Source organism: Sphingobacterium sp. T2 (assembly GCF_000814685.1).
Classification (GTDB): Bacteria; Bacteroidota; Bacteroidia; order Sphingobacteriales; family Sphingobacteriaceae; genus Sphingobacterium; species Sphingobacterium thermophilum.
In genome coordinates this window covers 1-48598 of sequence record NZ_JXAC01000006.1, presented here as the reverse complement: position 1 = coordinate 48598, position 48598 = coordinate 1, and the positions used below count along the sequence as shown (strand labels likewise).

Annotated in this window: 48 protein-coding genes and 5 pseudogenes; 31 read left to right on the top strand and 22 right to left on the bottom strand. The window is 42.8% G+C overall.

Annotated elements, in window-relative coordinates:
* The first annotated feature begins 442 nt into the window (after positions 1-442).
* The 16 genes from SD31_RS00540 (at position 443) to SD31_RS00480 (ending at position 18239) form a co-directional block, all read left to right on the top strand.
* Entirely contained in the window at positions 443-3028 is a 2586-nt protein-coding gene (locus SD31_RS00540; RefSeq protein ID WP_039052716.1) for a TonB-dependent receptor, read from the top strand.
* Between the two features lie 6 nt (positions 3029-3034).
* Positions 3035-3937 (top strand): sulfite exporter TauE/SafE family protein, encoded by a 903-nt coding sequence (locus tag SD31_RS00535; protein WP_039052715.1) that lies wholly within the window; start codon positions 3035-3037, stop codon positions 3935-3937.
* Positions 3938-4151: 214 nt separating this feature from the next.
* On the top strand, positions 4152-6656 hold the full coding sequence (locus SD31_RS00530; protein WP_231560991.1) for a SusC/RagA family TonB-linked outer membrane protein: 2505 nt from the start codon (positions 4152-4154) through the stop codon (positions 6654-6656).
* Complete coding sequence (locus SD31_RS17825; RefSeq protein WP_231560990.1) at positions 6634-7188, top strand: hypothetical protein; 555 nt, start codon at positions 6634-6636, stop codon at positions 7186-7188. The genes SD31_RS00530 and SD31_RS17825 overlap by 23 nt, the downstream gene beginning before the upstream one ends.
* A 4-nt stretch (positions 7189-7192) precedes the next feature.
* Positions 7193-8521, top strand: a complete 1329-nt coding sequence (locus tag SD31_RS00525) for a RagB/SusD family nutrient uptake outer membrane protein (protein ID WP_039052714.1) — start codon at positions 7193-7195, stop codon at positions 8519-8521.
* Positions 8522-8741: 220 nt separating this feature from the next.
* A complete protein-coding gene (locus tag SD31_RS00520) occupies positions 8742-9875 on the top strand; it encodes a DoxX family protein (RefSeq protein WP_156138122.1) in 1134 nt (377 codons plus the stop codon).
* 179 nt (positions 9876-10054) lie between these two features.
* Positions 10055-11533: a hypothetical protein gene (locus SD31_RS00515; protein ID WP_231560989.1), complete on the top strand. Its 1479-nt coding sequence runs from the start codon at positions 10055-10057 to the stop codon at positions 11531-11533.
* Entirely contained in the window at positions 11526-12137 is a 612-nt protein-coding gene (locus tag SD31_RS00510) for a c-type cytochrome (RefSeq protein ID WP_082021743.1), read from the top strand. Before SD31_RS00515 ends, SD31_RS00510 begins: the two co-directional genes overlap by 8 nt.
* Positions 12138-12147: 10 nt before the next feature.
* Positions 12148-13035 carry a molybdopterin-dependent oxidoreductase gene (locus tag SD31_RS00505; protein WP_231560988.1) on the top strand — a complete coding sequence of 296 codons (888 nt, stop codon included), beginning with the start codon at positions 12148-12150 and terminating at the stop codon, positions 13033-13035.
* Positions 13036-13102: 67 nt separating this feature from the next.
* Positions 13103-13387, top strand: coding sequence for a hypothetical protein (locus SD31_RS17820; protein WP_231560987.1), 285 nt, complete (start codon positions 13103-13105; stop codon positions 13385-13387).
* A 22-nt stretch (positions 13388-13409) separates the two neighbouring features.
* Positions 13410-14072 carry an NAD(P)/FAD-dependent oxidoreductase gene (locus tag SD31_RS20450; RefSeq protein WP_316929698.1) on the top strand — a complete coding sequence of 221 codons (663 nt, stop codon included), beginning with the start codon at positions 13410-13412 and terminating at the stop codon, positions 14070-14072.
* Positions 14029-14847, top strand: a complete 819-nt coding sequence (locus SD31_RS20445; RefSeq protein WP_316929697.1) for an NAD(P)/FAD-dependent oxidoreductase — start codon at positions 14029-14031, stop codon at positions 14845-14847. Before SD31_RS20450 ends, SD31_RS20445 begins: the two co-directional genes overlap by 44 nt.
* Position 14848: 1 nt before the next feature.
* Entirely contained in the window at positions 14849-15769 is a 921-nt protein-coding gene (locus SD31_RS00495) for a TIGR01777 family oxidoreductase (RefSeq protein WP_039052712.1), read from the top strand.
* Between the two features lie 3 nt (positions 15770-15772).
* Positions 15773-17026, top strand: a complete 1254-nt coding sequence (locus SD31_RS00490; RefSeq protein WP_039052711.1) for a YeiH family protein — start codon at positions 15773-15775, stop codon at positions 17024-17026.
* Between the two features lie 49 nt (positions 17027-17075).
* Complete coding sequence (locus SD31_RS00485; RefSeq protein ID WP_231560986.1) at positions 17076-17525, top strand: RNA polymerase sigma factor; 450 nt, start codon at positions 17076-17078, stop codon at positions 17523-17525.
* Between the two features lie 90 nt (positions 17526-17615).
* Positions 17616-18239, top strand: coding sequence for a hypothetical protein (locus SD31_RS00480; protein WP_052258490.1), 624 nt, complete (start codon positions 17616-17618; stop codon positions 18237-18239).
* A gap of 59 nt (positions 18240-18298) precedes the next feature.
* On the opposite strand, the gene SD31_RS00475 is transcribed toward SD31_RS00480, so the two are convergent.
* The 8 genes and pseudogenes from SD31_RS00475 to SD31_RS00440 all read right to left on the bottom strand — a co-directional run bounded on the left by SD31_RS00475 (position 18299) and on the right by SD31_RS00440 (position 25342).
* Positions 18299-18862 carry a nitroreductase gene (locus SD31_RS00475; protein WP_039052710.1) on the bottom strand — a complete coding sequence of 188 codons (564 nt, stop codon included), beginning with the start codon at positions 18860-18862 and terminating at the stop codon, positions 18299-18301.
* A 10-nt stretch (positions 18863-18872) separates the two neighbouring features.
* A complete protein-coding gene (gene pepT, locus SD31_RS00470; protein ID WP_039052709.1) occupies positions 18873-20135 on the bottom strand; it encodes a peptidase T in 1263 nt (420 codons plus the stop codon).
* Positions 20136-20241: 106 nt separating this feature from the next.
* Positions 20242-21003, bottom strand: a complete 762-nt coding sequence (locus tag SD31_RS00465; protein WP_039052708.1) for a DUF4197 domain-containing protein — start codon at positions 21001-21003, stop codon at positions 20242-20244.
* 41 nt (positions 21004-21044) lie between these two features.
* Positions 21045-21881 carry an endonuclease/exonuclease/phosphatase family protein gene (locus SD31_RS00460; protein ID WP_039052707.1) on the bottom strand — a complete coding sequence of 279 codons (837 nt, stop codon included), beginning with the start codon at positions 21879-21881 and terminating at the stop codon, positions 21045-21047.
* Position 21882: 1 nt separating this feature from the next.
* Positions 21883-22644 (bottom strand): glycerophosphodiester phosphodiesterase family protein, encoded by a 762-nt coding sequence (locus SD31_RS00455; protein WP_039052706.1) that lies wholly within the window; start codon positions 22642-22644, stop codon positions 21883-21885.
* Positions 22645-22653: 9 nt separating this feature from the next.
* Positions 22654-23130, bottom strand: a complete 477-nt coding sequence (locus tag SD31_RS14565; protein WP_082021742.1) for a phosphodiester glycosidase family protein — start codon at positions 23128-23130, stop codon at positions 22654-22656.
* 395 nt (positions 23131-23525) lie between these two features.
* Positions 23526-24173 (bottom strand): HD domain-containing protein, encoded by a 648-nt coding sequence (locus tag SD31_RS00445; RefSeq protein ID WP_039052705.1) that lies wholly within the window; start codon positions 24171-24173, stop codon positions 23526-23528.
* A 4-nt stretch (positions 24174-24177) separates the two neighbouring features.
* Positions 24178-25342: pseudogene (locus tag SD31_RS00440) on the bottom strand (class I SAM-dependent RNA methyltransferase).
* 69 nt (positions 25343-25411) lie between these two features.
* On the opposite strand from SD31_RS00440, the gene SD31_RS00435 reads away from it, so the two are divergent.
* Positions 25412-25786 carry a DUF3127 domain-containing protein gene (locus tag SD31_RS00435; RefSeq protein ID WP_039052704.1) on the top strand — a complete coding sequence of 125 codons (375 nt, stop codon included), beginning with the start codon at positions 25412-25414 and terminating at the stop codon, positions 25784-25786.
* Positions 25787-25844: 58 nt separating this feature from the next.
* Here the strand turns inward: SD31_RS00435 and SD31_RS17815 are convergent, their stop codons facing one another.
* On the bottom strand, positions 25845-26132 hold the full coding sequence (locus SD31_RS17815) for an acyltransferase family protein (RefSeq protein ID WP_231560985.1): 288 nt from the start codon (positions 26130-26132) through the stop codon (positions 25845-25847).
* Positions 26108-26860, bottom strand: coding sequence for an acyltransferase (locus tag SD31_RS00430; RefSeq protein ID WP_231560984.1), 753 nt, complete (start codon positions 26858-26860; stop codon positions 26108-26110). The genes SD31_RS17815 and SD31_RS00430 overlap by 25 nt, the downstream gene beginning before the upstream one ends.
* A 120-nt stretch (positions 26861-26980) precedes the next feature.
* On the opposite strand from SD31_RS00430, the gene SD31_RS00425 reads away from it, so the two are divergent.
* Positions 26981-27757: a hypothetical protein gene (locus SD31_RS00425; RefSeq protein ID WP_039052703.1), complete on the top strand. Its 777-nt coding sequence runs from the start codon at positions 26981-26983 to the stop codon at positions 27755-27757.
* A 4-nt stretch (positions 27758-27761) separates the two neighbouring features.
* Positions 27762-28864: pseudogene (locus tag SD31_RS21070) on the top strand (toxic anion resistance protein).
* A gap of 19 nt (positions 28865-28883) precedes the next feature.
* Here the strand turns inward: SD31_RS21070 and SD31_RS00415 are convergent.
* The 4 genes from SD31_RS00415 to SD31_RS00400 all read right to left on the bottom strand — a co-directional run bounded on the left by SD31_RS00415 (position 28884) and on the right by SD31_RS00400 (position 32502).
* Entirely contained in the window at positions 28884-29756 is an 873-nt protein-coding gene (locus tag SD31_RS00415; RefSeq protein WP_156138121.1) for a hypothetical protein, read from the bottom strand.
* A 119-nt stretch (positions 29757-29875) separates the two neighbouring features.
* Positions 29876-30358 carry a fumarate hydratase gene (locus tag SD31_RS00410; RefSeq protein WP_156138120.1) on the bottom strand — a complete coding sequence of 161 codons (483 nt, stop codon included), beginning with the start codon at positions 30356-30358 and terminating at the stop codon, positions 29876-29878.
* A 78-nt stretch (positions 30359-30436) separates the two neighbouring features.
* Positions 30437-31834 (bottom strand): class II fumarate hydratase, encoded by a 1398-nt coding sequence (gene fumC, locus SD31_RS00405; RefSeq protein ID WP_039052701.1) that lies wholly within the window; start codon positions 31832-31834, stop codon positions 30437-30439.
* A gap of 98 nt (positions 31835-31932) precedes the next feature.
* On the bottom strand, positions 31933-32502 hold the full coding sequence (locus tag SD31_RS00400; RefSeq protein WP_039052700.1) for a hypothetical protein: 570 nt from the start codon (positions 32500-32502) through the stop codon (positions 31933-31935).
* A 139-nt stretch (positions 32503-32641) separates the two neighbouring features.
* Here SD31_RS00400 and SD31_RS17810 point away from each other — a divergent pair, with 139 nt between their 5' ends.
* Positions 32642-32935, top strand: coding sequence for a hypothetical protein (locus SD31_RS17810; RefSeq protein WP_231560983.1), 294 nt, complete (start codon positions 32642-32644; stop codon positions 32933-32935).
* Between the two features lie 8 nt (positions 32936-32943).
* A complete protein-coding gene (locus SD31_RS00395) occupies positions 32944-34251 on the top strand; it encodes a S41 family peptidase (RefSeq protein WP_231560982.1) in 1308 nt (435 codons plus the stop codon).
* Here the strand turns inward: SD31_RS00395 and SD31_RS00390 are convergent.
* From SD31_RS00390 to SD31_RS00370, 5 genes and pseudogenes are all read right to left on the bottom strand, one after another.
* Entirely contained in the window at positions 34248-35369 is a 1122-nt protein-coding gene (locus SD31_RS00390; RefSeq protein ID WP_039052699.1) for an endonuclease/exonuclease/phosphatase family protein, read from the bottom strand. The two genes, SD31_RS00395 and SD31_RS00390, sit on opposite strands and share 4 nt — an antisense overlap.
* Positions 35369-36265, bottom strand: a complete 897-nt coding sequence (locus SD31_RS00385; RefSeq protein WP_039052698.1) for a rhomboid family intramembrane serine protease — start codon at positions 36263-36265, stop codon at positions 35369-35371. Before SD31_RS00385 ends, SD31_RS00390 begins: the two co-directional genes overlap by 1 nt.
* Positions 36266-36298: 33 nt before the next feature.
* Positions 36299-37006 carry a rhomboid family intramembrane serine protease gene (locus SD31_RS00380; protein WP_039052697.1) on the bottom strand — a complete coding sequence of 236 codons (708 nt, stop codon included), beginning with the start codon at positions 37004-37006 and terminating at the stop codon, positions 36299-36301.
* 14 nt (positions 37007-37020) lie between these two features.
* Positions 37021-38899, bottom strand: a pseudogene (gene mutL / locus SD31_RS00375) (DNA mismatch repair endonuclease MutL).
* Between the two features lie 113 nt (positions 38900-39012).
* Positions 39013-39475: pseudogene (locus tag SD31_RS00370) on the bottom strand (Lrp/AsnC ligand binding domain-containing protein).
* A gap of 300 nt (positions 39476-39775) precedes the next feature.
* Between SD31_RS00370 and SD31_RS00360 the strand changes: the two are divergent.
* Positions 39776-40819 carry a hypothetical protein gene (locus tag SD31_RS00360; protein WP_039052695.1) on the top strand — a complete coding sequence of 348 codons (1044 nt, stop codon included), beginning with the start codon at positions 39776-39778 and terminating at the stop codon, positions 40817-40819.
* Here SD31_RS00360 and ruvC read toward each other — a convergent pair.
* A complete protein-coding gene (ruvC, locus tag SD31_RS00355) occupies positions 40816-41379 on the bottom strand; it encodes a crossover junction endodeoxyribonuclease RuvC (protein ID WP_039052694.1) in 564 nt (187 codons plus the stop codon). The two genes, SD31_RS00360 and ruvC, sit on opposite strands and share 4 nt — an antisense overlap.
* Before the next feature lie 33 nt (positions 41380-41412).
* Between ruvC and SD31_RS00350 the strand changes: the two genes are divergently transcribed.
* Genes SD31_RS00350 through SD31_RS17805 form a run of 3 tightly spaced genes read left to right on the top strand, consistent with a single transcriptional unit; the run spans position 41413 to position 43563 of the window.
* Positions 41413-42447, top strand: a complete 1035-nt coding sequence (locus SD31_RS00350) for a lysylphosphatidylglycerol synthase domain-containing protein (RefSeq protein WP_231560981.1) — start codon at positions 41413-41415, stop codon at positions 42445-42447.
* Positions 42448-42487: 40 nt separating this feature from the next.
* Positions 42488-43324, top strand: a complete 837-nt coding sequence (locus SD31_RS00345; RefSeq protein ID WP_231560992.1) for a glycosyltransferase family 2 protein — start codon at positions 42488-42490, stop codon at positions 43322-43324.
* A 20-nt stretch (positions 43325-43344) separates the two neighbouring features.
* Entirely contained in the window at positions 43345-43563 is a 219-nt protein-coding gene (locus SD31_RS17805; protein WP_231560980.1) for a hypothetical protein, read from the top strand.
* On the opposite strand, the gene SD31_RS00340 is transcribed toward SD31_RS17805, so the two are convergent.
* Complete coding sequence (locus SD31_RS00340; RefSeq protein WP_316929696.1) at positions 43560-44186, bottom strand: lysophospholipid acyltransferase family protein; 627 nt, start codon at positions 44184-44186, stop codon at positions 43560-43562. The genes SD31_RS17805 and SD31_RS00340 overlap by 4 nt on opposite strands.
* Before the next feature lie 275 nt (positions 44187-44461).
* On the opposite strand from SD31_RS00340, the gene SD31_RS00335 reads away from it, so the two are divergent.
* From SD31_RS00335 to SD31_RS15775, 6 genes and pseudogenes are all read left to right on the top strand, one after another.
* Complete coding sequence (locus tag SD31_RS00335) at positions 44462-44734, top strand: DUF2089 family protein (RefSeq protein ID WP_039052693.1); 273 nt, start codon at positions 44462-44464, stop codon at positions 44732-44734.
* Between the two features lie 59 nt (positions 44735-44793).
* Positions 44794-45195, top strand: coding sequence for a hypothetical protein (locus tag SD31_RS00330; protein ID WP_197053456.1), 402 nt, complete (start codon positions 44794-44796; stop codon positions 45193-45195).
* Positions 45196-45199: 4 nt separating this feature from the next.
* Positions 45200-45772, top strand: coding sequence for a hypothetical protein (locus SD31_RS00325; RefSeq protein ID WP_039052692.1), 573 nt, complete (start codon positions 45200-45202; stop codon positions 45770-45772).
* A complete protein-coding gene (locus SD31_RS15785) occupies positions 45769-46221 on the top strand; it encodes a hypothetical protein (RefSeq protein WP_082021741.1) in 453 nt (150 codons plus the stop codon). Before SD31_RS00325 ends, SD31_RS15785 begins: the two co-directional genes overlap by 4 nt.
* A 23-nt stretch (positions 46222-46244) precedes the next feature.
* Positions 46245-46739 (top strand): annotated as a pseudogene (locus tag SD31_RS15780) (alpha/beta hydrolase family protein); the annotation flags it as partial.
* 1 nt (position 46740) lies between these two features.
* Positions 46741-47139, top strand: a complete 399-nt coding sequence (locus SD31_RS15775) for a hypothetical protein (protein ID WP_039052691.1) — start codon at positions 46741-46743, stop codon at positions 47137-47139.
* A 29-nt stretch (positions 47140-47168) separates the two neighbouring features.
* Here the strand turns inward: SD31_RS15775 and SD31_RS00310 are convergent, their stop codons facing one another.
* A complete protein-coding gene (locus tag SD31_RS00310; protein WP_052258486.1) occupies positions 47169-48413 on the bottom strand; it encodes a RagB/SusD family nutrient uptake outer membrane protein in 1245 nt (414 codons plus the stop codon).
* Positions 48414-48598 lie beyond the last annotated feature (185 nt).

Here is a 48598-nt window from a genome sequence, read left to right as displayed (position 1 = left end):
GTTAATTTGTTGATAGGTAAAGCCTGCTGTTGAAGCGGACTTTTTATTAGCTGAGGTTTTTTAATTTTAATTGGTTGTGTTATTAGTGTTTTATTTTTAAAATGTATTATTTAAAATCTATAAAAATAGATATGAACAATTTTTTAAAAATAGTTTTTAATTATTTGTAAATGCAAAGCTTTCAAATATTAACGGCTTTGTAAGTTAACAAGACTAATAGAAGACAAAATGGAAAAGCAAGCAAAAATTTTCAAAGCCCTTTTATTTTATGAACGGTCCGTGCAACGAATAATTACCCGATATATGCGAATGTGTAAATAGTTTCTTTTCCCTTATTTATATGAAAAGGGGAAGTGTGCGGCTTCCCCTTACATTAAATAATGGTTACAAGTATAAAATGGAGTTAGCACTTGCATTACACACTATTTAACGACTTAAATTTATGAAATTTAAAGCTAATTATGGCATCAACATATTCTTAATTTTACTACTTCTTGTGCAATCCTCTAAGGCTCAGCAGCCTCAACCGATTATCAACGCATCTCTTACAGGTGTTGTATTAGACAGCTTGACAAAAGGGCCTTTGGGCGGAGTGACTGTACAGTTGGAAGGAGTAACACATAAGGTTAAAACTGACATTGAAGGTCGCTTTGAATTTATTACGGGGCAGAAATTACCTGTTACGCTTCTTGTTTCCTTCGTAGGCTATGCATCCAAAAAGCTTGTAGTGGATCGATCTCCTATTGTAATTTCTCTATCTCGGAAAATTAATGATTTGGAGCAGGTGCTTGTCACTTCGCGTCGCAGGACTGAGAAAATTCAGGATATCCCTATTCCTGTCTCACTGGTGAAGGCATCTACCATTGAAGATATGGGTGCTTTTAACGTAAGCCGCATCAAGGAGGTTGTACCTACAGTACAGCTATATTCATCCAATGCACGCAATACTACCTTGAATATCCGCGGGTTAGGATCTACTTTTGGACTGACCAACGATGGAATAGAACCTGGGGTGGGCTTTTACCTAGATGGTGTATATCTGGCACGTCCGGCGGCTACGGCATTGGACTTTATTGATGTAGAGCAGATTGAAGTGTTACGTGGTCCACAGGGAACGTTATTCGGTAAGAATACTACTTCCGGGGCTTTTAACATTACCTCACGTAATCCTTCCTTTGAGCAGCAGGCATCTTTTGAGTTGAGCTATGGTAATTATGGCTTTATTCAGGCAAAGGCTTCTTTGACAGGGCCGCTGTTGAAAGACAAGCTAGCTGCACGCATTTCATTTTCCGGCACACAGAGAGACGGATTGTTTTACAATGTACATTCCGATCGCAAGATCAATGACCTTAATAATTTGGGGCTGCGTGCTCAACTGCTGTATACCTTCTCGGACAACCTCAAAATATCTTTGACGGCAGATGTGACTAAGCAGCGACCTGATGGCTACGGATGGCCTATTGCCGGCATAGTAAAAAATCAGCGTTCAGCTTACAGACAGTTTGAAACCATCATTCAAGATTTGGGGTACACCATCCCTTACCAGAGCGCTTTTGAAAGAAAGGTGGATTTAGATACACGTTCGAAAGCCGACAATGAGCTTGGGGGGATAGCCTTAAATGCAGATTATAAAGTAGGTAATGCTACGTTGACCTCTACCACGGCTTGGCGCTATTGGGATTGGGTGCCGCTGAATGATCGAGATTATTTGGGAATTCCCGTGTATACTATTTCATCAGGTAACTCCACTCACCAGCAGTGGTCACAGGAGTTTAGGTATTCGGGACAGATTAACGATAGATTGAGTGGGGTGGTGGGCGTATTTGGCTTATGGCAGGATTTGAAGACCGACCCCGTCCATACGGAAGAAGCAGGAGATGCGCTATGGCGTTTTCAGCAAAGCAGTCCTTCCGCGACACAATGGGGGCCAGGCTTGATACACAATGTGGGTATTCGCACTGTTTATGGAATTAAAAGTACAAGCTTGGCGGCATTCGGTCAGCTGGATTGGGCTATAACGGACAAGCTACATCTATTGCCAGGCGTGCGATACAACTACGATCGAAAAAAGGCTAACTACAACCGAAAAAAATATATAGAAAACGATATAGCCTATACGGATCAGCAGTATGCCGCGGTGAACAGTATTTATTCGGATCAGGCATTTGACATTGATGCCGATGCCGATAACTTTTCTGGACAGCTTTCTTTACAATACAGGTTTACGCCGAACTATAATGCCTATCTTACCTATTCCAAAAGCTTTAAACCAATAGGTATAAATGTGGGGGGATTACCGGTTGTTGAGGGGCGTGTAGCTACGGAGTTGGCAGAGGTGAAGCCGGAATCGGTTAATCACTATGAGATTGGTGTTAAGACTTCATCTACCAGTAACGCTTTGTTGAATATCACCCTTTTTTCTACCCACATCAGCGATTTCCAGACGCAGGTGCAGACACCCGATCCGGGAGTCAACAGGGGATATCTGGCCAATGCCGAAAGGGTACGGGTACAAGGATTGGAGATTGACGGAAGCTGGAAGGCCAATAATAATTTAAAACTTAACGGAGCATTCGCTTATACGGACGGCAAGTATATTTCTTTTACGAACGCTCCCGTACCTTTGGAAGAGGTAGGAGGAGCTGAAGCCTTTAAAGATATTTCAGGTGGAGTGTTACCTGGTATATCCAAATGGTCTTGGACGTTGGGACCTGAAGCGACGTTAAGAGGCACTTTATTATCCTTACAGGGCAACTTTTTTCTCGGGGCCGATGCATTTTATCGATCTAAATTTTCTTCAAGCCCTTCGCCATCACAATTCCTGAATATTGACGCTTACACATTGGTTAATGGTAGGGTTGGATTTCGTGCTGTAAATGGTCTCTCATTTTTTGTGTGGAGCCGAAACCTAACTAATAAAAATTACTATGAGCAGCTGTTGGCAGCTCCTGGCAACTTCGGTCAGTATGCAGGGGTAGTAGGTGAGCCCCGAACCTATGGAATAACATTAAGATATAATCTAAAATAAAATACGATGAGTGAAAAGGTACAAGTCTTGGATGTACAGCTGGAAAAAAGCAAAAAGTCTATATCTCCTATAGTTTTAATCATCTTGGTGCTTAAGGGTGCCATACTCTTTTACTTTGCGTATCTGCTGAAGGAGGCTTACATACAAGGAGAAATGCATTTTGACTATACATTTTTGTTTTTTATCGTGGCGGGCTTTGTGGCACAGCTTATTGATGGAGCTTTAGGCATGGCCTATGGTGTGAGCTGTACTACGCTGTTGTTAAGCCTAGGTATATCTCCAAAGTTAGCCTCGGCCAGTGTGCATACCTCCGAAATTTTCACAACAGGTGTGTCCGGCTTATCACATATCCGCTTCAAAAACTTGGATAAAAAGCTTTTCGTGCGCATCGTCTTTACCGGTGTTTTGGGGGCCACGCTAGGTGCCTATATATTGTCCGACGTGTTGGATGGTTCGACGTTAAAGCCCTTAATTTCTGTGTATTTGATTTTTTTGGGTGGATATTTGATTTATAAAGCCCTTCGGAAAAAAGATAAGCATAAGCCTAAAACTAAATATGCACCTTTATTGGCTCTGTTTGGTGGATTGCTGGACGCCATAGGTGGAGGAGGGTGGGGACCTATCGTCACTTCCAACCTTTTAAGTCAGGGGCATAATCCTCGAAAGACCATAGGTACAGTAAATACCGCTGAATTCTTCGTGACTTATTTTGCAACAGCAGTATTTATCTTTCTGCTCGGCGTACAACATATTGACATAGTTCTTGGTTTGGTGTTGGGAGGCGTGCTTGCAGCTCCAATAGGAGCATATGTCGCATCCAAAGTCAATTCCAAAATCTTGCTCATCCTTGTGGGTGCATTAGTGATTATCACCTCTTCCGTAAATGTTATTAGCCTACTCATCAAATAAAGTTAAAACCTATGAAGATCATGGATAATAATTTGTTAGATCCTTTTTATCCTAATGCGGATTTCGTCATTCTCTATAGCATCTGCTATAAGTCCCGAATGTGTAACTAACCTATATTTCCATTAGGAAAATCATCATAACAAACTTCTTCGAATGTTCGGACAGCATATAAGTCTGTCTGAAGTAAGATTTATTTACTTTAAAATTTGGTATTATGAATTATAAGTGGGTGTTTTTTTACGCTCTTGGAATACTATTGTCTTTATTTTTTGTTCATCCTTTGGCCATAGCACAGGAAACAAAACCCATTATCAATGCTTCATTGATAGGTACCGTTATTGACGTTGTCACCAAAGAACCCATTGAAGGAGCTACCGTACAGTTAGAAGCTGTTACGCACAGTGTGAAGACGGATAAGAGGGGAAGGTTTCAATTTGTCACAGGGCAAAAGTTACCTTTCACTGTTGTGGTAACTTATGTAGGCTATGAAACCCGCAAATTAATCATTCGGGAGTCGCCGACAACCATAGAGTTGCATCCTTCGGAGAAGACTATAGATGAGGTTGTTGTGGTAGGATATGCAACTTACGAGAAGAAGAATGCCATAGGCTCCATTGAAAAGGTGAAAGCCGAAACATTGCGAGACATTCCGGCAGGTTCCTTTGATGAGCAATTGCAAGGTAAGGTTTCGGGAGTACAGATTGCACAGAATACAGGAGTGCCGGGAGAGGCTTTGAATATCAGGTTAAGAGGAGCTACGTCCATTAATGCGAATAACAATCCCTTATATGTTATTGATGGAATCTTTATTAACGGAGAAAGTCTTCAGACTATCAATACCGGAGGGAAGGCTACTTCTCCTATAGCGGACATTAATCCATCGGATATCGAATCCATAGAAGTGTTAAAAGACGCTGAAGCTACAGCTTTATATGGCTCTCGCGGCGCAAATGGAGTGATTCTCATCACTACTAAGAGAGGTAAGTATTCCCAATCTACAAAGATAGATCTGAATCTATATAGTGGAAGAGCCAAAGCTATAAGACTCTGGGAACTTACAACAGGGGAAGAGCATGCTATTCTGGTAAACGAATATTTCAGAAATATAGGGAAAGAAGAGCCCTTCCGCCCTGTATCGGAGGGAGGACGTGGGTTGCCTTCTGAGCAGCAGACATATGACAGACTTTCGGAAGCTTTCCGTACGGCGGGACTTTACAATGCCGATATAGCGCTGTATGGAGGAGGTGAAAATACTACCTATTATATTGGTGGTGGTTATAACAGCCAAGAATCTATTTTGCGCCCTATATCGTTCGGCCGTACCAGTTTCCGTGTCAATCTCGATCAGGGTGTCAATGCACGTGTAAAGATAGGTACGTCCAATGCCCTGTCACGGACGACCAGAAATCAAGGACGTGCAGGAGATGGCCCCCAAGGTGGAATTCTTCAGGCAGCACTCCACACACCGACCTACTTGTCTCCCTATAATGCAGAGGGAGTATTGGTAGGAAGAGCTGGATTCGACAACTTGACGTTGCTGTTGGAAAACTATGACGTCATCAATAAAAGCCTTCGTTATATTGGCAATATTTATGGGGAGCTGCAAATCCTGCCTTCCTTAAAACTGCGTTCCACTTTTAGTGTAGATTACAACAATTACAATGAGCGCGAATATTGGAACAGCTTACTTATAGCGGGAAGTCCGGATGGTTTGGCGACATCTGCCATTACGCAGGCTACCACATGGATCAACGAGCAGACGCTGACCTTCCGCAAGAAAATTGACGACCGTCACAGCTTCGGCGTGCTGGTAGGAAACACTTTGCAGGAAACTTCTTTCGAACTTACTTCAGCGAGTGGTAGAGGCTTCGCCAGCAATAGCTTCAAGTTGATAAGTTCGGCTGCCACCACCACCAGTTCTCAGGACTGGGATAAGTTTACCCTTGCCTCCTTCTTCGGAAGAGTCGACTACGGATACAAGAATACCTACCTCATAGATTTCTCCATCCGTGCGGATGGATCATCAAAATTTGCCAAAGGAAAGCAGTGGGGGTATTTCCCTGCTGTAGGGATAGCATGGCACATCAAGAATGAAGGTTTTCTGCGTGATGTGGAATGGGTTAGCGAGCTGAAGTTACGAAGCAGTTACGGCGTGACAGGCAATCAGAACGGTATCAACTCTTTCGCCTCGCGTAAGCTGTGGTCAGGACTTAATGCCTCCTATCAAAATGTTGCAGGAATATCACCGGAAAGTTTAGCCAACGAAGAACTCAGCTGGGAGAAAACAACTCAGTTTAACATCGGAGTGGATGCTTCCATCTTTAAAAATAGCATCAACCTATCCATCAATTATTACAACAAGCACACAAAGGACGGGTTGCTGACCAAGGTACTTGCAGCTACTACAGGGTTTCAGAGTTATATAGACAATGCCGTAGAAATCTCCAACAAAGGATTTGAATTTTCTCTCAGCTCGAACAATATTAGAACTGCTCATTTCTCATGGACTACGGCGTTCAACATTGCTCGTAATGTCAATAGAATAGAGAGGTTGGAAAGTCCTATGAATTTTGGAAGCCGTGATTTAATTCTTTTCAAAGAAGGCTATCCTATGTATTCGTTTTGGGTATATAACCAGCTTTATGTAGATCCTGAGACGGAGCCAAGGCCGTTTARCGAAGGTAATGTGAATAAAGATGGAAAAATACACTACGGATGATCGTCAGATCTTAGGCAGCATATGGCCAGACTATTTCGGAGGATTTTCCAACAGCTTTAATTATAAAGGATTTGACCTTAATGCCTTCTTCTCTTTTTCGGTAGGTAACAAAGTGTATAATCATAATAGGTTTTTCGGAGAGGGAGGCGGTGCCAGAGATGCGGCACGTGTTATCTTCGCTTCTAACCTGGCACGTTGGCAGAAGCCTGGTGACATTACCGATATTCCTAAAAGCGATGGCGTAAATGTAAATAATTACTTGGATGGTGGTGGACGGTGGTTGGAAGACGGCTCTTACTTGCGCTTTAGAACACTTAGCCTAGGATATAATTTTAGTAAAAATAAAAATCCTAAGCTGCCATTCGGCAAACTCAGAATATATCTACAAGCCAATAATCTATTTCTGTGGACGAAATATAGCGGACTGGATCCGGAATCGGCAGCTAATGCAAGTGCTAACCAACAGGGTATAGACTTGGGAACGCCACCTCAGCCTCGCAGTTTTCAACTAGGTGTTAATCTAACATTATAATGAAATGAAAAACGTTATCTACATATTCTTTTTGTTTGGGTTGACCGCTTGCACTTCCTTCCTAGAGGTAGAGCCCAAATCCTCGATCTCAGGAGAATCTGTTATCGTGGACGAAACATCTGCCAAGGCGGCATTGAACGGAGCATACAGTGCCCTTCGTGATTATTATAGCGTAAACTATCAGTCTATCGCTTATTTATCTGGCGACAACATAGAATGGACAGGCTCCCAATCGCAAGTGCAGGAATTTATCAATCACCGTGTGAAGCCTGAGAATCCAACCATTTCTTCCACTTGGTCAGGAATCTATAAGACTATCAACAGAGCTAACAGTATCATCAAAACGTTGAAGACCATCTCGTCAGAAAGTATATCCACTACAGTAAGAAATCAGGTGCTGGGGCAAGCATTGGCCATACGAGGATTGGCTTACTTTGACTTGGTACGTGTATGGGGTGGGGTACCTATCATTACAGAACCGACAGATAGGGTAGGGCAAAATGTAGGGATTCCGAGGGCTACGGCAGAAGAAACATACTTACAGGTCCTGTCCGACCTTAATGAAGCGGAAGGGCTGCTCCCCTCAACTACCGATCGCTTCAGCATTACCAAAAAGACCGTTCAGGCACTTAAGGCCCGCTATTTTCTCTATCGTAAGGAGTGGCAGCAAGCACAAGCTTATGCTTCTCTGCTTATTGATGATCCGGAGTATGAGTTGGTAAATCCTTATTATAATTTTTTTGTCGACAATGTAGTAGGAACAAAAGAATCAGTTTTTGAACTGTTTTACAGTGCTAATGAATTAAATCCTCATCGCGGACAGTGGCAGCCCCAGAATAATGGCGGTACGCGGCAGTGGGCTCCTAATGCCGCTTTGGTGACACTGTTGAACGACCCAACCAAGGGAGGAGCACGTAGTGCTTTAATCGCCAAGGATAACCAAGACCGATGGTATGGAAACCTCTATTATCGCAGTCCGGCCACAGACCCAACTTATATCGTACGTATAGCAGAGCTCTTCCTTATCCGTGCGGAAGCTCTGGCACAGCTGAACCAGATTGAGGTAGCGCAGCAAGATCTGAATAGGGTTAGAAGTAGAGCTCAGCTTCAACCATTGAACTTTGAGAGCAAGGAGGATCTGCTCATAGCTATCGAGGAGGAAAGACGCTTGGAATTCGCCTTGGAAGCACATAGATGGTTCGACCTAGTGCGTACAGGAAGAGCTAAGAGCGTCTTGGGTTTTACCGAAGATTATAAGCTGCTGCTTCCTATTCCTTATAGTCAGATTCTTGCAGACCATGTATTGAAGCAAAATCCCGGTTACTCACTATAAAAAACAATACCTATGTCACGAGTAAAAAAAATATACGCAAGTAATAGTTTTAAAGACATCCTTTTACGGATATCTTTGTTGTGGATAGTATTGCTGAGTATCCCTATCCAGCAGGACTTTTATTCTATCCTGTTAAGCTTGAGCTGGCAGTATCTTTTGATAGATTTTTATAATCTTGGTCACCTTTCTTCCTCATTTTTTTGACAAGAACTCCACGATATTGGATTGGACTATCTATCTAGGCATAGCTGTGGCACTGGCCTTGTTGTGGCGAAGCAGGCAGCCTCATCTGGAATTGAACAAGTGGTACTATTACCTACGCATTTTTTCGCGATATAAACTTGCTTCGATTCTATTGGTTGCAGGCTTTCTGAAAGTTTTTCCTCTGTATGTTCCGGAGATTTCTCTGAGCCATCTTAACACTGGCTATGGCTATTTTCAGCATTGGAAGCATCTGTTGTTGAGTCTGTCTGCCGCTCCAGCCTATCTTGTCTTCCTCGGCATTGTGGAGGTTGCTGCGGCCATCCTTTTATTATTTCGAAGGACAGCATTTCTTGGCGTAATCTTCATCATCCCCTTTTATGGCAATGTTTTCTTGGCAGATCTGGCGTATGAAGGTGGTGATTTTCTTGTTTCTACCTATATAGTACTGCTGTCGTTGCCCGTGTTTGTGTATGATTTGGGGCGTCTTGGAAGGTTGATCTACCATAAGGCCTTTACGCAGCCTGCAGCTTGGCATTTGGAGTGGAATCATTCGCGATGGAAGAAGGTAAGGGTTGTGGGTAAGATCTCCTTTGCAGTGGTTTTTTTCTTTGTGGTGGGATTCAAAAGTTATTCTGCCTTTCGGCAGCAGCAAAACCTTTTTTACCCTCAACATAAAGGTTTGGAAGGCATTGTAGGAAAATATTGGGTGAAAGACTTTGTACTGAACGGAGATACCATAGCTCCTTCACCTTTTGAGAATGGAAGGTGGAAAGATGTGGTCTTCGAAAGGTGGAATACATTGAGTATTCGTGTGAACGAAAGCATCGTGGTCGAGGAGCCGGCAAGTAGATTGTGGCCGCGTCAAGACAGCCTACGCAATTACGAATATACACAGGTGGGTGACCGGCTGTATTATACTTTTCAATTTAGTGAGCAGGATTCCATACTTACTCTAGCTAATAGAAATAAGCATTATATCGCTGGTAGCTATAGATTACAGCTGTCACAGCCCGACAGCAATGCCGTACTACTAAGAGGAACCAACGGTCGAGGGGACTCCCTGCAAGTTCTTCTGGTAGATGCAAAAAAGAAATATTTATTGGAAGAAGTCAAGAAAGTAGGAAGAAGAAAAGTAGGGTATAAACTCTAACCAAATCAAATCTGTAAAGTTATGTCTAAGAAAAAAATAGATACAGCAGTAATTAATCATGACACTTCTTATGTCGACAGGAAGCAGTGGCCACAATGGCAACGTATATTGTTTCGCATAAGCTTTATATTTTTCATTCTTATTGCTATCCCCAATAATCCCCATTGGTATACCCATGTGTGAATATAGACTGGTGGAATCTGGACTACCGCGATTTGTATGATATATGTCGTTTTGGTTCGGGAGTCAATTATTTCGGCACCACTACGTTTGGAGCACGTCTGCTCGGTTACAGCATATGGGTGAACACCTTGATCTTTGCAACGATAGCAGGTCTTTTATGGACTCTCATAGTCAAAATTCTTAAAAGGGAGCGTAAGGAATACGAGAGGTTATACTACTGGCTTAATGTTATTGTCCGTTACCGTGCGGGGCTAGGGATTATAGGCTTTGGTTTTACGAAGCTGTTTCCTGTGCAGATGCCTTATCCTTCTTTGGGATTATTAGATACGGATTATGGTGACTTGACAGCCCAGAAAATTTTCTGGTTGTCCTTTGGGATAGTGCCGTGGTACCAAGTGTTTGCTGGAGTATTGGAGGTTGGTGCGGGAGCGTTGTTGTTTTTCCGCAGAACCGTAGCAATAGGAGCGGCATTACTTGTGGGGGCCTTGGGAGCCATAGTGGTCGTAAACTTTGCCTACGATGGTGGTGTGCACGTTTATAGTTCCTATTTCGTGCTGTTAAGTCTTTTCCTCCTTGTACCCTACTATAAGCCTTTCTATAAGGTTTTCGTCAAAGAGATTCCTGCGCAGGTATCGTTATTTTTTCCTGTCTTTGCTACGCCCTTGCAGGTTGTTAGATATAGCTTAAAGGCGCTAACTATCTTCTTATTCATTGGTGTTTTCTTTTATCTGCAATACTTGGATTTCCGTTATGATCCTTATAAGCAGCCCTCCACGGCAGGATATAAGGCCTTCCGCGGCAATTATGCTGTTAGTGAGTTTAAGCTCAACGGTGTAGAACACCCTTACGATCCTCTGGATACTGTAAGATGGCAGTCAGCCACCTTTGAAAAATGGTCTACGTTGACCTTCAAAGTTCACCGTCCTCTGCCTTTGGATTTATCCAACGGTGGCGGTGATCCTAAAAGAGATGTCAACCGTACTTTCGAAATTTCGGGAGTGGCGGGTGGTCAAAGAGCTTTTCACTATTATATAGATACAGTAACCCAAACACTTTACCTTGAGGATAAGTACAAGCCCATTCCGGATGAGCGCAATAAGACGGCAGATTCAGGAGGAGACAGAGGGGTACGTAACTATATATCCCTGAATGATGTGAAGATATATGGTCCTACCATATCATTGGAAGAGTGGATTCCGGCCGAGGTGAAGCGGCGTTTAGGAAATGAGGCAGATTATGTTCATCCTAAGGCCCGAACCACACGTAGGCTGCGTGAATTTGCTAAAGCGGATGAATTGGCAAAAAGAGAGATAAGACAACGATTCGTCGTGCGCTATACCATACAAAATGATGGGGAGCGAGTAATTTTACGTGGTGTTGATGAAAATAGAGATTCCTTGTATGTGGTGTTGGATAGGGTAAAAAAAGATTACAAGATTTCTCCGGGAAAATTAGTTGCTGGACAGTATGAATAAGATATCTTCGTTCTTGTTTGTCGTAGGGGCATTACTTTTGGCGATAAGCTGTTCAGACCGGCAAGCAGAGAATGTATCTTATGCTGCTCCTTCCGGAGAAGGAGAGTGGAAAGAAAATCTGGACCTTTATCAGAAAACATGGCCTCAAAAGTTCGGTATTGGCAGGCAAGCTTCCAAGGAAAGGATAAAAAAATGGGATATCGATGTCAATCCGCAGGGGGAGAGGTTGCCAAAAGGAGAGGGACTAGCGAGCAGAGGAAAGGAAATTTATTTGGCTAAATGTGCTTCCTGCCATGGCAAAAACGGTCATGAAGGACCATATGATCAACTTGTCGTTACAGACACTTCCAAGCGCAATACCATTGGTAATTATTGGCCTTATGCTACAACAATATTCGATTATGTGCGCAGAGCTATGCCTTTCAATGCTCCCGGCTCCCTTAGTGACCAAGAGGTCTATGATGTGACTGCCTACCTTTTATATCGGAATAAGATTATTGAGGAAGAATATCCTGTGAATGCCAATACCCTTCCCCAGATCGAGATGCCTGCAAAGTCTCGTTTTGTGCTGGACGACCGTAGAGGAGGAAACGAAATCAAATAATATGATTAGAATGGACACAAAAGTATATTGGAGAAGGCTTTTTAAGCGTTGGATGGTGGGTGTTCTGCTGGGCGTAGCAGTAGCTTTTGTAGTGGTAAAAATGTGGAACAACCGAATCATCGAACCAGACAAGGACACCAAAATTGTGTTGGATCCCTCGAAGGTGCAGGGGCGTGGCCCTGATAAGGCAGGTTATCGCTCTAAATATGAACGTCTGCAGAAGATTACATCGACAACAGCGGCCCGTACACCACTTCAGGATCTGTATGGCACCATTACACCTTCAGATCTTCACTTCGAAAGGCATCATGCCGGAATACCGGAAATAGATCCAGAAAAGCACGAGCTCCTCATTCACGGCTTGGTAGAACAACCTTTGGTGTTGAAGCTGAAAGATTTAAAAAGATATCCTTCGGTAACACGCATTTGTTTTATAGAATGTTCGGGGAATTTTAGATATGGAAAAAGGGAAATGACACCACAGGAAGTTTGTGGGCTTACCAGCCAGAGTGAATGGACCGGGGTGTTACTCTCTACCATCCTTGAGGAAGCCGGTATTAAGCCTCAAGCGGAATGGTTTCTTGCTGAGGGAGCAGATGGCGCTTTGATGGCCCGTAGTGTACCGCTCAAAGAAGCTTTGGCAGAAGCGATGATAGCTTATGCACAGAATGGAGAGCCGATACGACCGCAGCAAGGCTACCCTATGCGATTAGTGATTCCGGGGTTCGAAGGAAATACACAGATAAAATGGCTGAGGAGAATAGAACTTTCTGAAAAGCCTTTTATGACAAGGGAAGAAACATCAAAGTACACAGAAAAGATAGCAAAGGGTAAGATCAGGATGTTCAGCCTTGTCATGGATGCGCGATCTATTATAACCTATCCTGCCTATCCATAAAAAGATAGAAAAAGGATGGCACGAAATAAGGGGCATTGCCTGGAGTGGAAGAGGAAAAATAAAAAAGGTGCTCATAAGTACGGATAATGGTCGTAAGTGGAATGAGGCGCACTTGCAGGGACCTGTTCTGGAGAAAGCACATACCGCTTTTCGATACATGTGGAACTGGGATGGAAAACCTACTCGTATCCTAAGCAAGGCCATTGACGAAACAGGATATATTCAGCCCACCTATAGCCAACTGGTGAAAGCTAGAGACTCAAAAGGAGGCAATCATTTCAATCCTATAGTGGGTTGGGATATAGAAAAGTCAGGAGAAGTTTTCTTGGCTGACGTAAAAGATATAAAATGAAGAATTTGATTATTTTTATATAATGGCAAAATACGATGCGGTCATAGTGGGCAGTGGCCCCAATGGACTTGCAGCTGCAATAACCTTGCAGCAGCAAGGGCTATCGACATTGCTTGTCGAGGGTTCGGACACCATAGGAGGGGGGCTGCGCACGAAAGAACTTACCCTGTCGGGGTATAAGCATGACGTCTGTTCGGCTATACATCCCATGGCTATGGCATCTCCTTTCATGCGGTCTTTACCTTTAGAGGAGTATGGGTTGTCTTTCACCTTTGCCAGATATGAGGCGGCTCATCCCCTATTAAGGGAAACCGGGGCCGTGCTATCCAGAAATCTGGAAGAGACCATACAACAGCTTGGTGATGATGGGAAGCTCTACCGTAGCCTCATACAAGATGTTGTAGACCGCTGGGAAATATTAGCAGAAGATACAATGGGTCCTCTACGGTTTCCGAAGGATCCTATACTGTTGGCATCGTTTGGATGGAAGGCTGTGCTACCTGCCTCATGGGTCGCTTCACGATTTAAGACGGAGAGAGCTAAAGCTTTGTGGGCAGGCATGGCGGCCCACGGTATTCAACCGCTCAGCAACTGGACCACGTCGGCCATAGGGATGGTGTTGATGGCGGTAGGGCATAGGTTTGGTTGGGCTATTCCTGTCGGGGGATCTCAGGAGCATAGCTGATGCCTTAGCGACCTATTACCTCAAGTTGGGAGGAGAGATTCAGACAGAGGTGTGGGTGAAGGACCGTGCCGCACTACCCGATCATCGACTTCTTATTCTAGATCTCACCCCTAAGCAGATACTTTCCATCAAGGGTTTGAATTTTACATCCTCTTATGAGCGTCAACTCAGGAAATATAGACAAGGGATGGGGGTGTTTAAGGTGGATTGGGCCTTGTCGGAGCCTACTCCCTTTACGGACTTACGAGCGAGACAGGCAGCCACAGTACACATAGGCAATACTTTTGCTGATGTTGCCCGTGCGGAGCGTGAAGCTCACGCTGGAAAGGTTGTGGATCGCCCTTTTGTGCTTTTTGCCCAACAAAGTCTGTTTGACCGAAGTAGGGCTCCAGAACGCAAACATACAGGATGGGCTTACTGTCACGTTCCCAATGGAACAGAATATGATTACACCGACATTATTGAAAATCAGATCGAGCGTTTTGCTCCTGGCTTTAAGGATACTATTTTGGCACGCCATACGTACGGCCCTAAGGCGTTGGAAGCCTACAATCCCAACTACATAGGAGGAGACATTAATGGTGGTATAATGGATATAGGTCAGCTCTATACACGACCGACACGCTCGTTGACACCTTACCGCACTGCGGACAGTTCGGTATACATATGTTCGTCAGCCACCCCTCCCGGAGGAGGTGTTCATGGTATGTGTGGATTTCATGCTGCACGAACAGCACTAAAAGATCATTTTGGTATCATCATTAATTTGCCTTAATATGAAAAAGATAATATTGGCCGGAGGTACAGGGAACGTCGGCAGAGTGCTCAGTGAGGAGCTTCTGAGGCAAGGTTATGAAGTCATTATACTGAGTCGCACGACTAAATCTTCCAACCGCCAGAACCTCTCTTACGTGCTTTGGGATGGTGAACAGTTGGGGGAATGGATGTCGGTATTGGAAGGGAGCGATACTTTAATCAATCTTTCAGGGCAAAGTATCCAATGTAGGTTTACCGAGAAGAACAGAAGGACGTTAACCTCTTCACGCATAAAGCCTACATACATCTTGGGAGAGGCCATTCGAGGATTGAAAGAACCTCCGCGATTATGGATAAACATTTCCGGAACTTCTATTTTTGAGGGCCTTGAGCAGCTTAGCGATGAGGAGAGCACTCGTTTTGCAGATACTTTCTTAGCCAACCTTGTCAAGGAATGGGAAAAGACTTTTTTTATGTTCCACTTGCCCGCCACAAGGCAGGTTTGTTTGCGGCTGAGTCCCGTGTTGTCCAAGGATTTTGGCATGTTCAAGGAATTGAATCTGCTGACAAGATTCGGATTGGGGGGTAAGGCGGGAAACGGAAAACAGTTGATAAGCTGGATCCATGAGGTGGACCTAATAAATTTGGTGCTATGGATTATCCATCATCGGGATCCGTCGTCGCTCTATCATGCTTGTGTTCCTCTGCCGGTAAGCAATAAAATCTTCATGAAGGAACTGCAACGTGCTAATAAAATTTCTTTTGGACTGCCTTTGCCGGCCTTTCTAGCCAAAGTTGGTGCCTACTTTAAGGGGGTAGAGAGCGACATGATTTTACAGACTAATGCAGTATCTTCCAGCAGAGCAGTACGTGAAGGGTTTGTTTTTAAATTTCCAACGATTAAAGAAGCATTTTTAGAACTAACTAAACATATACACTAAATTATGTCAGAAAAGAAGATTGTCATTACAGAAGATTGGGTTGTTGTCATCTTGGGGTTGGGAACGATTTTTTTAGCTTTGGCAGGAATTATCGTTCCGAAGCCTACCTTCAGTTGGTCCTCCTGGACAGAATTAAGTGAGAAGATTTTTTCGGCTCAAAACATCATCAACTTACTTACTCAGTTTGGAGCAGTATATGCCATAGCACTGCTTGGGGCTATATTGCTTGGTAAGTCGGTAAAATCTTTGCTTGTAGTGTTTCCTTCGGTAGCGGTGCTGACGGTGTTAGCCTTGTTGCTGGCAGGAAACAGTACAGTGAAAGATTATAATTTGGAAGCTGTCATCTTTGCTTTGGCCATAGGGCTGCTTATTAGTAATATTTTTTCTTTGCCTTCTTGGTTTAGGGAGGCTCTCAACACGGAGATGTATGTTAAGATAGGGTTGGTCCTGTTGGGCACTACAGTCATCTTTGGGGATATTTTGAAAGCCGGGGCTTTGGGATTGATACAGGCGCTAGTGGTAGTGCTTTCGGTATGGTATTTCGCCTTTTGGGTATGTAAGAAGCTAAAGATAGACAAGGAGATGTCTCTGATGTTGGCTAGTGCTGTATCTATTTGTGGCGTGTCGGCAGCTATTGCTACTTCCGGAGCTATAAAGGGGGACAGCAAGAAACTATCCTATGTTATTTCTTTGGTGCTTATAACAGCGATACCTATGATGATAGGAATGCCATACCTAGCAGAATGGATGGGGCTATCCGAGGCAGTGACAGGAGCGTGGTTGGGAGGTTCCATAGATACTACGGGAGCTGTAGTGGCTTCCGGCTCTTTGGTAGGAGATGAAGCTTTGAAGATTAGTACTATAGTGAAGTTTTCTCAAAATGTGTTGTTGGGAATAGCAGCCTTTGCCATCAGTATCTATTGGACTTATTCTAAGTCTGTGGACGAGGAGACGAAGAAAGATAAACCTACCTTGCGTGTAATCTGGGAACGTTTTCCCAAGTTTGTTTTGGGGTTTGTCTTTGCCTCCTTACTTTTCTCCTTCGTAATCTCTCCGGAGACTACGAATCAGGTTAAAGACAGCCTGAAGAGTCTACAAAATCTTTGGTTTGTGCTGGCCTTTACCTCTATAGGTCTGGAGACAAACTTCAAGGATCTGTTTCAACAAAGCAACAAAAAGCCTTTATATGCGTTTTTGATAGCGCAGTCTTTTAATATTGTCATTACGCTTCTTGTGGCGCTAATTTTGTTTAGATAATTTATGGAAATAGCCATGTTGGGACATCTTCATAATACATAAAGCATATATGAGCGAAAAGGAGTTATTGGACAGATACCGTGCTACAGGAAGTGTAGAAGTGTTGGGCAAGCTGTATGCTCCTTATATGTCGTTGCTTTACGGTGTGTGTTATAAGTATCTGCAGGATGCCGAGCGCAGTCAGGATGCGGTGATGCAAATTTTTGAAGAGTTAATAGATAAGTTAAGGACACACGAAGTAAAAAGTTTTAAAAGCTGGCTTTATGTATATGCTAAAAACTTTTGTCTAATGCAGCTACGTAAAGACAAAAGGTTTGAGCAGGTAGATATTGAAGATAACCTTTATGAAAGCGAGAGAAAGCTAAGTGCTGAGGGGGAGACAAAATGGGAAGAGCATGATTTTGAAATGCTGGAATATTGTCTTGAAATGTTGAATGCGGATCAGCAGCGTTGCGTACGTCTTTTCTTACCTAGAGCAAAAATGTTAATAAGGATATAGCCGAGGAGACGGGGTTGGACTTAGGGAAGGTGAAGAGTGCCATCCAGAATGGCAAGCGCAACCTCAAAATATGTATGGAGAACAGAAAACATGGAAAATAACTACCAATTATCTCGTATTCACAATTACATCCACGACTTGATGAGTCGGGAGGAGATGCATGCGTTAGAACGCGAGGCATTGGAAGACCCTTTTTTGCAGGATGCGATAGACGGGTATAGGATGCAGCAGGGAGTAGATGCCAAGCAGCTGAGTTTGCTGCAGCAGCGGCTTGCCGCGCGTGTAGACTCCTTGGCTGGGGAACGCAGCAAGCGCTTCTATAGCTGGCAGCGCCTTGCTGTGGGTATGGCTGCCGGTGTTATGTTTTTGATAGTTTGTATCTTGATATTGATGCGATATCTACCTAACCAAAATACGGCGGACTTGACGGAAGTAGAGATTATGTCGGTCAAAGAGTATGTGGTACAGGTTATACCTTCTGCCGGTGACGCCCAGCCGGTGCAAGGGTGGCAGCATCTTGAAGGACGTATTGCTAAAGGGTTAGAAAATAATATTGTTGAGGAGGGAGAGAAGCATGTTCGCTTACTTTTTGATGAGAGAGGGAAGCTTACAGTTTCTAACGTGAGAAATGGGCTGCTAAATCAAATTTTTGAAGAGGAGGAATGGAAGGGTAAGGAAGCTGTATTCTCTCTGAAGGTCAATGCCAAAAAGTAGAAATGTCATTTCAAGCGTATAGGTAATATTCCTATACGTACTCGAAATGACATTTCTTATTATTCTTCCCAGCGGATCTTATCTTCTATACTTCCGCGTACGGGCTCACGAGTGTCCATATTGTGGTGTCCCATATAGAAGATACCTATACATTTCTGGTTTTCTTTAAGTCTTAGGAATTCTCCTAAGTGGTTGATAAGTCCAGGTGTTGCCCAGTAACCACCTATTCCTAAGGAATGTGCTGATAGCCATATATTCTGTACAGCACAAGCTGTGGCTGCCAACTCTTCCCACTCAGGCACATCTCCAGTGTAGTTGACGATGATGGCTATGGCCACGTTTGACATGGTTGCCTTCTTAGCCATGTTTTGTTCTCCCTGCTCTGTGTATTTATCGGCAGGGGTAACCTGTCTGTAGATGCGTGCCAGCTCATTTCCCAAACGTTGAAGACCTTCCTTGCGGAAGATGACAAACCGCCACGGTTGAGTACGTTTATGTGTTGGTGCTGCATTTGCAGCTTCCAAGATGGTGAGGATATCCTCCTTGGAAATATCTTGATCTGTAAAACTGTTTTGTGATACAGTTCTACGGAATTTTATTGCATTTAAAACTTCGTTTGACATAGTATATTATTTAAGCTCTTTCTTCCCAAAGTGCAGCGATATGCAGTATTGTTTTTACGGCTTTTTCCATATCTTGGATACTTACCCATTCCATTTTTCCGTGGAAGGCATGTCCACCAGCGAAGATGTTAGGACAAGGTAAACCCATAAATGAGAGGCGTGAGCCGTCGGTGCCTCCGCGTATACTGCGACGTTCGGGTGTCATGCCTGCTCTTCTGATAGCTTCAAGCCCTATTTCCATGATTTCCGGATATTGATCCAGCACTTCTTTCATATTGCGGTACTGCTCTTTTGTTTCGAATGTATAGGAACAGCCCGGATATTGTGCTAAAATCTTTTGGGCTATGCTTTCCAGTTCTGCTTCATGGCGTGCCAGGTTGGCAGTCACATGATCCCGGACGATAAAGTTTATCGTAGCTTTCTCTACCGATCCCGAGATATTGGTAGGGTGTATAAATCCTTCTTTATCGGAAGTACTTTCCGGCGATAGACGATCTTTTGGCAGCGCTTCAATGATTTTTGCTGCAATTTTAATGGCGCTTTGCATTTTCCCTTTAGCAAAGCCGGGATGTACCGAAACACCATGTATGGTCAATGTGACGGCATCCGCCGAAAATGTTTCATCTTCTATGGTGCCGGCTTTCTCACCATCCATCGTATAGGCGAACTTTGCACCCACACGTTCGAGATTAACGAAGTCGACACCACGTCCTATCTCTTCATCCGGAGTGAAGAGGATTTTGATGTCACCGTGTTTTATATGAGGGTTTTGCAGCAATATTTTTGCGGCTTCCATGATTTCTGCCACGCCAGCCTTGTCGTCAGCACCTAGCAGCGTAGTGCCTGAGGCCGTAATGATGTCGTTGCCGATTTGTTCGGCAAGGTCTTTATGTTCGGCGTAACGGATAACCACGCTCTTATCATCGGGAAGTACGATATCCTGACCTTGGTAATTGCGGTGCACGATAGGTTTTACGTCTTTTCCCGAGCAGTCAGGAGAGGTGTCCACATGTGAACAGAAACATATTGCCGGAACGTTTTTATCCGTATTGGAAGGGATTGTCGCATAGACATATCCATTTTCATCTAGTTCTACGTCTTTTGCTCCCAAAGCTGTAAGCTCCTCCACTAACATTTTGCTAAGGTTCAGCTGTTTAGCTGTAGAAGGGAAAGTAGCAGAATTAGGATCCGATTGCGTATCTATTTGCACGTAACGCATAAAGCGCTCTGCAACAGACATATCTTTTATATCATTGATAACAGAAAAATCCATCTTTTAAATTATTGCTTTACAAATGTAGGAAAAGAAATACTCCCTAGCGTATCGTTAGTGTCAAGAAATGGGAAAACAAAGGGAAGAGCAACTCTTCTCTAAGAAATTATTTTTGTTTTTGTTGGTCCACCCATCCGAAAACGTTTTGCAGGATGCTGGAATTGCGTGAACCACCTATATTTTGTCTGATTTTTAGTTCTTCATCGGCGACTTTCACAAAAAGGCCGTCAATGGCTTTTTGGGTGACGTAAGCGTTGAGGTTTGTCTCTACTTTCGTCGTGGCGATAGGGAGGTTGTTGTACGCTGTTGTAAGCTGTGTCCAGTAAGTGCTTACATTATTTTTTCCCAAGGCTGCCTCCACTATAGGGCTAAACTTCTGTGTGAGCTCGTTGGAGGTGGTGCGTTTGAAGAAGGTTGTCGCTGCATCTTGCTGGGGTCCTAACAAGATGTTGAAGGCGTCGGTTACTGTCATTTTGGTCAAAGCATTGACAAAAACGGGAGCAGCTTCCTTTACTGCCGATTCTGCAGCACGGTTTAGACTCAAGATAAAGTTGTCCACCAGCTTGCCCATACCTACGGAGCGCAAGGCCTGTTCTACCTTTTGTGCTTCTTGAGGCATCAAGATTTTCACTACGGCGTCTCCAAAGAAACCGTTTGTTGCGGATAAGGTTTTTATGCTGTTTTGAAGGCCATTGTTTAGGGCTTGCTTGATTCCGCTGACAGCTTCTGTTTGGCTTATCGTAGAACCTTTTGCTGTAGTGCCAGGGGTAGCTTGCGGCAAGGTGCTGGCCATCTGGCTCATAGCCTCACAACCTGACAGCAGAGGTAGAGCCGCGATGCTTAGTGCCAAATAGGATAATTTTTTCATTGCTTTTGAATTTGTTATACAAAATTAAAAAAACAAATGAATTACCATTCCATATGAACCAGCACTGGGAAGTGGTCGGACGGAAATTTGCCCATGTAGGTGTCCGTTAAGACGCCGTATTTCAATACGTTAAAAGGTTTTGAGATAAAAATGTGGTCAATTCTTTCTTTAGCTTTTAGAGACTTACCCCATCCGTTGAAGGTGGAGTTAGGTTCATATACTAGGGGAGCCAACTCATAGGTGTCCTGAATGTAAGGTGAGCTAGCCAACGTATTGTAGGCGTCGCTCTTCTCGTCGACGTTGAGGTCTCCAGTGATGATGAGAGGAAGGTCTTTGGCGAGTTCGTGCGCTTTTTGGAGCATCAGCTTAGCACTTTCTGTCCTTGCGACCTTTCCCACATGGTCGAAATGGGTATTCATCATGATGAAGCGCTTGCCGTTTTCCTTATCTTCGAAGATTGCCCAAGTGCAGATGCGTGGCAGTGCGGCATCCCATCCTTTGTTAGGCTTTTCTGTGTCGGTATCCGACAGCCAGAAGGTGTCGCTTTTGATAAGGGTAAAGCGGCTTTTCTTGTAAAGGATTGCCGAATGTTCGCCTTTATCTTTTCCGTCATCGCGACCTACACCTACTGCTCCATACTTGGGAAGCAGCTTCAGCATGTCTTCAAGTTGGTCTTTGAAAGCTTCCTGAATCCCCAGCAGGTCGAAATCATGATAGCGGATGAGCTTACACAGATATTCTCTGCGGTCTTGCCATAGATTTCCTTCATCTATGGTGTTTCGCTGACGTATATTGTATGTGCCTACCTGCAAAGCTTGGGCTTGCAGGGCTGTGGCTAAGCTAAAGAAGCTTATAATGGTTAATAGCAGCTTTTTCATATTATTGAGCTAAAATTTTCTGAAGTAATTCCGGTTCGTCAGTGGTGATATAGTCCACTTTGTTGTCGATAAAGTAACGCATATCTTCTTCCTTGTTTACTGTCCAAACGTTGATTTTCATTTTTCTTTCTTTAGCATCTTGGAAGTAATGAGGGTTTTTCTTGAATACCGAATAGTTGAAATCCATTTCGCTGAAGCCGTCATTGTATAGGTCTATAGGAGATTTGTCACTTCCTAAGTATTGTACGCGTACTTTTTTGTCTAGCTTTTTCAGATGAAGGCAGGCATCATAGCTGAAGGAGATGAATACTGTCTTCTTGAGTCCTTTCATCTTTTTGACGAGGTTGTAGCATTTTTCGGCAGCTTCTATGGTACGCTCTTTCCCTAGACGGTTAGGTTTTATTTCAAAAATCATTTTAGTACGTTTCTGTTTTAATCCTACGCGAAGATATTCTTCTGCTGTATGCAATTGTTTCGCCGTTTTGTCCAATTTCTTTTGGCTTAAGGTAGCATAATCTGTTGTGGCGATATCTATTCCTTGATAATCTTGGTCATGATTTACGACAAGAACATCATCTTTGGTTAGTGATACGTCGAACTCCGAGCCCCACACCTTAAGGTCTATGGCGTGTTTTAGGGCGGCTATAGAGTTTTGAGGAGCGTTTGTATTTTTCCAGGCTCCACGGTGGGCAACGATTTTGGTTTGGGCCCAAGCCACTGCATTGATTGATAATAGTACTGTTAAGATTAGGATCTTTTTCATAATTGTTGATTATTTTTTGATGTAAATGATGTTAGCAACTTTTCTTTCTCCTTGATGGTCAAACTTCTTGTTGTCGGATGGATGGTTTACTATGCCTTTTCCTTCGATGTACATGGCAGTGCTTCCTCCTCCGTCTAGGTTCATGGCGTCAGTACATCCCAGCCATCTGAAGATGTTGGTGAATTCTGCCAGAGAGAAGCCTTGAGACATGCTGTTGCGACCGTCTACCGTGATTAGATATAATTTGTTGCCTGCCAAGCCAACCCCTGTTCTTGGGTGCCTATTTTTATTAAAGGCGTTGTCCGCAAGACTTACCGTCCTATTGTTTTCTAGGAGGAGAGGTCCTGCCAACATTACGTTGGGCAGTGCGGTAGCTGCTACAGAGTCCGAGGTGATAATGGTCTTCTTCCTATCAAAGGCGAAGAAGGCATTGGCATGAGTACCTTTTGATTTGGAATAGGTGATCACCTTACCTTTAACTTTTATATAGTTGACAGCTCCTTCCGTTTTTCATATGGAAGAAACCTCCGTTTATGGCGGCGAGAGCTTTGGCATGCCGGGCTAGGGTAGAGGTATGTTCAAGCTGCTGGGGTAATGCTACAATGCCCAGCTTCTTGTTCCTCTTGGAAAGGTCTATTTCTAAAATGCTGATAAACTGCTTGCTATTGAAAAGAGAGTTAAAATGTCCGCTTCTCCATACTACCCCTTTGGCGATATGTTCATTTTGCCACGAGAAGTTGGTAAAAGTAGCCGAATCATTATTGCTGACAAGTTGTTGGCAATAAGTGGTTAAGGGCGAGGATTAGGTATAAAAAAAAGGCAGTAATATTTTTCATAATTACTGCCTAATTTACATATCTTCTTATAAATATAGAATTGATTTAGGCTATTCCATTCCATTCATCATAAAATTGTTGCAGAAAGTCTTCCATGAATTTGTGTCTTTTTTCTGCAATACGTTTTGCTGTTTGCGTATTCATTTTGTCTTTCAACAGGAGCAACTTTTCGTAGAAGTGATTGATGGTAGGTACGGAAGAGTTTTTATATTCTTCTTTGGTGAGGTTTGTTCTAGGTTTGATGTCTGGATTATACATCTCACGGTTTTTATGTCCGCCGAAGTTGAAGGCTCTTGCTATGCCTATTGCGCCTATGGCGTCAAGTCTGTCAGCATCTTGCACGATTTCAAGCTCTTTGGAATGGAAGTTTACATCTCCGAGCGAAGCTTTGAAGGACATATTGAGGATAATCTGTTTTACGTGCTCGATGACCTCTTGGTTGACACCTATGGATTCTAGGAATTCGCCTGCTACTCGGGGGCCTATGGTTTCATCACCATTGTGGAATTTGCTGTCGGCGATATCATGCAATAGGGCGGCTAGCTCACATACGAGTGGGTCAGCCTTTTCTGTCTGGAGTATAAGTTTGGTGTTGTTCCACACCCTTTGTATATGCCACCAATCGTGGCCTGCTTCAGCAAATTTAAGTCTGTCTTGAACGAATGCTATAGTTAAATCAATGACGTTTTGCATAGTGTTACTTTTCTTTTGTTCCTTCGTAAAGTTCGTATTGTAATAATCTGCAGTCTAATTTACCATTAAAAAATTCAATTCTCCTAGAAGCTTTTAAACCAATTTTTTTGGCAAGGTCCGGATTTCCAGTAAAAACGTATCCGCGGTAGCCTTTACAGCGCTGTTTCATGAAGTCTCCTATACGTTTGTAGGTAGCTTCCAGCTTAGTGTGTGTGCCTAGGCGTTCGCCATATTCCGGATTAAACATGATCACTCCTGGAGTTTCTGGAATGGATGTTTCTGCAAAATCACACACGGCAAATTGTATGAGGTGTTCTACGCCGGCGGCTTTGGCATTCAGGCGTGCTATTTCAACGGCCTGTTCGGAAATGTCCGAAGCAATGATCGTCGGTATATTTGACTTGTTGGTCTTTTCTTTCAGTAGTCTTCTCTCTTGGAAGAACACCGATTCGTCGTAACCGTTGAAGTGCATGAACGAATAATTCATGCGTTGCAAGCCTGGCGTGCGGTTTTGCTGCTATGAGTGCCGCCTCAATGGCTAAGGTGCCGGAGCCACACATAGGATTCACAAAAGGAGACTTTCTGTCCCACTGTGTGGCCATGATGGTAGAGGTCGCCAACGCTTCCAACATAGGGGCTTTGCCGGGATGCTTACGGTATCCATGTTTGGACAATGTCTCTCCTGAGGTGTCTAGGAAAATCTCCGCTCTATCTTCCACCCAGTGTAGGTGGATTACCGCTTTGGAAAGGTCTGCCCCTGAATTAGGACGTTTCCCTTTCTTATCTTTTATTCTATCGACGATGGCGTCTTTTACTTTGACATTGGCGTACAGTGGAGTCGTTATGGTTTCATTGTTTACGAAGGATGTTACCGAAAAGTAACCATCAACGGGAATAAGATCTTCCCAGCTTATTTTTACCAAGGCGTTGTACAGCTCTTGGGCGTTTCTAGCCCGAAAAGCGCCAATTTCGTACAAAACCTGACCTGCTGTCCGCAGATTAAGGTTTAAGCGTATGCATTCGTTGACAGATGCAGTGGTTTCTATGCCTGTGCTGAAGGTCCTCTTTATTTCGAATCCTAGCGCGCAGATTTCTTCTTGGAGGTAAGGGGATAGACGCTTGTAGCAAGTTACTATCACTTTGCCGGGGGTGTTGAAAACTTCTTTCATATTTGTGCAAAGTTAATTAATCTTCCATGCAAAAAATGTGTAATTTTACAGTTTAATACGAATAATGATATGGAAATCAGAGGAAAAGTTCACGAAATAGGTGCTGTACAACAGGTTACTGAGACTTTCAAGAAAAGAGATTTAATTGTGGCTTACGCAGAAAACCCACAGTTTGTAGAGTATATCAGATTTGAAGCAACACAAGATAGAGTTAGCATTTTTGATAATTTGGCTGTAGGAGATGAGGTAGAAGTATCGTTCAATCTTCGTGGTCGTCCGTGGACTAATCCACAAGGAGTGACAACGTACTTTAATTCGTTGGTAGCATGGAGAGTAACCAAGTTGGCTAATACAGCAGCGTCGGCGCCTTCTTATGCAGACAACATTCCGGCACCGGTAGACATCAGCAATTCGGGTGCGGATGACGATGATTTACCATTCTAATTGCGACCTGAATTTTTGAAATAAAGAAGCTATCCCGCCTGGGGTAGCTTTTGTTTTTTTATCCGCTTACATATTTACCGTAAGGCAGTTTACGCAACAAGATGATAATCCCTATAGAGCTTAGCAGCGTAAGCAATGTCGCTAGAGGAATCACCCATAGTGTATTCATATGTTTTGATAGCATGGGATGTATGTAGTTCAATGGAAGAATATGTACTAGATAGATGCCGAAGCTGTATTTGTCTGTGAGCTGTACCCAGAGCGGTAAAGGTCTATCTTGGGATACGGTTTTTTGCAACAGCATGAAAAGGCATATTGCAGCTAAGGCTGTATTTGGAAGATGCACATAATTATACCAGTGTGGGTTAAACGTGGCGCTCTTGCGAGCTCCACATATAGGTCATCACTGCCGTAAAAATTAAGATAGCTACATATCCTAACAGATACCACCAGAATTTTACTTTGAAATCTTTTATGCTGAGGTAATAGCCTAGGATGAGATAGCAATATAGCCCGAAAAGAAAGATATGTCAATCTTAAGGTATAGGGATAATAAAATTTGTTGGTGATGAACATGGCTACGGCCCACAATACAAGGAAAAGCTCTATCTCACGCAGGGACGCTTGGCGAACGATCTTCTTAACAAAGGGAATTGCCAGATACATTCCTATGATCATATACATAAACCAGAGATGTGCATTTGCTCCATGTAGTATTTTATCCTGAATGATGGCAATGATTTTTTGGCTCGATAGTGTTGAGAAATGCGTGTATCGATAGAAATAATAAATCATATAGATGACGGTCCAGAAGACGAAAGGCCAGCACAATTTGGGAAGCCTTTTCTTATAGAAAGAGAAGGTTTCTTCTTCTTTGGACAGGAGGAGTGCTCCGGAAATCATAACAAAGAGCGGAACGGAACACCGTGTGGCCGCATTAATCCAGTTAGCAAAATTCCAGTCAAACCCTTCCGCATGAAAGCGGTTGAGGAATCCCGTGCTGGCATGAATCAGTATGACAAATACGGTGGCTACGGCTCGCGTATAACTTATAGCGTTGTTTTGGGGTGTCATTATGTAAATTTATCGATTCTTGAATTATAAAAGTGAATATTTCTGTTAAAACCCTAGTAAACAGGTGGATTAATCGTTGTAAATGATTATCTTTAGAACTGTCAATAAAATATAACGTACATGGGATTTGCGACAAATAAGAGTAAACGCTGGGAGCTTAGTAAGCTGAAATGGACTTTTTTATCCGTTTTGCTTTTTGTGCCTCCAATACATCCTTTCGTCATGATGTCGCAAGCTTCCAAGAGCAAGGTTCGCTCTTGGTATTTCTTGGCTTGGCTGCTGTTATTTGTTCAGTGTGGAATCATTTATGGATTTTTCTATTTTGCGGGAGCCATGTCCTCGGGTTTACTGGCTATGGTCTGTGCCTATATTGCTTCTTATATTGTTGGTAATGGCTTACTGCTGAGGCAGTCTAAGCCCTATCTGCAGCGGCTGGAGATGGCGGAAATACGCCCCCTAACATGGATCAATAGCATAGCGGAACAACGTCGTCTAGCACTGTCCACCGTAGAAATAGAGACACCGCAAACCTTCGTCACGAAGTTGGTGTTTTACAAGAAAGTCATACACAATACCACCTTGAAGATGCATATAGACAAGATCTTGCGTCTATTTCAGCTTATCGAGCAAAGGGACATGCAGGAAGCCGAAAAGTTCTTGGTGCGTCATGGTACGGTAGTAAACATCTTGCGGGAATATCACGATTTGGAAAACACGAGTCTTAATAATGCAATTACCATAGAGTCGAAGAACAAGTTGGAATCTGTCTTGGTGCAGGCTTCCGCAGCAATAGAACAAGATATTACGACCTTAATTCAGTATAGACTTTTGGATGTTTCGGCTGAGACCGATGTCTATTTGCAAACATTGAAAAATAAAAAACTACTTAACCATTAATGATATGAGCATCATGGATTTGACTACTTACGACGACCCAAATGAAGAGAAAGGACAGGATGTGCAGGTAAACTTCACCGATGAAGAGAAGGCCTTAATCCAACAATATAAAGAAAAGATAAACTTACAATCTACTACAGACATCATACAATACGGAACGGCGAGTCAGGTGAAGGTAAGCAACTTTGCTAACGAGATATTAAAGCAGGTGCGTACCAAAGATATGGGAGGTGCGGAAGATATCCTGCTGAATCTGCGTTCCAACATAAAATCTTTTGATGAGAAGCTCAACAAGAAGCCTCTTATTCCTTTCTTCGACTCCATGAAGAAGAAAATACAGCGACTACGGACAGAATATGCTTCCGTGGAAAAAAATATCCATCAAATTGAACTTAAGCTGGAAGGACATTATAAGAACCTGCTTAAGGATGTTAACATCTTTGACAAGCTTTTTGAAGAAAACCAAAATTATTTCAAGGATCTTTCTTTGCATATAGCTGCTGGAGAAGAGAAACTAGCGGAAGCGCACAATGTCATTTTACCTCAATTGAAGAAAGAGGCCGAAGAGTCAGGAGACCAGCACAAGATTCAACCTATAAGGACATGGAGCAGCAGGTTGTACGTTTCGAACGTAAGATACATGATCTTAAGCTTACGCGCATGGTGGTGCTGCAGACAGCTCCGCAGATACGCATGATACAGAGCAACAGCTCCTCGTTGATGGAAAAGATTCAGTCCAGCATAGTAAATACCCTTCCGCTATGGAAAAACCAAATGGTGTTGACCCTAGGGATAGCACATGCGCAGCGTGCTCTTGAAGCACAGAAGGCCGTAACCGATGCGACCAATGAGCTGTTGCGCAAAAATTCTGAGATGCTGAAAGATTCTACGGTCAATGTAGCACGCGAGACGGAACGTGGTATCGTGGATATTGAAACCATTAAAAAGGCCAATAACGACATCATAGAGACTATAGAACAGGTGTTGCAGATTCAGCGCGAAGGACGCGAGAAACGAAAGGTCGTAGAGCAAGAACTCCTTCAGTCGGAGAATGAGCTTAAACAACATCTACTTAAATCCTCTGATGAGACAAGACTTATAAAATAAAAGCCGCTTTAAGCGGCTTTTATTCTATCAATGAAATGTTATATGTTTCTATCCTCTTATGCTTACCTAACTCACTGTTCACATACACTACCTTATTCAGCGAAATATAAAGCGGAACACCGTAAGAAGTATTGTACTGATAATTGTTAATCAAATATAGGTCCATATCTAATTTCTTGATCTCTTCTTCCGTCTCGGCAGTTACCTGATCGGAAGATAAACTTTGAAGTAGGTCGAGCATCTGTTTTCTGAAATCTCCGTTTATTTTTTTCTCCTCAATAAAAGATATAAAGCTGTTTTCACTATCGTATTCGTCGCAGTATATAATTCCGGAGAAGCTCATCGGAATATCGAAAATAGGAATGTTTATGTCTTCATCGAAGGCTGTGGTATCGGAAATCATAAAAGAGCTTCCGAGAGCATAATGTAAGGCCAAGATGTCCTGTGTGTAGGAAGAAATAAGGGATTCCGCTTCGATGGAGTTTATTACTTCTTCCATTTTATCGATATAATCTTTTTGTAGGTCGCTTTGATTGATAAGTTCCAGTACAGTGCTTTTTTGCTGCTCGAATTTATGGGTAAGCTGCTCAGTATTAAGTACCGCCTTGAAGCAACCATATTCGTCGGTTTCGTAATCTACCTGGAGGTCTGTCAGCGCTGTCAGGCTTTTCTGTAATTTAATGGGTAGGTTCATCAACTCAGGCGTCAGTGACTCTAACTTTCGTGAGTATGAAAAGATATAGCTGCTATCCGTGGAGTCTCGCACAGTGATGGTGAAGTCAAATGTTACTTCACTTTTAGAAGGCTCCTTTGTGGTAGAAGAGTCCGTAACAGTTTTTACGACGGTGTATTTCAGCGTGTCACCTTTGGAAAGGTAAGTGATAAGGTTCACCCTAGTTGTAGAATCGACACCTAATTGTCCATAGCAGAAGTTGAACAACAGTGAAAAAAGATAAGAAGGCTTTTATGCATTGATGATTGGTTAGTTTGGAATAAAGATGCTAAAAATTCTCAGCATTTGAATTTGCTTTTTACATTTCCCAGCCGCTTTTTAGGGACGCAAGTGATGTCCTGAACTTTTCTTAGAGTAATAGGTGTAGATTCGTATTTATTTTGTAGTACTACGGTATCTTTGGAGAGGCTCACTACTTTAAAGCGCGGAATATATTGGCCGTTTTTATAGCATCCTGATATTTTCTGTTTGCCGTTTTCTTTGGTGTAGATTCCTTCTACGATGATGCTGTCGCCACGTTGTACGTAGACGGCTTTGGCGTACTCTTTCCAGTTGCCGTTGTTGTAGCAGGAATCGGGAATGGTTTTCTTCTTGGCATGGACGTCCATCGTGACATAGAGGGAATCACAACGGAAGGTGAAAGTATGTAAGGTGTAGGAGAGTAGTGCCTTTTGATTCGCTACGGAATCCTGCACCCAGACACCTTGCAGTTCTTTTACCCCTTCAGACTGCATGTCGGAATTGCGTTGGCACCCTACCACAGCAAATAAAAACAATACCTATCAGAAGAGATAGGTATGTTTTATGAAAATGATATATGTTTGAAAAGTTGTGTTTCATTACTTCAAATTTCCAACCATATCTTCCGGTTTTACCCATTCGTCGAACTGCTCAGCAGTAACATATCCTAATGCTATAGCAGTTTCTCTCAATGTAGAGTTGTTTTTGTGTGCTGTCTGAGCAATTTCAGCAGCTTTGTAATAGCCGATTTTGGTATTTAGGGCTGTTACCAGCATCAATGAGTTGTCAAGCAATTCTTTGATACGAGGATAGTTCGGTTGGATGCCTGAAGCACAGTGTTCTTCAAACGACACACATGCATCACCTAGAAGACGGGCCGATTGCAAGAAATTGGCGGCCATCAATGGCTTGAATACGTTCAGCTCGTAATGACCTTGCGTACCGCCGATAGTGATAGCGACGTCGTTACCCATCACCTGAGCAGCGACCATAGTCAATGCTTCACATTGTGTAGGGTTAACTTTTCCCGGCATGATGGAAGAACCCGGCTCGTTTTCAGGAATCAAAATTTCGCCGATACCTGAGCGAGGGCCTGATGCCAACATACGGATGTCGTTAGCGATCTTGTTCAATGATACGGCAAGTTGTTTTAAGGCGCCGTGTGTCTCAACGATAGCGTCGTGAGCAGCTAAAGCCTCGAATTTATTAGGTGCTGTCACAAAAGGATATCCTGTAAATTCGGCGATGTATTTAGCTACCAACACGTCATAGCCTTTAGGAGTGTTAAGTCCTGTACCTACGGCAGTACCTCCCAGAGCCAGTTCCGAAAGATGTGACAACGTGTTCTTTACGGCTTTGATGCCGTAGTTCAGCTGTGCTACATAGCCTGAAAGCTCCTGACCCAAAGTCAAAGGAGTAGCGTCCATAAGGTGTGTACGGCCGATTTTTACAACGTGCATGAACTCCTCCGACTTGCGTTGTAGGGTGTCACGCAACTTTTCTACTCCTGGCAAGGTTTTTTCCACTACAGCTTTATAGGCAGCAATGTGCATACTTGTAGGGAAAGTGTCGTTAGAAGATTGTGATTTGTTGACGTCGTCATTAGGTTTCAAGATAGGTTCATCCACTCCGATTTTACGACCGGCCAACACTTGAGCGCGGTTAGCGATAACCTCGTTAACGTTCATGTTGGACTGTGTTCCTGAACCTGTTTGCCAGATTACCAATGGAAATTGGTCATCCAACTTACCCGCTAATATTTCGTCGCAGACAGCAGCGATGGCGTCGCGCTTTTCTACAGGCAATACGCCTAAGTCGCAGTTGGCATATGCTGCTGCTTTCTTAAGGTACGCGAAAGCTTCGATGATTTCTTTCGGCATGGATGCCGCAGGACCAATTTTAAAGTTATTACGTGAACGTTCGGTTTGTGCTCCCCAGTATTTGTCTGCAGGCACCTGAACTTCACCCATAGTATCTTTTTCTATTCTGAATGACATGTTAGTAAAGTTTTATTTCTTTTATGTGACAAAGTTACTGAATTCTATATGGAATAGGGAATTCAAGTGTATCAAAAATATGTTGTTTGTTTGTCAATTTACATTTCGAGGCGACGTTGGAGGTATTGTTCCACGTGATGAAATAGCTGTATGGGCTTCAGCGTACGCCATGGAATTTCGTTGAGATATCCGCCGAAATTGATATAATAATCTATGTTTTGGTTTTGGAACTCTTCCACGACGTGGTCACGGAAGTGAAGCGCAGCAATCCAGCCGTCTTCGATGTCGTGAAACCATTCTTCGTAATAGGAATCATCCGAACTATGGAAGTTGAGCACGTTTTCACCGATAATGATGAATTTGGTAATTCCTTCTTGGATCATCAGGTCAATCACTTCGCGTTTGAGGACCATAATGTCATTGTAGAGGGCATCGTTCCACTCGCCGATAAATTCGATGATGGCGTAATGCTTGTCGTAATCTGCGAACAGAACCTTCAGATATAGCGTCTGTGAGCCGAAGTCATCCCATTGGGGATGCAACAAGTAGTTGTATACCTGCTTATCGAATTCAAACTCGTTATATATAGTGCCATAGAAGGGCGACTTTTTGTCCTCCGCTGCAATATAGTCATGTCTCCAGTTGTAGAAAGGTTCTATCTCGTGCATGGTTGTCAATTAATTTTCAAATATGACCAATTATTTATTGATAATAAAGAATTTGGAATACAATTTGTTTCGACAAATATTGAAATATCTGTAAAAGAATTTGAATTAACTCTTATTTTTGCTTTCGCAATTACTTTCCATGCAGAAGGGTACTGGTAGAAATATTTTTGTGGCAGCAACCTATGCCGCTACATTGATGCTTGGACTTATTCTTGGCCAGAATTATGTGGACCAACAGAATAACAACCCAGGGGTTTCTTTAGTGCCTATAGGACTGTCTGATAACTCGTACAAAATTCAGCAGGTCTTGGACTTACTGTCCAACTCGTATGTGGACAGCCTAGACTTGGACTCTCTTCAAAATGGAGCGATAAACCATATTATTTCCCATTTGGATCCTTATTCGAGCTATCTGCTGCCGAATGAGAACTAAAAATCAAAATGAGGTGCTGGAAGGTACTTTCGAAGGTATTGGTCTTGATTTTTTCAATCTTCAACGATACGTTGATGGTCGTGGGCCTTGTCCGCAACGGCCCAGCGGAAAAGGCTGGATTGCGTGTAGGTGATCGCATCACCAAGATTGACACCACACAGATTGCCGGAAGAAATATAGGACAGAAGGTCGTGGATCGTCTGATGCGTGGTACTAAAGGTTCTGTCGTTAACCTTTATGTGTATAGAGATAGCCTGCACATGAACCAGCTTTTCAAAGTACGTAGGGATCAGATCAACGTAAGTTCTATCGATGTGTCCTACTTGCTGGAACCTCGTACAGGGTATGTTAAGCTACGTCGTTTCGGACTCAAGACGGCGGAAGAGTTTAGGACAGCTTTGTTGGAACTTAAAAAGCAGGGTGCTAATCAGCTGATCTTGGATCTTCGGGACAATGGGGGAGGCTATTTCCATATCGCTATCAAGGTTGCCAGCGAGTTTTTTGCCGATAAAAGATTGCTGGTATATACCAAGGGGGCGCATGAGCCACGTAGGGAATACTTTTCCGATGGCAAGGGTGTCTTTGCTGATGGCAAGCTTGTGGTGCTAATCAACGAGTCGTCGGCATCGGCTTCCGAGATTGTTGCCGGCGCTCTGCAAGATTGGGATAGAGCTACCATCGTGGGGCGCAGGTCCTACGGTAAAGGTATAGTGCAGGAACAGTTCGACTTTTTAGACGGTTCTCGTATCAACTTGAGTATCGCCCGCTACTATACGCCATTAGGCCGTTCTATACAGCGAAAATATACAGCCAACTGGTCTAACATGATGAACTATGTTACCATGTACAGAGGGTTGTGGACTTTGGATACCACCTATACGGGGGCTGAGATTTTCAAGACTTTGGCCGGCAAGCAGCTGTTGAGTGGTGGTGGCATCAATCCCGATGTACGTGTAGAGGTAGACTCTAATGCGGTGAGCTTGCTGTATCAGGATATTTTGAAATCCAGCTTGGTAGAGCAGTTTGTTTACGAGCGTTTCACCAAAAGGTCGCCGGCCTATTCTATAGAGAATTTTCTTCAGGGATATAGGTTACCGCAGCAGGAGTACGACAAGTTTATCGCTTATCTCAACGAGCGAGGGCTGATGGTCTCCGAGCGTAAGAAAAAGGACTTATTGAAGCTGATACAATCTGATATTGAAGCTATTGTAGCCCGCTATTACTTTGGTAGGGAGGCCTATTTCAAGGTGAAAAACCGATATGACGACTTTATCGATAAGTCTTTAGAGATACTTCAGGTGAAAAGACCTTCTTAATGCAAGGATAGGTCCGCCCAGATAGGGTAGTGGTCAGACAGTTTCTCCTTGATGATTCCGTAATCGTTTACTTTCAGTTTCTTGTCGGCAAGGATATAGTCGATTTGAAAGATGGGAAGGACTCCAAAATGTGTCACTCCCCAGCCGAAACCTTTTTCCGCAAAGGCGTTTAACATGTTTTTACTCACCAGATTGACACTATATGACATAGGGGTATCGTTGAAATCTCCCATGATGATGTAGCGGTGAGGGCAATTATTTTGGATATGATTTAGGAGTGTCTTGGCCTGTTCGCTGCGGCTGGTAAAGGCCCTTTTGAGCTTACGGCCGAGACGGATGGTCTGTTTCTCGTCTTTCATCTGCTCAGAAGGAGACTTTTGGATGAAGTCTTTATCTTCATCCTGTAGTGCAAAAGACCGCATGTGTACGTTATAGACTCTTATGGTGTCTCCGGCTCTTTTTATATCGGCAAAGATGATGCGGTTTAAGCCGAAGCTGTTTTGCGTGATCGTTCCCTTGTTGATAATGGGATATCGGGAGAATATAGCTTGACCATATCCTTCATAGTCATTTTGTTGGAAGGGTTCAAAGTAATAATCTTCGAAATCACCTTTCTCTTTAAGTTTTTTTGTGAACTGTTTGGTGCCTCGCAGACGGCTATAAAACTCCTGAAAACATACAATATCTGGGTTCAAGGTATTGATGAATTCTATGGTTTCGGCACGGAAATTATCCTTGCTGTCATCATATCGTTGGAAAAGGTGTACATTGTAGCTCATCACCCTTAAAACAGAATCGGCTTTCACCAAGATTTTTTCATTGTCATTTCTGAAATTTATATGTTTGATGAGAAGCGGCCAGCCTAATAGGATGGCGGTGATACTCACAAGAGCAAAGCGTTTGCGGCGGAGCAGCCAGTAGACGATAAATCCACCGTTGATGAGCAGGATAGGTAGATATCCCAAACCGAAAAAGGCCAAAGGCCAGAAACTTTTAGGGTCGATGAAGGAGGCACCATAACTCAACAGCAGTGCCAGCACAGCAAAAATATTTGCGGTGAACACGGTTTTGCTGAAGTAGCCGAGCTTTTTCTTACGTAAATACGAGCTGTCTGCCATTAATTTTGCTTTTTACTTGCCCTAAAGAGTATAGCCTTTTCTTGCGAAGTTAGGCTTTCATAGCCATACAGCGAAATTTTGTCCAATATTTGATCGATTTGTTCCTGATCAGGAAATTCGTCTTTTTCCTTTTTATTGTTGGTATAAACGGGTGTCCGATATTTTATATAAATGAAATCTTCGTCCTGTACAGCGGTATTTTTATGCATTTGTTTTCGGCGGGCAAAAAGTTTGCTCCAGTCACGGCCATTTTCCAGCTGATAGGTAAATAGAATTCCCAAGAGGATGACGACTATATGTGTTGCCAAGGCGGTAAGGTCCATAAAAAAGTAATAGGTAGCTTCTAATGCCAGATACGCTATGGCCACAATCTTAAATCGAACATTGCCTATTAGAAATAACCGTATCGTGGTGTTGGGAATCAATATAGCCAAGGTGCTTATCAATGCCGCAATCCCGAAGGCAGAGCTGCTCCACATGGTGTTTTGCTGGGTCAAATTGGTGCTTCCGATAGCCACATACAGAATAGCTCCCAATAGCCATCCTCCGAAAAATACCGTGTTGAATTGCCTTTTGTTAAGAAGGTTTAAGAATAGGTTGCCCACCCAGTAGAGCCATAGGCAGTCGAAAAGTAGAGCCCAAAGACTTTCATATACCAATATATGAGTTATTAAAGACCAAGGCTGGGAAATGAAATCACCGAAATCGTTAGGCAGGCTTAATTTTTCTATTATAAAACTATAGATATTAAGCGATGTAATATCGGAAAATGTCAACAGGTCGAAGATGCAGAGCAATACAAATCCTACCGCTTGGATGGTAATAAAATAGGGAATTACAGAATGGTTGAGAACAAAGGTGTCTCTCACGAAAGATTTAAAAACATTTTCCTTCATAATTCCCTCCTTATTTTGATTAATTATTAGTAATTAACCTTTTCTAAAGCCCCATATTTTTATCATCAGATAGCCGAAGAGGGCGCCGCCCACATGAGCCAAGTGCGCTATCGATGAACCGGAATAATTGAATCCTAAGTAGATTTCTATAAGGATATATGCGGTGACAAAATATTTTGCTTTGATAGGGATAGGGACGAACATCAGAAAAAGCGGCATGTTTGGATAAAAATAGGCGAAGGCCAATAGCAATCCGAAAATTGCACCGGAGGCTCCAACGATGCTGGTGGCGTAGATAGAAGCTACAGTATCGAAATCCGACTGGCTAAGTGACAGATTAGTGCTTATAGTTCCAGCAAAATAGTCAAATGTGAGAAACTGCGAGGCCCGCAATGTTCCGGTGATGCTGTAGATCTCGTAGGCTTGCACACCATATTGGAGTACCAAAGCTCCCAATGCCGTGATGACGTAGTATTGCAGGAAACGCTTGGATCCGAACATACTTTCGATAATAGGACCGAACATCACCAGAGCAAACATGTTGAAAAAAAGATGAGAAAAGTTGGCATGCATAAACATGTACGTAAAGGGTTGCCATACTTCAAAAAATGGAGAATCCGGATAGAAAACCCCTAATAAGCGTGATGCCTGTGGCGAGATAATGCTCCCCACAAAACAAATGATATTTAGAATAAGAAGGTTTTTTGCTACAGGGGTTAAATTTCCTAATATGTTGTTCATCGGTTTTTCAAAATCTAAATTTTATCAAATTTTTCCATCAAATCTGAGAGTGTCAGTGTGATTACCGTCGGCTTTCCGTGAATTGACACGTTAGGGCTTTCACAGGCGAACAGTCTGTCAATAAGTTCGGCGATAGCATCATTATCCAGGGGGGTGCCTGCCTTGATGGCAGCACTTTTTGCTAAGGACCTTGCTATGTTGTCCCTTTTGTCCACTTTCAGCTCTGCTCGGTTCTGTTTATAATCTTCCAGTAGCTGCTCGATAATCTGCTTTTCGTTAATGTTATTCCCCAAATCTGCTGGAATACCATCTACAATATAAGTAGTTTTTCCGAAAGGTCGGAGCTGAAATCCTAACGATTGTAATTCGGGAAGGATTTCGTTCATCAGCTCGAAGTCTGCCACCGAAAGGTCTATTGTCGTAGGAAAGAGGCTCTGTTGGCTGCTTCCCTGATTGTTGACCAGCTGTTCTTTATACTGCTCGAAGAGAATTCTTTCGTGTGCTGCCTGCTGATCAATAATCATCATTCCAGAATGTATCTGCGTGATGATATAACGGTTATGGATCTGGAAGAAATTCTTTTTTATTTCTACCGAAGGTTCTGCTGATGTCTCATCCTCAGTAGAGAGATCATCGCCAAGCAGGGGCAGCTGTATCTGGTCTGCTTGTTCAGTGATTTTGTATAGCGATTCCCAGTTTTGTGGGACAGCTTCTCTTTCAAATTTGGAACTGTAGTCGTACGAGCGAGAGGTGTATTTAGGCTTCAGTGCACCAACCTCATTTTCGAACGGATTGAAATTCGGATTGAAGTTGATGGTTGGAACTTGAATCTCTTCCAGTCGGTTTTGTTGTTATAAACTGGCTGAAACTGGTATCTTGATCGAAATCCAATGAGGGTGTAATGTTATAGCGTCCCAACGAACGTTTGACGGCAGAACGTATGATAGCATAGATAGCCTTATCGTCCTCGTATTTAATTTCTGTCTTGGTAGGATGGACATTGATATCAATCCTTGCAGGATCAATGTCGATGAATAAGATATATAGCGGATAAGTTTCCGGCGGCAATATCTCTTCGTAGGCATCCATGACCGCATGGTTAAGATACGGATTTTTGATAAACCTGTCGTTGACAAAGAAAAACTGTTCTCCTCTAGTTTTCTTGGCATACTCCGGCTTACCGATAAATCCTTTGAGTTTGATGATGCTCGTATCTTCTTCCACAGGAACCAGTTTTTGGTTGTAGTTATTTCCAAAAATGTGGACGATACGTTGTTTCAGTGTTCCCGGAGTAAGGTGAAAGAGCTCGTTGTTGTCGCTATGTAAGCTGAAAAAGATGTCGGGGTGTGCCAATGCTACCCGTTGGAACTCGTCGATGATGTGGCGTAGTTCCACGGAGTTGCTTTTCAGGAAATTGCGTCGTGCAGGGATGTTGTAAAAAAGGTTTTTTACTGCCACACTTGTTCCGGCTGGCACGGCTTCCGGAAATTGGTTGACGATTTTTGAGCCTTCGATCTGTACGACGGTGCCCAGTTCATCTTCGACACGTCGTGTTTTTAGCTCTACCTGTGCTACGGCGGCGATGGAGGCCATCGCCTCACCACGGAAACCCATCGTTCTTATGGCGAAAAGGTCCTCGGCCTTGCGGATTTTACTGGTGGCGTGACGCTCAAAGCAAAGTCTGGCGTCTGTCACACTCATTCCACAGCCGTTGTCTATTACCTGCAATAATGTTTTTCCCGCATCTTTGACGATGACTTTTATACGATCCGCACCCGCGTCAATAGCGTTTTCTATCAGTTCTTTGACAGCTGAAGCTGGCCGTTGAACCACTTCTCCCGCTGCTATCTGATTAGCAACCGCTTCAGGAAGTAATTGAATGATATCCGACATACAAACACAAAGTTACAAAAAATTAAAGGCTCTGCCTTTATTGGTGGCCATATTAAAATAATAAAAGAAGGCAACATTCCGTTGCCTTCTTTTATTATGGATGCCCTAAAAAACTATAAAGTGATTTGACGTCTGATACTTTCTTCCAAGGAGATGATAGTCTCTGTGCGCTGAATGCCTTTAAGGCTTTGTATATCTTCATTTAGCACCTTTCTAAGGTGTGCTGTGTCACGGCATATGATTTTAGCAAACATACTGTATTGTCCTGTGCAGTAATGTAGCTCTACGATTTCTTTCACGTTTTTAAGTTGCTCTACAGCATCGGCATATTGAGAACCTTTTTCTAGGTAAATACCTAAAAACGCTGTAATGTCAAATCCGATTTTCTGCGGGTTGATGATAAGGTTCGAGCCGTGGATGATGCCCATCTCTTCCATTTTTTTCATACGGACATGGATGGTTCCTCCAGAAACGATTAATTTTTTTTGCGATTTCTGTGTATGGAATTGACGCATCTTGCATCAATATAGATAGAATCTGAATATCAAGATTGTCTAAATCGTAGTTTAGAATAATTTTTTTCCATAGTAATTCAAATTTTACAGCTGGCTATTGATATGGACAACAGCTGATTAATATGTCAAATAAAACCTTAAGTTCTTTTTTGTTTAGATTTATAATTGATTTGTAGCGTCCTGTCGAATCTTTCTCTTCTATCATCATCCCCCAAACTGTAACATCTTCTGATTCTTTTACAAAATTAGTAACAAATTTTGATATTTTATTCGCCAATTTTGATTAAAAACAAACAAAAATTGTCATATTTATATATAGTGACCATATAATAGAATTCATAAGGTTAGATAAGGGGGAATTATGGAAATTGGGGATGTAGTCATTTCACGTAAAAAACCTATTTATCCGGTGAGTCCGGGCTTAGCCAAATATTTGAGGTTTTATCAGCGGGAGGCTAAGCTGCCTATCTCGTATTTCGACCTGCTGAACTTTCAGGAGACGGTTCCGGTTATCGATAAGTACGGCAATGACACGCTGTGGGAAACGCCACTGTATCCGCCTTATTTGCAGGATCAACTGTATGACGGACTCAAGGTGATTTATGCCAAGCTTAAAGCGTCGGGCAACACACGTATCGTGCAGCACAAGATTATTGACCGAATCGAGTATTGTGCTTTCGGCAATACGCGGCCTTTCCGTGTACGCATCATCAACAGACTGAACGATGTATATGACTATTTTTATATCAAGCAGGCGGATGCTTCACGTATTTATGGGCTGGAGCTGGAGGAAATTTTATCACCCAACCAGGTAAATTATCTATATGATTTCGAAACATTGGTGGAAGAACATATTGTTGGAATTCCGGGAGATCTTTTCTGCAAGTCTCAGATGAAAAATCCGGATTATAACCCTACGCGTATCGCTAAGGAGTTTGTAAAGTTCAACGAGCGATGTACCATAGCCTTGCTGGGGGATATGAGGGCTTACAATTTTGTAATGCAGATCACTCCCGATTTTGACGATTTCCAGTTTCGCATACGTGCAATAGACTTTGACCAGCAGTTTTACGAGGGCAATCCGAAAGTTTATATGCCTCAGTTTTTCAAAGAATGTTTCCCTTATGTGAAGCTATGTATGGAGCATCTCAACGAGAAGACTGTACTGCAATACCAACAGGAGGAGCGTTCGTCGATAGTGCATAGGGTACGTAGCGAAAGACATCGTATCAAAGATTTGCGGGATGCCTCACGAGAGCAGCAGCTCTCTACTCCGGAGAATATCCGCATGTTGAGGGAGGGTTATGCTAAGTTTTATAAGGACGATTCGTACTATCGCTGCAAGACCATGACGGATATTGTGGAGCTTAATGTCAAAAATGTGATCCGTTCGGTGAAAATCTAACGGATGCGGTCCTCATTGTCTTTGACGAAGGCTTCCCATCCCGAATAGCTTTTGTTGCCTGTGGTCGAATTTTGTTGGAAGGAGTGGCATACGGCCACGGCAAGACCGTCTGTAGCATCCAGAAATTCGGGGGTTTCCTTGAAGTTGAGAAGTGTCTGCAACATGGCAGCAACCTGCTCTTTGCTGGCGTTACCGTTGCCAGTGACCGACTGCTTGATTTTGCGAGGTGAATATTCGAAAATGGGGATGTCTCTGCTTAGTGCTGCGGCCATGGCCACACCTTGTGCTCGTCCTAGTTTTAACATCACCTGCACGTTTTTACCGTAGAAAGGAGATTCTAGTGCTACACAGTCCGGTTTGTATTCGTCGATGAGGGCAAGTACCTTTTTGAAGATACGTTGCAATTTAAGTCCATGGTCGTCCAGATGTCCTAATTTTACCACGCCCAAGGTCTGCAGCTGCACCTTTTTGCCAATCTCTATTACCACACCATACCCCAACACTACCGTTCCCGGGTCAATTCCTAGTATGATGCGCTCTTTGGCTTTTTGTTTCAACATGAAGCAAAATTACATATTTAAATACGCATTTTTGTGTTGGCAATTGAATTCCATAAAATAATTGCTAAAATTGTGCGACCAGAACACGTCATGTTGAGCAGACAGAATAAGAAATATCTCAATTATGGACTTAAATTGACAATTGTCGGTTTGGCGTTCTGGTTTATTTACGAGAAGGTCAGCAATCAACAGAATTTAAGGGAGTTCAAAAAACTTATTACAGGAATAGATTCTACGGAAATTTACTGGGCTATTGGAATTGTAGTTTTCCTGATGTTTCTAAATTGGTTTTTTGAAGTGGTGAAGTGGCATTATCTGGTGCGTGAGGTAGAAGCTATCAGTTTGTGGAAGGCGGTGAAGTCTGTCTTTTGTGGACTGACGTGGGCCATTTTCACGCCGAATAGGATAGGAGAGTACGGCGGTAGGGTTTTGTTTTTGCAGCCCTCGCATAGGGCGCGGGGTGCGGTGCTCATGGGAGTAGGGTTGTTTGCACAGCTGGTGCTGACCAGCCTTTTTGGAGCAATAGCCATAGCTTGGTTTGTATCGTCCTTTCTGGACACTCCTACGGCGGTAAAATTTGGAGTATGGCTTCTGGCATTTATTTATGGTTTAGCCTTTGTGTTTCTTTATTTTAATGTGCATTGGGTGGACTATTTGGTGGGCAAGGTTCGGTGGCTGAAGAAGATACAGCCTTTTTTTGATGTGTTGAGGGCAGTGTCCTTAAGGCAGCTTGCCGTGGTGCTGTTCATTTCTTTCACACGCTTTATAATCTTTACCTCTCAGTATATTATTCTGATGGTGGTGATGTTGCCGCAGCTGCCTGTTTTCCCTATGGTGATGATGATATTTATTTTGTTTTTTGTGCAGTCAGCATTGCCAACCTTGGATATTTTTGATTTCAGTGTACGTAGCTTTGTGGCAAGTAATCTATATGCGTATATTACGACGCAGGAGCTGGCGGTCATGGCCATTGTATCCTTCATATGGTTTGTCAATCTGATCCTTCCCGCAATCATAGGGTCAGTTTTTGTTTGGAATGTAAATTATTTCGGTGATACAGATTCTTAATATTTGTCTGATTATAAGTGCTTGCGTGTATGTATTGATCGTGCTTTACTTACGTAAAGGGTGGTCCAAGTTACCTTATTTTACCTCGCAATCGCAGCCTTCAAAGAAAGTTTCTATCCTTGTTGCAGCTCGTAATGAGGAAGAAAATATCGGCAGGACGATAGAATGTATCCTGCAGCAGGATTACCCTCAAGATTTGTTGGAGCTGATTGTTGTGGATGACCATTCAACGGATCGTACTGCAGAAATTGTCCGCTCTTATGCGGGGCAGGGTGTAAAACTTTTGCAGCTAAGGGTGGGAGACAAGCTGAATTCGTATAAGAAATATGCTATTACCAAAGCAATTGATGCGGCTTCGGGAGAAATTATAGTGACTACGGACGCCGACTGTCGCATGGGACCTAAATGGGTGAAGACGGTGATGCAGTATTTTGAAGAGCATGACAGTTACCTTGTGTCTTCTCCTGTAATATATTCCGAAGAGAAATCTTTTTTCGAGGAACTACAGACCTTAGAATTTCTATATCTGATAGGGTTGGGAGCTGCGGGAATAGGCAATGGCAACCCTACTACCTGCAATGGCGCAAACCTAGCTTATCGCAGGGACGTATTTTTTGAAATGGGAGGTTTCAAGGGAATTGACAACCTAGCCTCTGGAGATGATGAGCTTTTTCTGCACAAGGTTGCGGAAAAGTATGCTCATAAAATAGGTTTTTGCAAGTCTCGTGATGCTGTGGTCTTCACAGATGCTAAGCCGGACCTAGCGTCCTTTATCAGCCAACGGAAGCGCTGGGCCTCGAAGAGCACCAAATACAAAGACAAAAAGGTGGTTGCTTTAGGGGTAGCTATATGGCTTTTTAATTTTAGCTTTGTATAGGTTCGCTGGTAACTTTTTTTGTGTTGCTATCGCAGCTTAACTGGCTTCTACTTACTTCTTTCGTTTTAAAGATTGTTGTGGAGCTTTGCTTTATGATTCCGGTATTGCGTTTTGCACAGCGTACGGAACTATTGAAATATTTGCCCTTTCTTTCGGTGATACACACTTTTTATTTGGTGTATATCGGCGTAGCTGGCAATACGGGAAAATATAACTGGAAAGGAAGAAAGGTACACTAACCTTCAACCTTTTCGCGTATAGCATCTTCCGCCAGCTGTACAACTTCTTCTACGGTTTTTCCTTCAGGGTCAATAGGGGCTAACACTTCCCATCTTAAAGGGGTGAAGGGTCTTAAGGGGAACATACCGTATTGGACCATCTCATACGAGCCGGTAATTGCTACAGGTACTACCAATGCTTTAGGGTTTTTCTTCAACAAAGTAGCTATACCTCCCACATTAAATTTCTTCATCTTGCCTGTCTTGGTTCGGGTGCCTTCCGGAAAGATGAAAGCAGACCAATTCTTTTGTTTCATGTTGTTGGCCAGTTTCAATATCTCAGCGATAGACTGTTTCGGGTCTTTACGGTCTATATTGGCTGCTCCACCATGTTTGAGGTTGAACGAAATGCTCGGAATTCCGGCGGTAGCAAGCTCTATTTTGGAGATGAATTTTCCGTGAAAGCGGCGCAAATAATAAATCATAGCCGGAATATCGTAGGTACTTTGATGGTTTGCTACAAAAATTAACGGCGTATTCAGTGGCAGACTTTTGTTGTCTACAAAAGTAACCTTGTTAAATAAAATGTAGTTGCAGGAGGTGAGAAAGTAATTCAGAATGTCAACGCTTTTTTTTGTGTGCACTATATCCCCCTAATTTAAGACATATCCATTGAATAGGATGGAATATTAAAAGAAATAAACCAAACATTATATAAAAAATAGGGGACAATATAAATCCTAAAATCTTTCTCATCGTTTGCTGCAAATTAAAATTTAGCAAATATAAACATATTACGGTGTACTGCAGAATCTGAGATATTTCTTGTGTAATATGAAGTTTTGTTTTAATAATGTTTAATGTTGTTTTAAAATTGTTAAAAATTTTATTATATTTGTTTAGGTTAATCTGAGATAATATGAAGTTACCAGTACAGTGTCCTAGCTGCGATGCAAGGCTTGTGGTGTCCAAATTGCGTTGTGAGAACTGTGAGACGGAGGTGATGGGAAAATATGATATGCCTTTATTTATGCAGCTTTCAGCGGAAGAGCAAGATTTTATTATAGAATTTTTGTTGAGTTCAGGAAGTTTAAAGGAAATGGCGAACAAAATGGGTAAGAGTTATCCTACGGTTCGCAATAAATTGGATGATTTAATAATAAAAGTAAAAGAACTGCAAGATGAGAAATAAGTTTTTTTCGGAGGAACAGAATTTTTTTTGCTCCTTGGCTGTATATCCTTTTTGCGGTGTTGGTGATATTAACCGCATATCCTTTTTTTGTTGATACGACCGAAAATGAAGCTTCGTATGTTTCTGTAGTATTGATATTGGCTGTAATAGGTCTTTTTGTATGGATGCGACTGAAAACGCAGATTGATGAGCAGGGTATTCTTATCCGCTTCATGCCTTTCATTCGTCAGAAGCTTATTGCCTGGCAGGATGTGCAGGAAGCCTACGTGAGAAAATATTCGGCATTAGAATATGGTGGCTGGGGGTATAGAGTCAGCTTCGGTGGGGTGGCCTATACAACCAAAGGTAAATATGGGCTGCAACTGGTATTGAAAAATGGCAAGAAGATTTTGGTCGGAACACAAAAGCCGGAAGAGGTGATGTTGGTTATCAACGAAATCTTAAACGATAGGAACGCATGAAAAAGTGGTTAAACCTTTCGAATATTTTTCGGAGCAGCTGCTCCTTTTTACGGGAGTTATTTTTGCGTTGCTCACGGTGCTGGTTTCTTTTCTGTCTGATATTTTGTTGTTCGGCTCCTTGAAAATTGTTCACGGTTATCCTCAGAGTATCATTGGTGCCCTGCTCAATGTAGCAATAACCTTATCGGTAAATATTGTAGTATATTTTGCTTATGCCAAGGTACGCTACAGAAAATCTAGGCTTATAGATGTTTCTAATGTGGTGTTGATGAGCCATATTCCCATGTACGTTGCACTTTATTTGGCAACGTTGCCTATTGTTAAGGAATCCCTTTCTGAGCTGGAGTCTCTTATGAAGCATAATAGCTTGGATGTGGTGGCGTTACCGACGAAAGAACTATTGGTCCTTTTAATTTTCGGAGGGCTGTCGCTATTGTTGATTGTTGGCTTTTTCTATTGGCTCATAATAGGTATGAAAATTGCGATTAACAGTAAGCAGAAATGGGATGGGCTGCTTGTGGTTATTATAGGATTAGTGGTCAATACGTTGTTGCAAATCATAAATCCATTTGTATGATAAGATATTTAACATTACTATTATTTATTGTATTGCAATCTTGTGTAGGATATTCGCAATCTATTGTAGGCAGCTGGCTTGGCAATTTGGACTTTGGTGTTCAAAAGCTGAAGTTTGTTTTGCATATACAGGAAGAAAACGGAACATATACAGCGAAGGCTGATAGCCCCGACCAGGGAGCTTATGGTATTCCCTTTGATATTGTCGTAAAAGGAGACTCCGTCGTTGTCAAGAACAGTATGGGCATAGCGTTGGGGCTTAAGGTGCAGGGTGATCATAAGTTGGTAGGAACGTTTTCGCAGAATGGCATTACGATTCCTGTGGTGCTGAGCCGCAGTGAGCAGAAGATGATGGAAGCTCCCAAAGTAAATAGATATCAGACGCCACATCCTCCATATGCTTATGACACCTTGGATGTGACGATAAATAATTCCTATTCACAAGATTAAATTGGCAGGAACAAGTTACCAAACCGAAAGGTAAAGGAAAATATCCTGCCGTAGTATTGCTTAGCGGCTCAGGAGCGCAAGATAGGGACGAGACTCTTTTTGGTCATAAGCCTTTTAAGGTACTTGCGGACTATCTTTCGCGAAACGGTATTGTCGTGTTGCGCTACGACGATAGAGGTGTAGGGAAGAGTGAAGGCTCTTTTGACCAAAGTACGATAGAAGATTTTAGCAAGGACGCTATTTCGGCATTCGACTTCCTGAAGCAGCAGGACTATGTAGACATCCATAAGGTGGGTATTATAGGTCATAGTGAAGGAGGCCTTATAGCTACCCTGTTAGCGGCGCAAGGCGTGCCTAACCTATCGTTCATTGTATCGCTTGCCGGTCCAAGTATTCCTATTGATGAGCTTTTGGTAGAACAGCTGTACAGTTTAGGCAAGGCAGAAGGGATGAGCGAAGCACAGCTAGCTCAGGCTCGAGAAATTAATAGAAAAAATTTTGCAAGTGGTAAAGAGTAACTTGAAAACAGAAGAAGCCTATCAGAAGCTCCTTGAAAATATGAATATTGCAGATAAGGTAGATGCTAATGCTGCGCTGCGAAAGGAAGTGTTGGCCATGCTTGCACCGGCGTATCGTTATTTCGTACGTATCAATCCACAGCATTTTATCAAAGACATACATATTCCTGTCTTTGGAGCATTCGGCACTTTAGACTTACAAGTTCCGTCTACGTTAAATCTAAAGGGGTATTACGACCTTCTTCCTAAAAATACGAAAACCGTATTGAAGGAATATGAAGGACTTAACCATCTGTTCCAAAGAGCCAAAACAGGAAAGGTGTCCGAGTATGCACAGCTTGAGGAGACATTTCATGAGAAGGTAATGGAGGATATAGTCAGGTGGATTAAGGAATTATAAAAAAGAGGGCGATACGCCCTCTTTTTTATTTAATATCCTGTATTTTGTTGAAGATTCGGGTTTACCACTATTTCACGATAAGGAATCGGGAAAACAAGTTTAGGGTCGTTCCAGGCTACCGCTCCTATGGAGCGTTTGGTTCTTTTGTAATCGTGTAATCTATAGCCTTCGAAAGCCAACTCTACGTCCCTTTCGTTGAGAATGTCTTCTAATGTCAGTGTCATTAGAGGTGACAGCCCTGCCCGCTCCCGAAGAGTGTTGATATCGTTTAGAGGTGAATCTCCTACATTGGTACTTAGACGGAAATTACATTCAGCGCGGGTGAGATACAGTTCGGTAAGACGTACCACAGGGATGTTGTCATAGTAATTATACCACTTTCTGGAAAAATAACCTGACTTTTGGCCAGTACCATCATAAATCATCTGAGTTTTGCGCTTGTCGTTATCATCCAGAGAGTTATAATATGCTGCCGAGACGTTGAGGTCTCCACGGCCTACGTTGCCTCCGGTGATATTTTTATAGCTCGAATAAAATGTTGCTAGTCCGTCATTGGATGAGCCGGCGTTGCTTTGTTCGGTCTGTTGGATTTCGAAGACACCTTCGGAGGAGTTTTTCACACGGAAAGGAGCTTCCAGGTTGCTTGCTAATGAAAATTCGCCACTGCTTATCACTGCATGTGCCATGTCGCGGGCCTGTTGGAATTTGCTTTGCTGCAGATAGACACGAGCCAACATACCTTGAGCAGCATAGAGGTGAGATGAATTTTGAAGTTTGGAAATTGCTGTGGTAAGATCATTTTCTACAGCCGTATAAACTTCCGCTACTGAGTTTCTAGTTACAGAATTATTTACATCCGATACCGATTTGACTGCTTGGGTGATGATAGGTACTCCCAAACCGTTGTTGGAACCCGTATTGTCGAAGGGGATGCCGTACAGACGTACCAGCTCAAAATGCATTATACCTCGGATAAATAAAGCTCTTCCTTCTATTTCATCTTTTTCATCCGGATCATTGATGATATCCAATGCAGACAGCACGGTATTCGCGATATTGATAGCTTCATAAGCATGTGTCCACGTGCGGGAAGCCTCCTCGTTGGTATTGACAATATTATGGTTGAAGATTTCTCTGTAAGAGGAGAAAGTTCCTGTCCATCCAACATAATTGGAGTTGAAATAAAGGTCTGGTACCATGACAAGGTTGGTCCCGTAGAGAGCTCCTTCAGCAATCACGGTATAGGCACCGATAAGAGCATTTCGTAGCGTCATGAGGGGGTAAGTAAAGAGCTAATTCAAGTAGAAATAGTATTGTTTTGGTTCTATGTCCAACTTTGAGCTGCAGGCTCCTGACAGCAAGGAAGCTGTCAGTGTAGTGTATATGATATGTTTTATGTATATTTTTCATGACAGTAAATTTTGAGAATCTTTTATACTCCTCCGCAGGCGCGTACATC

Excerpts from the sequence above, each read along its gene's own strand:
- SD31_RS00540 (WP_039052716.1), top strand. The coding sequence starts at position 443 with ATGAAATTTAAAGCTAATTATGGCATCAACATATTCTTAATTTTACTA.
- SD31_RS00535 (WP_039052715.1), top strand. The coding sequence starts at position 3,035 with ATGAGTGAAAAGGTACAAGTCTTGGATGTACAGCTGGAAAAAAGCAAA.
- SD31_RS17825 (WP_231560990.1), top strand. The coding sequence starts at position 6,634 with ATGGAAAAATACACTACGGATGATCGTCAGATCTTAGGCAGCATATGG.
- SD31_RS00525 (WP_039052714.1), top strand. The coding sequence starts at position 7,193 with ATGAAAAACGTTATCTACATATTCTTTTTGTTTGGGTTGACCGCTTGC.
- SD31_RS00510 (WP_082021743.1), top strand. The coding sequence starts at position 11,526 with ATGAATAAGATATCTTCGTTCTTGTTTGTCGTAGGGGCATTACTTTTG.
- SD31_RS00505 (WP_231560988.1), top strand. The coding sequence starts at position 12,148 with ATGGACACAAAAGTATATTGGAGAAGGCTTTTTAAGCGTTGGATGGTG.
- SD31_RS20450 (WP_316929698.1), top strand. The coding sequence starts at position 13,410 with ATGGCAAAATACGATGCGGTCATAGTGGGCAGTGGCCCCAATGGACTT.
- SD31_RS00495 (WP_039052712.1), top strand. The coding sequence starts at position 14,849 with ATGAAAAAGATAATATTGGCCGGAGGTACAGGGAACGTCGGCAGAGTG.
- SD31_RS00490 (WP_039052711.1), top strand. The coding sequence starts at position 15,773 with ATGTCAGAAAAGAAGATTGTCATTACAGAAGATTGGGTTGTTGTCATC.
- SD31_RS00485 (WP_231560986.1), top strand. The coding sequence starts at position 17,076 with ATGAGCGAAAAGGAGTTATTGGACAGATACCGTGCTACAGGAAGTGTA.
- SD31_RS00480 (WP_052258490.1), top strand. The coding sequence starts at position 17,616 with ATGGAAAATAACTACCAATTATCTCGTATTCACAATTACATCCACGAC.
- SD31_RS00475 (WP_039052710.1), bottom strand. The coding sequence starts at position 18,862 with ATGTCAAACGAAGTTTTAAATGCAATAAAATTCCGTAGAACTGTATCA.
- pepT (WP_039052709.1), bottom strand. The coding sequence starts at position 20,135 with ATGGATTTTTCTGTTATCAATGATATAAAAGATATGTCTGTTGCAGAG.
- SD31_RS00465 (WP_039052708.1), bottom strand. The coding sequence starts at position 21,003 with ATGAAAAAATTATCCTATTTGGCACTAAGCATCGCGGCTCTACCTCTG.
- SD31_RS00460 (WP_039052707.1), bottom strand. The coding sequence starts at position 21,881 with ATGAAAAAGCTGCTATTAACCATTATAAGCTTCTTTAGCTTAGCCACA.
- SD31_RS00455 (WP_039052706.1), bottom strand. The coding sequence starts at position 22,644 with ATGAAAAAGATCCTAATCTTAACAGTACTATTATCAATCAATGCAGTG.
- SD31_RS00445 (WP_039052705.1), bottom strand. The coding sequence starts at position 24,173 with ATGCAAAACGTCATTGATTTAACTATAGCATTCGTTCAAGACAGACTT.
- SD31_RS00435 (WP_039052704.1), top strand. The coding sequence starts at position 25,412 with ATGGAAATCAGAGGAAAAGTTCACGAAATAGGTGCTGTACAACAGGTT.
- SD31_RS00430 (WP_231560984.1), bottom strand. The coding sequence starts at position 26,860 with ATGACACCCCAAAACAACGCTATAAGTTATACGCGAGCCGTAGCCACC.
- SD31_RS00425 (WP_039052703.1), top strand. The coding sequence starts at position 26,981 with ATGGGATTTGCGACAAATAAGAGTAAACGCTGGGAGCTTAGTAAGCTG.
- fumC (WP_039052701.1), bottom strand. The coding sequence starts at position 31,834 with ATGTCATTCAGAATAGAAAAAGATACTATGGGTGAAGTTCAGGTGCCT.
- SD31_RS00400 (WP_039052700.1), bottom strand. The coding sequence starts at position 32,502 with ATGCACGAGATAGAACCTTTCTACAACTGGAGACATGACTATATTGCA.
- SD31_RS17810 (WP_231560983.1), top strand. The coding sequence starts at position 32,642 with ATGCAGAAGGGTACTGGTAGAAATATTTTTGTGGCAGCAACCTATGCC.
- SD31_RS00395 (WP_231560982.1), top strand. The coding sequence starts at position 32,944 with ATGAGGTGCTGGAAGGTACTTTCGAAGGTATTGGTCTTGATTTTTTCA.
- SD31_RS00390 (WP_039052699.1), bottom strand. The coding sequence starts at position 35,369 with ATGGCAGACAGCTCGTATTTACGTAAGAAAAAGCTCGGCTACTTCAGC.
- SD31_RS00385 (WP_039052698.1), bottom strand. The coding sequence starts at position 36,265 with ATGAAGGAAAATGTTTTTAAATCTTTCGTGAGAGACACCTTTGTTCTC.
- SD31_RS00380 (WP_039052697.1), bottom strand. The coding sequence starts at position 37,006 with ATGAACAACATATTAGGAAATTTAACCCCTGTAGCAAAAAACCTTCTT.
- SD31_RS00360 (WP_039052695.1), top strand. The coding sequence starts at position 39,776 with ATGGAAATTGGGGATGTAGTCATTTCACGTAAAAAACCTATTTATCCG.
- ruvC (WP_039052694.1), bottom strand. The coding sequence starts at position 41,379 with ATGTTGAAACAAAAAGCCAAAGAGCGCATCATACTAGGAATTGACCCG.
- SD31_RS00335 (WP_039052693.1), top strand. The coding sequence starts at position 44,462 with ATGAAGTTACCAGTACAGTGTCCTAGCTGCGATGCAAGGCTTGTGGTG.
- SD31_RS15785 (WP_082021741.1), top strand. The coding sequence starts at position 45,769 with ATGATAAGATATTTAACATTACTATTATTTATTGTATTGCAATCTTGT.
- SD31_RS00310 (WP_052258486.1), bottom strand. The coding sequence starts at position 48,413 with ATGACGCTACGAAATGCTCTTATCGGTGCCTATACCGTGATTGCTGAA.